Origin of the sequence: Gluconacetobacter takamatsuzukensis, assembly GCF_014174275.1 — a bacterium.
Classification (GTDB): Bacteria; Pseudomonadota; Alphaproteobacteria; order Acetobacterales; family Acetobacteraceae; genus Gluconacetobacter; species Gluconacetobacter takamatsuzukensis.
This window is the reverse complement of sequence record NZ_JABEQK010000003.1, coordinates 337,474-393,665: the sequence shown is the minus strand read 5'-3', so window position 1 is coordinate 393,665 and position 56,192 is coordinate 337,474. Positions and strand designations below refer to the sequence as shown.

Here is a 56,192-nt window from a genome sequence, read left to right as displayed (position 1 = left end):
TCGTGATCGGCCGCGACGGGACGCGGGGCCGCGCATTCACGGCCCTGGTCGAGGATCTGCGCCGGGCCTTGCGCAAGGCCGGCGTGCGGGGGACGGAGTGATCCGTCCGGTCCGGGCCGCGACGGTCTGGGCCCTGGTCGGGGCGATTCGCGTCTACCAGCGGTTCGTCAGCCCGCTTCTGGGCCCCAATTGCCGTTTCGTGCCCACATGCAGCGATTATGCGCAGGAAGCGATTCGTCGCCATGGACCTTTGCGTGGCGCATTTCTGGCCGGTTGGCGGATCTTGCGTTGCAATCCGTGGAATATCGGCGGATACGATCCCGTGCCCACCCGGGAGCACGCGCGGGCTTCCTGCTGTTCCTCCCATAGATAACGAGAGTCTGGCCGGTCGCCGATGGATACCAAGCGCTTTATCGTGGCGGTGTTGCTCTCCGCCATGGTCCTGGTTGGCTTTGAATATTTCATGCCGAAGCAGACCCATCAGGATGTCACGCAGCAGGTCGCACAGACCAGCCGGCTGACGCCGCCGTCGGACGCCGCGCGCCCCGCGGCGCCGGTCGCGGGCGTGAGTTCGCAGCCGGTCTCGGTTGCCTCGCCGCAGGCGGAGACGCGGCTGGAGATCGATGCGCCGGCGGTGCATGGGTCGATCGACCTGCTGGGTGCGCGGCTGGATGACATGGTGCTGCGCGACTATCACGAGACGGTGGCCGCCGGCAGCCCGCTGGTGCGCATCCTGGAAGCCGCGCACGACCCGCAGCCCAATTATGTGGAAATCGGCTGGGCGAACCTGGCCGGCGGGCAGGTGCGCGTGCCCGATGCCACCAGCGTCTGGACCGCCGACGCGCCCAAGCTGACGGCCGACCGTCCGGTGACGCTGTCGTGGGACAATGGCGCGGGCGTGACCTTCCAGATCGTCGTCGGCATCGATGCGCATTACATGTTCGCGATCGAGCAGCGGATCGTGAACCATTCGGCGCAGCCGGTGTCGCTGTACCCGTTCGCCCGCGTCAACCGGGCCTATACGCCCGAGGAAACGGGCGGCTACCTGGTGCATGAGGGACCGATTTCGGTCGTCGACGGGCGCCTGGACGAAAGCAGCTACAAGAGCCTGCGCACCGGCGCGACGCCGCCGGGCAACACGTCCTGGACCAAGGCGGGGCAGGGCGGCTGGGCCGGCATTACCGACAAATACTGGCTGACCGCCGTGGTGCCCCAGCAGGGCGTGCCCGTGACGGGCAGCTATGGCTACCAGGCGAATGGCGGCGCGGGCGTCTATCAGGTCGGCTTTATCGCGCAGGTGCCGACCGTGGTGGGGGCGGGCGCGACGGCGTCGACCGCGAGCCATGTGTTTGCCGGTGCCAAGGAAGTCAGCCTGCTGGAGCAGTACCAGTCCAGCCTGCATATTCCGGATTTCTGGAAGGCGGTCGATTTCGGCTGGTTCGCGTTCCTGACGCGCCCGATCTTCTATGTGCTCGACTATCTGAACACGCTGCTGGGCAATTTCGGCCTGGCGCTGATGGCCTTTACGCTGCTGGTCAAGGCGCTGTTCTTCCCGTTGGCGACGCGCCAGTTCCGCTCGATGGCGAAGATGCGCAAGCTTCAGCCCAAGGTGCAGGAGCTTCGCGAGCGGCTGAAGGGCGACCAGATGGCCATGAACCAGCAGATGATGGCCCTGTACAAGACCGAAGGGGTGAACCCGGCCAGCGGCTGCCTGCCCATGCTGGTGCAGATTCCGGTATTCTGGAGCCTGTACAAGGATCTGTACATCACCATCGAGATGCGCCATGCGCCGTTCTTCGGCTGGATCCACGATCTGTCCGCCCCGGACCTGACCAACCTGTTCACGCTGTTCGGCGTGATTCCGTGGGACCCGACCGGTCTGTCGCCCTATCTGCAACTGGGCGTGTGGCCGATCCTGTTCGGGGTGACGATGTTCCTGCAGCAGAAGCTGAACCCGGCGCCGATGGACCCCGCGCAGCAGCGCGTGTTCCAGATGATGCCGGTGCTGTTCACCTTCTTCATGGCGCGTCAGCCGGCGGGCCTGGTGATCTATTATTGCTGGAACAACCTGCTGACGATGGCGCAGCAGATGGTGATCCAGCGTCGCATCCAGGGGGCGACCAAGCAGACTGCGCCCGCGCCTGCGACGGCCGGCCGGAAATAGGACGGGTCTGATGTCGGAGTTCGTGACCCAGCAACCTTCGCCCGAGGAAGAGGAGCGGCTGCGCGAAGCGGGGCGGCTGCTGTTTGCCGGGCCGTGCGACTTCTTCTTCGGGGCGCAGAAGCTGGAGCAGCTTCCGCCGCCCGGTGCGCCGGAGATCGCTTTCGCCGGGCGATCGAATGTCGGCAAGTCCAGCCTGATCAATGCCCTGACCGGGCGCAAGGCGCTGGCCCGGGCCTCGTCGGAGCCGGGGCGGACCAAGCAGCTCAATTTCTTCGACCTTGGCGGCCGGCTGACGCTGGTGGACATGCCCGGCTACGGCTTTGCCAAGGCGGCGAAGGACGTGAAGGAAGACTGGCAGGGCATGATGTTCGCGTATCTGCGCGGACGCCCGACATTGCAGCGTGTCATCCTGCTGCTGGATGCGCGGATCGAGATCAAGGCGTCGGATCGCGAGATCATGGCGCTGCTGGACCGGGCCGCCGTCACGTTCGAGATCGTCCTGACCAAATGCGACGCGCTTCGCCCAGGCCCGCTGGAGGCCAAGCGGGCGCAGGTGGCCGATCTGGCGGCCCAGCACCCGGCCGCCTACCCGCAGATCCTGCTGACCAGCAGCGAGAACGGGCTGGGCATGCCCGAACTGCGGGCCGGACTGGCCGGTCTGGCCCTGCCGCCGACGAACGAAACGGTTTTATCCTGATCAAGAGCAAGAGACAGGGCACGACCCGATGAGCCAACCGACAAGCGAGACTACCGGCGATATCGTCCAGACGATGAAGGATGCCCAGGAGCGCGCCGCCGTCCTGGCCCAGGCCCTGCCGTTCCTGCGTCGCTACGCCGGCGATACGATCGTCGTGAAATATGGCGGCCACGCCATGGTCGACGATTCGCTGTCCAACGCGTTCGGGCACGATATCGCGCTGCTGAAGCTGGTGGGGGTCAACCCCGTGGTCGTCCATGGCGGCGGCCCGCAGATCAGCGCCATGCTGACCCGGCTGCAGATTCCCTCGACCTTCGTCGACGGCCTGCGCGTCACCGACGCCGCGATGGTCGATGTGATCGAGATGGTGCTGGCGGGCAAGGTCAACAAGCAGGTGGCCGGGCTGATCAACCAGGCCGGGGCGTTGGCCGTGGGTATTTCGGGCAAGGATGGCGGGCTGATCACCGCGCGCCGCCTGCGCCGCACGGTGCGGGATGCCGACAGCCTGATCGAGCAGGTGCTGGATCTGGGCTTCGTGGGCGAGCCGGTGCGTATCGACCCACGGGTGCTCTACGCACTTTCCGGGTCGGGGCTGATCCCGGTCGTGGCCCCCGTGGGCATCGGCGAGAAGGGCGAGACCTACAATATCAATGCCGACACGGCGGCGGGTGCCATCGCCGGTGCCGTGCATGCGACGCGGTTGCTGATGCTGACCGACGTGCCCGGCGTGCTGGACGAAAATGGCGAGCTGATTCCGGAGCTGACGGCCGAGGAAGCGCGGCGCGGCATTGCCAGCGGCATGATCAGCGGCGGCATGATCCCGAAGGTCGAGACCTGCCTGGAGGCGGTGCGTGCCGGCGCCAAGGCGGCGGTGATCCTGGACGGACGGGTGCCGCATGCCTGTCTGCTGGAACTGTTTACCGAGGCCGGGCCCGGGACGCTGATTCGCGGCGAATAAGGCGGCCGGCGGCCCCCGGCGGCGCATCGCAAGATGCGTTGACAGACGGGGGCATCCTTCGCATGGTCCCGCCACATGGCGACAACGGGGTGCCGGCCGGACCGGCGCCGACAGAGGATTGCAGGATATGAACGACGAACACGCCCTTCGGACCCATATCGAGGCGGTGTGGGAACGGCGCGATACCCTTTCCTCCGCCACCACCGGCGCCGACCGCGAGGCGGTCGAGCAGGCGCTGGCCGGGCTGGATGCCGGTACGCTGCGCGTGGCGGCCCCCGGCGATGCCGGGTGGGTGGTCAATGAATGGCTGAAGAAGGCGGTGCTGCTGTCGTTCCGGCTGAACGACAGCCAGGTCATGCCGGCGGCACCGGCGCCGTTCTTCGACAAGGTGCCGCTGAAATTCGCCGACTGGGACCAGGCGCGCTTCGCGCAGGCGGGGTTCCGTGCCGTGCCGGGCGCCATCGTCCGGCGGTCGGCCTATGTCGCGCCCGGCGTCGTGCTGATGCCCAGCTTCGTCAATGCCGGCGCGCGGGTCGAGAGCGGCACCATGGTCGATACCTGGGTGACGATCGGAAGCTGCGCGCAGATCGGGCGCAACTGCCATATCAGCGGCGGCGTGGGCATTGGCGGCGTTCTGGAACCGTTGCAGGCCGCGCCCGTGATCATCGAGGATGACTGCTTTATCGGCGCGCGGTCGGAAGTGGCCGAGGGCGTGATCGTGGAGCGGGGAAGCGTCCTGTCGATGGGGGTGTTCCTGGGGGCTTCGACCAAGATCGTCGATCGGGCGACGGGCGAGGTCTTTGTCGGACGTGTGCCCGCCTATTCGGTCGTGGTGCCCGGCACGCTGCCGCCGCGCCAGCCGACCGGGGCCGACGGCGCGCCGCTGCCGTCGCTGGCCTGTGCCGTGATCGTCAAGCGTGTGGATGAGCGTACGCGCGCCAAGACCTCGATCAACGAATTGCTGCGCGATTGATCGGCGCGGCGATGGAGCCGGAACTGGTCGATGCGCTGTCGCTGGCGCAGGAGCTGATCCGCGCGCCCTCCGTCACGCCCGACAGCGGCGGGGCGATCGGTGTGCTGGGCGACGCGCTGCGGCGGCTGGGTTTCGATGTCATCGACCTGCCGTTCGGCGATGGGGCGGAGCGTACGCCCAACCTGTTTGCCCGGCTGGGCATGTCGGGTCCGCATCTGTGTTTCGCCGGGCATACCGATGTGGTGCCGCCGGGCAACGAGGGCTGGACCAGCGGCCCGTTCGATGCCGCCGTGCGCGGCGACGTGCTGTATGGGCGCGGCGCCTGCGACATGAAGGGTGGCATCGCCGCCTTCGTCAGCGCGGTGGCGCGGCATCTGGGGGGCGGCCGGCCGCTGAACGGCTCGGTCAGCCTGCTGATTACCGGCGACGAGGAAGGGCCTGCGACCTACGGCACCGTGAAGGTGCTGGAATGGATGGCGGCGAACGGCCAGATCCCGGATTTCTGCCTTGTCGGCGAGCCGACGAATCCCGACCATATGGGCGATGTCATCAAGATCGGGCGGCGCGGCAGCCTGAATGCGCGCATCGTCGTCCATGGCATCCAGGGGCATGTGGCCTATCCGCATCGGGCGGACAATCCGGTCCATCGGCTGATGGCGATCCTGTCGGACGTGACGGCGCACCCGCTGGACAAGGGATCGGAATGGTTCGAGCCGTCGAGCGTGCAGGTGACCAGCGTCGATGTGGGCAATGAGGCCACCAACATCATTCCGGGCCGGGCGTCGGCCCGGCTGAACATCCGTTTCAACGACCGGCATACCGGCAAGGAACTGGCGCACTGGATCACCGAGATCGTCCGGGCCCGCGCGCCGGGGGCGGAGATCGATATCCGTGTCAGCGGCGAGGCGTTCCTGACCCCGCCCACCCCGCAACTGGACATGCTGGTCGCGGCCGTGCAGCAGGTGACGGGGCATGAGCCCCGGCTGGATACGGGGGGCGGGACGTCGGATGCGCGCTTTATCAGCCGCTATTGCCCCGTCGCCGAATTCGGCCTGGTCGGCGCCAGCATGCACAAGGTGAACGAGCATGTGTCCGTCGCGGACCTGCGGGCGCTGACCGATATCTACGCGGCATTTATCGAAAGGCTGATGGGATGACGCAGGGACGCGGCGTGCCGCCCCGACTGATGCCCGGCTCCCCGGGGGGCATCTTCCGGGGCATGATGCTGCTGGGCCGCGGCCGGCGCGAGGGCATGAGCTGCTTCGGCGCGACGCCCGACGCCGTGCTGACGGCGCTGGCGCCGCGGGTCGCGCTGTGGCTGGTCGGCGGCGTGCTGACGATGGCGCAGGCGCCGACGCTGCTGAGCGGCAGCAAGGTCGTGTACTCGCTCTGCCTGGTGCTGACGCCCGTGGTGCTGACCCATCTGCTGGCGCGGCTGTGGGGGCGGGAGGCGCTGTGGCCGCGCTATATGGCGGCGGCCCTGTGGTGCGACTGGCTGGTGCTGTTCGTGATGCTCGCGGCGGTGGCGCTGGTGGCCATGCTGACGCCGGCTGGCATGAGTCTGATGCATTCGGCGCTGATCCTGAACGGGATCATATTCGCCTATAATCTGTGGCTGACCTGGTTCGTCGCGCGGGCGGGGCTGGCGCTGGGGGCGTGGCGGGCGCTGCTGCTGCTGCTGGCCCTGACCGCCGCCATCATGGCGCTGAGTGCGCTTTCCGCGCTGCTGCCGCCGCATTATTCGCCGTGGCAGGATTTCCTGGCCCTGCCTTCGGGCCACGGCGACCGGTAGCGCGCGGTCAGGACGGCGGGGCCTCGGTCCGGAATGGATCGGGGTCGTAGCCGACGGCGGTCAGGTACAGCCCGTCGGGGGGCGCCGTCGGGCCGGCGGCGCGACGGTCGCAGGCGCGCAGGACCTCGGCCACGCGGTCGGGGGGCCAGGTGCCTTCGCCCACCAGTTTCAGCGTGCCGACCATGTTGCGGACCTGATGGTGCAGGAACGAGCGGGCCTCGGCCTCGATCACGATGTCTTCGCCCAGGCGGGTGACCGCCAGCCGGTCCAACGTGCGCAGCGGGTTCCTGGCCTGGCAGGCGCTGGCGCGGAAGGACGTGAAATCGTGCCGGCCCAGCAGGTGGCGGGCGGCGCTGTTCATCGCGTCGGTGTCGAGGGGGCGCTTGACCAGCCAGACTCGGCCCTCATCCAGGGCCAGGCGGCCGCGCCGGTTCACGATCCGGTAGCGATAGGACCGGCGGTTGGCGGAAAACCGGGCATTCCATGCCGGATCGACCGGTGCGGCCTGAAGGATCGCGACCGGGTGGGGCTTCATGTGGAAATTCAGCGCGTCGCGGATCTTGGAGCCCGTCAGGCCGGTGCCCTCGGGGAAGTCCAGATGCGCGACCTGGCCGGTTGCGTGCACGCCCGCATCGGTGCGTCCGGCGGTGATGCTGGGGACGGTCCGGCCCGCCGCCAGGCGGCCGGCGGCTTCTTCCAGCACCTGCTGCACGGACAGGCCGGTATTCTGGCGTTGCCAGCCGACGAAGGGGCGGCCGTCATATTCGATCCGGACGGCCCAGCGTTCGACGGGCAGGGCGGTCGCGGTCTCCGCGGTCACGATCCCAGCACCGTTCCGGCCGGTACGGGCTGGCCGCGCAGGAACGGGTCGGCGTCCATCATGCCCCGGCCGGGGCGTTGCAGGCGGGTGATGCGGAGGGCTCCGTCGCCGGTGGCCACGGTCAACGCTTCGTCCAGGATCTTCCCCGGGGGCGCGAGGTGGGCAGCCGGGGCGAGGGTGGCGGCGCCGATTTTCAGCACCTCGCCGTTCAGGGTCGTGAAGGTGCCGGGCCAGGGGGTCAGGGCGCGGATCTGGCGGTCGAGCGCGGCGGCGTCGCGCGTCCAGTCGATGCGCCCGTCCTCGCGCGTCAGGCGGCCGGCATAGGTCACGCCCTGTTCGGGCTGTGGCTGGCCGGGGCCGGCCGGTTGGGCCAGCGTGGTGACGATGAGGCGCGCGCCCATGGCGGCGAGGTCGTCATGCAGGGTGGTGGCGGTGGTGGCCGGGGTGAGCGCGACCTGGTCGGACAGCAGCATCTTGCCGGTATCCAGCCCTTCGTCCATCCGCATGATCGTGACCCCGCTTTCGCTGTCGCCGGCCAGGATCGCTGCCTGGATCGGGGCGGCGCCGCGCCAGCGGGGCAGCAGGCTGGCGTGGATGTTCAGGCATCCCAGAGCAGGGGCGTCGAGCATCGCGGCCGGCAGGATCAGCCCGTAGGCCGCGACCACGGCGGCATCGAGCTTCAAGTCCCGGAAAAAGGCATGTTCCTCGGCATTGGTACGCAGGCGCGCGGGCGTGCGTACCGGCAGGCCGAGGGTTTCGGCCGCCTGGTGGACGGGCGAGAGGCGGACCGACTGGCCGCGTCCGGCCGGCCGGGGGGGTTGGCTGTAGACGATTGCGATCTCATGCCCCGCCGCATGAAGGGCGAGCAGGGCGGGCACCGCGAAATCCGGGGTGCCCATGAAGGCCAGGCGCATGAAGGGGCTCCATCCGGTTGGATATGTACAGGCTGGGAGGGTGCCTCTACCGCTTCTGGCGCTGTTCCTTGGCGAGGCGGCGCATGATCATGTTGCGCTTCAGGGTCGAGAGGTGATCGACGAAGAGGATGCCCTCCAGATGGTCGATCTCGTGCTGGATGCAGGTGGCCAGCAGGTCGTCGGCCTCCATTTCCTGCTCGGTGCCGTCCACGGTGCGGTAGCGGACGCGCACCTGCTGGGGGCGGACCACGTCGGCATACTGGTTGGGCAGCGACAGGCATCCTTCCTCACGCGAGACCAGGGTTTCCGATTCCGCGATGATTTCGGGATTGATGAGGACCAGCGGGTCGCGCTGGCGTTCCTCGCCCAGGTCCACGATGGCGAAGCGCAGGCCCATGCCGACCTGCGGCGCGGCCAGGCCGATGCCCGGCGCCTGGTACATCGCGGCGAACATGCGGGGCAGGGCCTCGCGCAGCATGGGTTCGTCTTCCGGCCGGACCAGGCGGGTCTTCTGGCGCAGGATGGCCTGGGGCGCCACCAGGATCGGCATGGGGATGGCGGCGGCGATTTCGTCGTGACTGATCATAGGGGCGATGTAGCGATCCTGGCGCGCGCGCGCCAGTGGCTACGCGCGCGTATGGGGCCGGGCGGGGCATGGCCTTGCGGAACCGGCCGGGCGTCCCATATCATGACGACGCGGGCGCCGATGACGGGTCCGCGTGATCGTCTCGCTCGGTAGAGGAGGCCTGGATGTCGGGTAGGCTTTTCGGATCCCCCATGTTTCTGGGGTTTGACCATCTGGAACAGATGTTGGAACGCGCGTCGAAGGGGGCTGCCGATGGCTATCCCCCGTATAATATCGAACAGCTGAATGCCACGTCGCTCCGCATCACGCTCGCGGTCGCGGGATTCGTGATGGACGATCTGCAGATCACGCAGGAAGACAACCAGCTTGTCATTCGCGGGCGCCAGACCGACGACACGCAGGGGCGCGTCTTCCTGCATCGCGGCATTGCCGCGCGGCAATTCCAGAAGGCGTTCGTGCTGGCCGAGGGTATCGAGGTCAGCGGGGCATGGCTGGATAACGGCCTGCTGCATATCGACCTGGTGCGGCCGCAGCCGGAAGTGCGGGTCAAGCTGATCGAGATCACGCAGGGACGTTCGGGTGGGGCACCGACCGAGATCGACCTGCCCAAGGCCCGCCCACAGCGCGTCGTGCGGGCGCTCGAGGACGATTGAGCGGCAGGCTGCCAAGCCCGCTTCTGCCATCGCCGCCGCACTGGCCAACGGGACGGTCGCCGCCTGACGGGGAAGCGTCCTTACGGAGGATCGGATCATGAGAATTACGACACAAAACGGCCAGGTCGTGCTTCAGGCCGACCATACGCCGATGGCCGCCGACGTGCGGCATCTGACGGATATCCAGATGCGGGCGCTGGGCGTGTCGCGGGTGGCCTATATCAAGCCCGTGATCATCGAAGGGGAGGACGCGTTTGCCATTCACGCGGCCGACGGTACCCCGATGGCACTGACCGAGGACCAGGAGACGGCCGTCGAGGCGATCCTGCAACACGAGATGGTGCCTGCGCTGCTGCACTGAAGGCAGCCGGCCGATGGCTGCCTGTGCCGGGACGATCGATGCGTCCCGGCACAGGCGTTGCGCCCGGCATCAGCCGGGGGTGGGATCCAGCCAGCCGATATTGCCGTCCTGCCGGCGGTAGATGACGTTGATCTGCTCGCTGATGCTGTTGCGGAACATCAGCAGGGTGGAGGCCGCCAGGTCGAGGCGCATCACGGCCTCGCTGACGCTGAGGGTGGCGATTTCCGCCGGGCGTTCCGCGACGATGGTCGCATAGGCGTGGGCGCTGGTGTCGCGCGCCGCGCCGTTGGTCGCCTGTCCGGCATCGTCGGCCGGGCGCAGGATGTAGCTGCGCCCCATTTCCGGCGATTTGCGGCGGGGAAGGGTGCGGATATGGTCGTTGACCCGTTCGCGATAGCGGCGGAGGCGCCGGGCCATATGTTCGGCGGCGTCGTCGAACGCGCCGTGGGCGTCGGTGCCCTCGCCCTCGCCCCGCAGGGTCAGGCCGCGTGCGGCGTGAAGATTGATATCACAGGTGAAGAACGACCGCGCGCGGCTGAAGGTGACCTGGGCTTCCAGGGCGCGATCGAAATATTTGTCGGCAAGGCGATCGAGATGCCCCGTAACGCGGTGCTTCAGGGCGTCGGAGAGGTCGATCTGTTTGCCAGCGACACTGATCTGCATGTGACATCACCCCTTGAATAGAGGAGCGTCCGAAACCGGACGGAACCGTGCCGGCGGTTTTTTTAATGCATATTCCGCCGGGTGGCGTCAGGCCTCGAAAGCCTTTTCCCGTTTTCTCTGCGCTGAATTCGGTATTTTCAGCGCATCCCGGTATTTGGCCACGGTTCGGCGGGAGATGTCTATTCCTTCCTTTATTAATTCGTTCACAATTGCATCGTCAGACAGGATATCCTGCCGGGATTCCTGCGAAATCAGCAGCTTGATGCGGTGGCGGACGGCCTCGGCGCTGTGATCGGCGCTGCCTGCGCGCCCGGGGATGGCCGTGGTGAAAAAATATTTCAGCTCGAACATGCCGCGCGGGGTGGCGATGTATTTGTTCGCCGTGACCCGGCTGACGGTGCTTTCGTGCAGGCCGACCGCCTCGGCGATGTCGCGCAGGACCAGGGGCCGCAGATGGCCCGCGCCATGGGCCAGGAAGCCGCCCTGGCGGCGCATGATGGCGGTGGCGACGCGGACGATCGTCTCGGCCCGCTGCTGGAGGGCGCGGACCAGCCAGTTGGCGCTGGCCAGGCGCTCGGTCATGAAGGGGCGGTCCGTATCGCGCAGCCGCAGCGTGGTGCGCAGGGTGAGGGCTGAGTTGACCACCACCCGGGGCATGGTGTCGGGATTGAGCTCGATGATCCAGTCATGATCGGGCGCCGGCAGCATCAGGATGTCCGGCACGACGATGCCGGCCTCGGCGGCCGCCGCATCATGGGCCGGGCGGGGGGAGAGGGTGCGGATTTCGGCGATCATGGCGGCCAGGTCGTCCTGGTCGACGCCGCACAGGGTGCGCAGCCGGCGCAGGTCGCGCCGGGCCAGCAGGTCCAGGTGCCGCAGCAGCATGGCCATCGCCGGGTCCAGCCGGTCGCGTTCGCGCAATTGCGCGGCCAGGCATTCGCCCAGGTCATGGGCGAACAGGCCGGTCGGTTCGAACTGCATCATGGCCAGGCGGACCCGTTCGACCTGTGCCGGCGGGGCGTCGATGCCGGGGGTGCGGGCGATCTCGGCGGATGAGAGGGGCAGGCGCCCGTCGGAATCCAGCAGGGTGATCAGGTGGGCGGCGATCCGCCGTTCCCGGGCATCGAAGCGCGACAGCCGGACCTGCTCGGCCAGTCGTTCGTGCAGCGGGCGCGCGGGGCCGGCCAGGCCGTCAGGCGGATCGTGCCATATGCCGGGATCGCGGGCCGGGCCGAGGGAGGGCGGGGGCAGGTGGCGCGGTGCGCCGAAGGCCGGGAACGGTGGGTCGGCCGTCTCGGGGCGTTCCAGCAGGGGGTTGCGCTCCATCTCGTGCTCGACGACCGACCAGGCGTCGAGATTGGAGAGTTGCAGCAGCAGGATCGCCTGGCGCAGTTGCGGCGTCATGACCAGGGATTGGGCCTGCCGGAGGGCAAGCTTGGGTCCGATGGTCATGACGGGCGGTCAGAGGGAGAAATTTTCTCCAAGATAGACGCGCCGCACGTCCTCGTTGGCGACGATCTCCTCCGGGCGGCCTTCCATCAGGACCTGGCCGCTGTGCATGATGTAGGCGCGGTCGATCACTTCCAGCGTCTCGCGGACATTGTGGTCGGTGATCAGCACGCCGATCCCGCGATCCTTGAGGTGCGAGACCAGGTCGCGGATTTCGCCCACCGCGATCGGGTCGATGCCCGCCAGAGGCTCGTCGAGCAGGATATAGTGGGGCTGGCTGGCCAGGGCGCGGGCGATTTCGAGACGGCGCCGCTCGCCGCCCGAGAGGGCCAGCGACGGGGAGCGGCGGAGGTGGGAAATGCCGAATTCGCCCAGCAGGCCGGTCAGCATTTCCTCGCGCCGGTCGGGGTCGGATTCCACGACTTCCAGTGCCGCCATGATGTTCTGTTCGACGTTCAGGCCGCGGAAGATGCTGGCTTCCTGCGGCAGGTAGCCGATGCCCAGCCGGGCGCGCCTGTACATCGGCAGGCGGGTGATGTCGGTGCCGTCCAGCGTGATCGAGCCGCTGTCGGGCTGGACCAGGCCCACGATCATGTAGAAGCTGGTGGTCTTGCCCGCGCCGTTGGGGCCCAGGAGGCCGACGGCCTCGCCGCGATTGACCTGGAGCGAGACGTTCCGGACCACCGGCCGCTTCTTGTAGGACTTGCCGATTCCGCTGGCGATCAGTCCGCTGAGGGCACTGCCGAAGGGCGCCTGCCCGGCCGCGTTTTTCGCCTCGTCGGACAGGGCGTAGGGGATATCGTTCATCGCTGGGTTCCCGCAGGGGGGGGATTGGCCTCGTTGGGGACGATCAGGCCGCTGACCCGTCCGCCCGGGCGTTCGGTCATCGTGGCGATTCCGGTGTGCATGTTCACGATTGCCGCGGCTCCGCTGATCTGGTTCTGGCCCCGCGTGATATGCACGTTGCCGACGATCCGCGCGATTCCGGTATCGGGGACATACACGCCACGGTCGCCGGTCACGGTCTCGGTCTGCGTGCGGACGAAGACATGGCCGAATGCGTTCACTTTTTCCAGCTTCCCCGAACTGGTCAATGGCTCGGCGCCCTTTCCGGCCGCCTGCGGGGCGGGCTGGGGTGTGGATTGGGGCGTGGTCTGGGGGGCGGGTTGGGTCGGTGCGCTGTAGCCGACCAGCACGTCGGCGCGGATCTGCCGGCCGTCATTGGTGGTGACGGTGGCGTTGCCCCTGCCGACCGACATGCGGGTCTGGGAATAATATTCCATCGAATCCCGGGCGGTCAGGACATCCTGCGGCGTGGTCAGCTTCAGCCCGGTGCCGGTCAGGATCATCACCGCCTGGTCGATGTCGTAGACGGCCTTGTCGCCCCAGGCCTGGTCGGTGTCGGTGAAGATATGGACATGGCCCAGCGCGTTCAGGCGATAGACCTCGTTGGCGCCCGATCCGGCGTCCATGCCCTGGGCGCCGGCGGCGGGCTGTGCCGCCGGCTCGGCGGGGGCGCCCGCGGCGGAGCCGGGCGCGGCCTTCTTGCGGTAGAAGGCGATCAGGCGGTCGCCGGTGACGGTGACGTTGCCCCGGGTCGCCTGGGCCTTGTCGTAGGCGGTGACGGTCTGGGTCTTCTGGTCCCAGTCGAAGCCGCCGGCTGCCGTGACGCTGATCTGGCCGCCATGCGAAAGGTCGATGGCCTGGCCGCGCGCGGCGCCCGGGGGAAACAGGCAGGCCACGGCGCCGAGGAGCAGAAACGCGGAGGCGACCTTTGCGGGGGCGGTCATCGACTGGGCTCCGTCTGGGCGGCTTGGGGGGTGGAAGGGTGGGATGCCGGGCCGGCATGGGCGTCGTCGTTCAGGACCAGCCGGCCGGGGCCGCGGAACTGGGCGATCCCCTCATGCTGGGACAGCAGGACGCCCTGGGCGTCCAGCACGCCGAACGGGCCTTCGGCATGGACCCACTGGTCGGAGGCGATGATGCCCTGCCTGAGGTCCATGTCGGCGGTGACGCCGGTCATGATCACGCCGTCTTCGCGGTAGAGGGACACGTCCTGCGTCAGGTCCAGCAATTGTTCCCGTTGCAGATACACGCCCTGCGCGGCGCTGACCATCATCCAGTCGCCGCCCTGGGTCAGGGTGTCGGCGGCCGGGCGGGCCAGGTTGATGCGGTCGGGGCCCACCTGCTGGGCCTGGTCGGCGGTGATCATGAACGGCCGGTCGTGGTCGTCCAGCCCTCGATAGACGGCGCCGAGCATGTTGCCGCTGGAGACGCGCAGGTTTTCCATCTCGCGCAGGGCGCCGCGCTGCATGTTGACCAGCCGGTCGATGGCCGGCCACACGGCGATGGAGCTGAGCAGCAGCAAAGCGGCGGCCGGCAGGGCCCATTTGGCCCAGCGAACCAGGCGCCGGCGGCGGGTGATGTCGCTGGGCCGGAGGACCCGGCGCAGGCGCGACGTATCCTGGTGCAGCAGCGACCGCTGCCGCGCGATCTGGTCGGCGGAGCGCGCGAAATCCTCGCGCCGGGGCGGCGTGTCGCCGTCGGGGGGCGGGGGGAGGCTCATGCCACGCCCGCGCGCAGCAGGTCGTGGACATGGAGGATGCCGACGGGAACGCGGTCGGCATCCAGCACGAACAGGCTGGTGATGGGGCGGGCGCGGGCGTTCATCAGCCGCAGGGCCTCGGCGGCCAGCACGTCGGGCTCGGTCGTCAGGGGCGCGGTGTTCATGATGTCCGCCGCGCGGGTGTGGTCCAGGTTGCGGTCGAGGACGCGCCGCAGGTCGCCGTCGGTGATCAGGCCGCACAGCTTGCCGTCGGCATCGACCACGCCCATGCAGCCGAAGGCCTTGCGCGTCATTTCCATGATGACCTGCCGCAGCGAGCTGTCGGGCGTGCCCAGCGGCATGACGCCGCCGCGATGCATCAGGTCCGCGACGCGGCGCAGGCGCGTGCCCAGCCGGCCGCCGGGATGGAAGATGCCGAATTCGGTCGCCGAGAAGCCCCGCCGCTCCAGCAGGACCACCGCCAGCGCGTCGCCCAGGGCCAGCTGCATCATGGAGGAGGTGGTGGGGGCCAGGCCCATCGGGCAGGCCTCGGGCGCATCGGGGACGATGAGGGGGATGTCGGCGGCGCGGGCCAGTGTCGAGGCCGCGCGGGTGGTGATGGCCACCAGCAGCAGGCCGTAGCGGCGCGCATGGGCCACGATGTCGGCCAGTTCGGCCGTTTCGCCCGAATTGGAGAGCGCCAGCACGGCGTCGCCTTGCTGGAGCATGCCGAGGTCGCCGTGCGAGGCCTCCGACGGGTGGACGAAGACCGAGGGCGTGCCCGTGGAGGCCAGGGTGGACTGGATCTTGCGGCCGATCTGCCCGGACTTGCCGATGCCGGTGACGACGACGCGCCCGGCGAGGGCCGAGAAGGCCGCGATGGCGCGCGTGAAGGCCTCGCCCAGCGGCGGGGTGTCGTCGCCCTCGACCGCCGGGGCGCGCAGGGCGGCTGCCATCTGCATCAGCCCGTCGGTCTCGCGCGCCAGGACCCGGCAGGCCGCCGCGATATCCGCGTCGGACTGGTCGGAGTCGGAGCTGTCACCAACAGGAGGAACGGATTGGGTCATGCCAGCCGTGTATCGCCATGGCGGTGGTCCAGGTCAAACAGAACGATGGACCGCGAGGGGAAGGGGGGCATCATGCCTGGTGGGCGAAGATGTCCGGCGTTTCGTATCCCAGCAGGTCCAGGCGGGCGCGTGCGGGCAGGAAATCGTAGCAGGCCTGGGCCAGGTCGCGCCGGCCCTCGCGGTGCAGCAGGGCTTCCAGCTTCGCCCAGAGCGCGTGCAGGTGGAGCACGTCGGACGCCGCGTAGGCGCGCTGTTCGGGTGTCAGGTCCGGGGCGCCCCAGTCGGAGGTCTGCTGCTGCTTGCTGAGTTCGACCCCCAGCAATTCGCGGCACAGATGGGCCAGCCCGTGGCGGTCGGTGAAGGTGCGGACCAGCTTGGAGGCGATCTTGGTGCAGATGACCGGCGCGACGGTGATGCCCAGCGTGTGCTGGAGGATCGCCACGTCGAAGCGCGCATAGTGCATCAGCTTGGTGATCGCGGGGTCGGCCATCAGGCGGGCTAGGTTGGGGCTGGGGGCGCCGGGCAGGATCTGTACCAGGTGCGCGGACTGGTCGCCGGCCGAGATCTGCACCAGGCACAGCCGGTCGCGATGCGGCTTGAGGCCCATGGCCTCGGTATCGACCGCGATCGGGCCGTGGAAGGTCACGTCGGCGGGCAGGTCGCCGCGATGCAGGTGGATCGAGGGCGTGGTGGCGATCATGCGTGAGACCCCGCGTTGCAGACGTGACGACGGAAAATGCAAGAACGGCCCATGATTCCCAATCCGCAAGACGCATGCCTGCGCGCCGCCATGCCGTTGTAACCGGATGCCGGGGCAGTGAAGGACATATAATAACGGAAGCGCCCATGCGCGAGGGGGTGCCGACCACCACGACCGGCTGCCCGGGGGCGCCGTGCCGCCCCAAGGGGCGATGTCCGATCCGGCTGTAGGGAAAATGGTGCCCAGAAGAAGACTCGAACTTCCACGACCTTGCGGCCACAGGTACCTGAAACCTGCGCGTCTACCAATTCCGCCATCTGGGCTTAGAAGGCCCCCGTTTCCGGGGTGGTGAGGGGGATTTACTCGGAAACAACAGGGTGGTCAACGGCACCCTTCACATATTCCGCGTGGGAAACGACATGGCGTATCCGGCGCAGGGCGGAAGACGGCAAAAAGGCGCCTCGACATTGTCGGGCGCCTGCCAGCACACTGATTTTTCAGTATTCAGAAGAGATGGTGCCCAGAAGAAGACTCGAACTTCCACGACCTTGCGGCCACAGGTACCTGAAACCTGCGCGTCTACCAATTCCGCCATCTGGGCTCAGAAAGCCCCCGTTTCCGGGGTGGTGAGGGGCGTTTACTCTGCCCATGGGGGGCGGTCAACATGGGTGGGGCGATTCGTGTCGTTTTTATTGCATGCGCCGGACGACGGGGTGTGTCCGGCCGGGCGGGACGGGCGTTGTGCTAGAGGTGTGAAAAGAAAGGATAGGGGTGGGATTCCGCGCGTGGCAGGCAGCCTGCGCGTGCGGCCGACCCCGTATTCGGGGGATGGACATGACGACGCGAAAAGTTGCGGCGGTAATCGGCGGTTCGGGATTCCTGGGGCGCCATGTGGTGCGGCGCTTGGCCGATGACGGATATGTGGTGCGGGTGGCCGCGCGCCGCACCGACCGGGCGGCATCGCTGCGGCCGCTGGGCGATGTGGGGCAGATCGTGCCGCTGGGGGCCTCGATCCTGGACCATGCCTCGCTGATTCCGGTTGTCGAGGGGGCGCAGGTCGTCGTGAACCTGGTGGGAATCCTGGCCGAGCGCGGGCCGGCGACGTTCCAGGCCGTGCATGTCGAGGGGGCCGAGCAGGTCGCGCGGCTGGCGGCGTCGGCCGGGGTGGCGAAGCTGGTGCATGTCTCGGCCATCGGGGCCGCGCCGGACAGTCGCTCGGCCTATGGTCGCAGCAAGGCGGCCGGCGAGGAGGCGGTGCTGCGCGCGATGCCCGAGGCGACGATCGTGCGGCCGTCGATCCTGTTCGGGGCCGAGGATCATTTTACCAACCTGTTCGCCACGCTGGCGCGGTTCAGCCCCGTCGTGCCGGTCTATGGCGCGCGGACGCGCTTGCAGCCGGTGCATGTCGCCGATGTGGCCGAGGGAATCCGGCGGCTGCTGGCGGGCGAGGGGTATGCGGGGGCGGTCTTCGAATTCGGCGGGCCGGCGATTCGGACCATGGAGGAGATCGCGCGCCTGATCGTGGCCGTGGTCGGGCGGCGCCGGCTGGTGGTTGCGGTGCCGCCGGCCCTGGCCTGGTGGCAGGCGATGTGGCTGGAACGCCTGCCCGGGAAGATGCTGACCCGCGACCAGCTTGCGATGTTGGCGAGCGACAATGTGGCGGCGGACGGGGCCCCGGGGCTGGAGCAGCTGGGCATTCGGCCGGCCTCGATGGAATTGATTGTTCCATCCTATCTGGGTGGATATAAAATTACATAAACAAGCAAGCTCAACGCACTATATGGCCAATTGGTCCGGATCGGACCTATGTGGCCGGGCGGGATGTTCGATCGGATGGCTCGCGAGGGGGCTTTTTGTCATAAAGGGCAGTGATGCTGTCTTTTATGGCGGATATGTCTGTCGTAGGTGTTCCGCCAACACACGTACCGCAGGTGACGGTCGGGCGTTATCCAGGGGGGACCGATGGTCGAGCACATGCTGAAATTCGTCTCCGTGCCGCAGAGCCAGCCCGACAAGCGGCCGGCCGTGGAGCGGAACGGCGATTTCGACGAGATCTATCGCGCATTCGCGGTGGAGAAGGCGGAACAGCAGGCCAGCCGTTGCTCGCAATGCGGGGTGCCGTTCTGCTCGGTCCATTGTCCGCTGGGCAACAATATCCCCGACTGGCTGAAGATGACGGCCGAGGGGCGGCTGGAGGAAGCGTATGCGCTTTCGGCCGCCACCAACAATTTCCCCGAGATCTGCGGCCGGATCTGCCCCCAGGACCGGCTGTGCGAGGGCAATTGCGTGATCGAGAAGGGGTTCGAGAGCGTGACCATCGGCGCTGTCGAACGCTTTATTACCGATACCGCCTTCGCCAGCGGCTGGGTGGAGCCGATCCGGCCGCCGGTGGAGCGCGAGACCTCGATCGCCATCATCGGTGCCGGGCCGGGTGGGCTGGCGGCAGCGATGCAGTTTCGCCAGCAGGGCTACCAGGTGCATGTCTACGACCGGTACGACCGGATCGGCGGCCTGATGATCTACGGCATTCCGGGCTTCAAGCTGGAAAAGGACATCGTGGCCCGCCGGCACCTGTATCTGGAGGAATCGGGGGTACGGTTCCATCTGGGTGTGGACATCGCGGATGCGGACGGGGCGGGAACGCTGTCTTTCGCGACGTTGCAGGCCCGGCATGACGCGGTGCTGATCGCGACCGGCGTGTACAAGTCGCGCGATATCGGCGGACCGGGCGCGGGGCTGGACGGCATCGTCAAGGCGCTGGACTACCTGACCATGTCGAACCGGCTGTCGCTGGGCGACCGGTTTGCCCCCGAAGAGAGCGCGGCGCTGAATGCCGCCGGCAAGTCGGTGGTGGTGATCGGCGGCGGCGATACGGCGATGGATTGCGTGCGCACCGCGATCCGCCAGGGGGCGAAATCGGTCAAGTGCCTGTATCGCCGCGACCGGGCGAACATGCCCGGGTCGATCCGCGAGGTGAAGAATGCCGAGGAGGAAGGGGTCTCCTTCGTCTGGCTGGCGGCGCCCGAGGCGTTTCTGGGCGATGGCAGTGTCAGCGGCGTGCGCGCCGTGCGCATGAAGCTGGGCATGCCCGATGCCAGCGGCCGCCAGTCGGTCGAGCCGGTCGAGGACAGTGCCTTCGTGCTGGAAGCCGACCTGGTGATCAAGGCGCTGGGCTTCGACCCCGAGCCGCTGCCGACCCTGTGGGGGCAGCCGGACCTGGCCGTGTCGCGCTGGGGCACGCTGCGGGTCGACCATGAGAGTTTCATGACCAGCCTGCCGGGCGTCTTCGCGGCGGGGGATATCGTGCGCGGGGCCAGCCTGGTGGTGTGGGCGATCCGCGATGGACGGGATGCGGCGGCGCAGATGCATCGCTGGCTGGAAAATCGGGCGGCGCAGTGCGCCCAGGCGGCGGAGTGACGGACATGGACCAGTTGACCCAGGATCATGGACCGCGGGATGCCGGCCAGGCGTTCGTGGCCGAATGGCAGGAGAATGCCGAGGCGATCGCGGGGCTGTACGACGCCACGCAGGAGCGCGATGCCTGCGGCGTGGGGCTGATCGCGTCGCTGGACGGGCGCAAGCGGCGCGAGGTCGTCAATGCCGGGATCGCCGCCCTGAAGGCGCTGTGGCATCGCGGCGCGGTCGATGCCGACGGCAAGACCGGGGACGGTGCGGGGATTCATCTGGAGATTCCGCAGGATTTCTTTGCCGAGGCGATTCACAGCGGCGGCGAGGGCTGCGTGGACACGCAGATCGCCATCGGGATGATCTTTCTGCCCAAGACCGACCTGGCGGCGCAGGAACGCTGCCGGCAGATCATCGAGACCGAGATCCTGGCCTTCGGCTACGGGATCTATGGCTGGCGGCAGGTGCCGATCGATACCGCGTGCATCGGCGAGAAGGCGAATGCCACCCGGCCCGAGATCGAGCAGATCATGATCCGCAACCTGCCGGGGCGGGACGAGGAGGCGTTCGAGCGCGACCTGTATGTGATCCGCCGCCGGATCGAGAAGAGTGCGCAGGCCAATTCGCTGGACCTGTATATCTGCTCGATGTCCTGCCGGTCGGTGATCTACAAGGGCATGTTCCTGGCCGAGAACCTGACGGATTTCTATCCCGACCTGCTGGACCCGCGCTTCGTCAGCCGTTTTGCGATCTATCACCAGCGCTATTCGACCAACACGTTCCCGACCTGGAAGCTGGCGCAGCCTTTCCGCCGGCTGGCGCATAACGGCGAGATCAACACGATCCAGGGCAACGTCAACTGGATGAAGAGCCACGAGACGCGGCTGGCGGACCCGGGGCTGGACCCGGTGATGGAGGACCTGAAGCCCGTGGTGCAGGCCGCGGGGTCGGACACCGCGATGCTGGACAATGTGTTCGAGCTGCTGACCTTTGCCGGGCGCGACGCGCCCATGGTCAAGGCGCTGATGGTGCCGGCCAGTGTCGGCGGCAATTCGGGCATGCCGCAGAAGCACCAGGACCTGTACGCCTATTGCAACGCGGTGATGGAGCCGTGGGACGGGCCGGCGGCGCTGTGCGCCACCGACGGGCGCTGGGTCGTGGCGGGGCTGGACCGCAGCGGCCTGCGCCCGCTGCGCTACACCGTGACGGCGGACGGGCTGCTGATCGTGGGGTCGGAGACCGGCATGGTGAAGGTGGCCGAGACCGACATCGTGCGGCGCGGGCGGCTTGGGCCGGGGCAGATGATCGGCCTGGACCTGCAGGAGGCGAAGCTCTACGGCAACGAGGCGCTGCTGGACCTGCTGGCCGGCCGCCGCGATTTCGGCGCCTGGGTGAAGAACATCCAGAAGATCGGCTCGGTCGTGCGGGCGGACGTGCAGGAACCGGTACTGTACGGCCGCGACGAGCTGCGCCGTCGGCAGCTGGCGGTCGGCACCACCTTGGAGGAGCTGGAGACCATCCTGCATCCGATGGTGGAGACCGCCGCCGAGGCCATCGGCTCGATGGGTGACGATGCGCCGCTGGCGGTGCTGTCGGCGCGCTATCGGGGGCTGGCGCATTATTTCCGCCAGGCGTTCAGCCAGGTGACGAACCCGCCGATCGACAGCCTGCGCGAGACGCGGGTGATGAGCCTGCTGACCCGGCTGGGCAATCTGGGCAACATCCTGGAGGAATCCGAGGTCCAGTGCGACCTGCTGCAACTGCCCAGCCCGGTGCTGACTACCGGCGAGTTCGAGGCGCTGCGTAATTTCTGCGGCGACAGCGGCTTCGTGATCGACTGCACCTTTCCGGCGGCGGAAGGGGAGGCGGGGCTGCGCGAGGCCATTGCCCGCATCCGGCGCGAGGCCGAGGACCGGGTGCGCGAAGGGTGCACCCATCTGTTCCTGACCGACCAGGCGCAGTCGGCGGAGCGTGCCTATATCCCGATGATCCTGGCCACGGCGGCGGTGCATACGCATCTGGTCCGCCAGTCGCTGCGGACCTTTACCTCGCTGAACGTTCGCTCGGCCGAGGCGCTGGACGTGCATGCCATTGCGGTGACGATCGGGGTGGGGGCGACCAGCATCAACCCCTATCTGGCGCAGGAAAGCATTGCCGACCGGCAGCGGCGCGGGCTGTTCGGCGAGATCTCGCTGCGCGAGGCGGTGGAGCGGTACCGCAAGGCGGTGGACAAGGGGCTGCTGAAGGTGATGTCCAAGATGGGCATCTCGGTCGTGTCGGCCTATCGCGGCGGGTATAATTTCGAGGCGATCGGGCTGTCGCGGGCGCTGACGGCGGAGTTTTTCCCCGGCATGCCGTCGCGTATTTCCGGCATCGGCCTGTCGGGCATCGCGACCAATGTGATGAGCTTCCACCGGATCGCGTGGGACCAGAACGTGATCGCGCTGCCGGTGGGCGGCCAGTACAAGATGCGCCGCCATGGCGAGGTCCATGCCTTCGACGGCAACCTGATCCACATGTTGCAGACGGCGGTGGCGAGCGACAGTTTCACGATCTATCGCCGCTATGCCGACGCGGTGCGGCGCCAGCCGCCGGTGGCGCTGCGCGACCTGCTGGATTTCCGCGGCGGGCGGACGCCGATCCCCGTCGAGGCGGTGGAGAGCATCACCCAGCTGCGCAAGCGGCTGATCGCGCCGGGGATCTCGCTGGGCGCACTGAGCCCCGAGGCGCACGAGACCCTGTCGATCGCCATGAACCGGATCGGCGCGAAGTCGGATTCGGGCGAGGGGGGCGAGGACCCCGCGCGTGCGAAGCCGCGGCCGAACGGGGACAATGCGTCCTCGGCCATCAAGCAGATCGCCTCGGGCCGCTTCGGCGTCACGGCGCAGTATCTGAACGATTGCCGCGAGATCGAGATCAAGATGGCGCAGGGCGCCAAGCCCGGCGAGGGCGGGCAGCTGCCGGGCTTCAAGGTGACGGGGCTGATCGCGAAGCTGCGGCATGCGACGCCGGGCGTGACGCTGATTTCGCCGCCGCCGCATCATGACATCTATTCGATCGAGGATCTGGCGCAGCTGATCTACGACCTGAAGCAGATCAATCCCGAGGCCACGGTCACGGTGAAGCTGGTCGCGCGGTCGGGCATCGGCACCATTGCCGCCGGCGTGGCCAAGGCCAAGGCCGATGCGATCCTGATTTCTGGCCATAGCGGCGGCACCGGCGCCAGCCCGCAGAGTTCGGTCAAATATGCCGGCCTGCCGTGGGAGCTGGGGCTGGCGGAGGCGCATCAGGTGCTGATGCTGAACCGGCTGCGCCACCGGGTGAAGCTGCGCACCGATGGCGGGCTGAAGACCGGGCGCGACGTGGTGATCGCGGCGATGCTGGGGGCCGAGGAATTCGGCATCGGCACCGCCAGCCTGGTGGCCATGGGGTGCATCATGGTGCGCCAGTGCCATTCCAACACCTGCCCGGTCGGGGTGTGTACCCAGGACGAGGCCCTGCGCGGCAAGTTCGAGGGCACGCCGGAGAAGGTGATCAACCTGTTCTCGTTCATCGCCGAGGATGTGCGCAACATCCTGGCTTCGCTCGGTTTCTCTTCGCTGAACGAGATCATCGGGCGGACCGACCTGCTGAGGCAGGTGTCGCGCGGTGCGGATTATCTGGACGATCTGGACCTCAATTCGCTGCTCGCGCAGGCCGATCCGGGGCCGCATGCGCGCTATTGCACGCGCGAAGGGCGCAACGAAGTGCCCGAGACGCTGGATGCGCAGATGATCGCCGATGCGCGGCCGCTGTTCGACCATGGCGAGAAGATGCAGTTGCACTACAACGTGCAGAACACGCATCGGGCGATCGGCACGCGTATTTCCTCGCTGATCGTGCGGCAGTTCGGCATGTCCAAGCTGGCGCCGGGGCATCTGACGGTGCGTCTGCGCGGCTCGGCCGGGCAGTCGCTGGGGGCGTTTGCCGTGCAGGGGCTGAAGCTGGAAGTGCTGGGCGACGCCAACGATTATGTCGGCAAGGGCCTGTCGGGCGCGACCATCGTGGTGCGGCAGTCGCCCTCTTCGAACCTGGTGTCGAACGAGAACGCGATCATCGGCAATACCGTGCTGTATGGCGCGACGGCGGGGGCGCTGTATGCCGCCGGCCAGGCGGGCGAGCGCTTCGCGGTGCGCAATTCCGGCGCGACGGCGGTGGTCGAGGGCTGTGGGTCGAACGGCTGCGAATACATGACCGGCGGCACCGTGGTGATCCTGGGCGAGGCGGGCGACAATTTCGGTGCCGGTTTCACCGGGGGCATGGCCTTCGTCTATGACGAGAAGGGCACGTTCGAGCAGCGGATCAACCCCGATACGCTGCTGTGGAACCGGGTGGTCGACCCGAAATGGGAGGCTGTGCTGCGCGGGCTGGTGGAGACCCATGCGCGCGAGACGCACAGCCGCTACGCCGCGCTGATGCTGCATAAATGGGACAATGTCATCCAGCATTTCTGGCAGCTGGTGCCGCGCGAATATGCGAAGGTGATCGGCTATGCCACCCCGGCCGAGACCGTGCTGCGCGCCTAGGCGCGTTGCATGGCCGGAACGGTCGTGCTGCCGGAAAACCCGTCGCTGTCAGGTGATTGAGGCAGGGCTGGGGCCCTGCCGGTCGCCTGGCGGTCTGCCGGGCCGAGGGGGATGTTTGCGTCTGTTCTTGGGAGACCGACCCCGGCGTTGGCATTGACGGGGGTTCTTGCGGATTTATACCGGTCCATCTTATCGAGGATAGTGCGAGATCCGATGAGGGGCCGTGTTGGGCGAATATCAGTATTACGCGTTCCTGGCGCTCGACCGGCCGCTTGACGCGGTGTGCCGCGAGGCCTTGCGGGCATTGTCGTCGCGGGCGGAGATCACGGCGACGCGCTTTGCCGTTACCTCCGACGGGGATGATTTCAAGGGCGACCCGGTTACGCTGGTGGAACGCTGGTTCGACCTGCATCTTTATGTCGCCGATTGGGGGACGCATCGTCTGATGCTGCGCTTTCCCCGGCGGCTGGTGGATCCGAGGTCCCTGGACGCGTTCCTGCGCCCCGTCGATTGCGCGGCGCTGAGACTGTCCGGCGAGAACCTGATCCTGGATATCGTTCGCGAGGATCTGGAGCCGGAGGGCGAGGGCGGCTCGGACTGGCTGGCCGCGCTGGCGCCTTTGCGGGCGGATGCCATCGGCGGGGATCTGCGATTCTTTTACCTGCTGTGGCTGACGGCGGTCGCGGATGGCACCGTCCCGGACGATGCGGCGGAACCGCTGCCGGGAATCGGGCCGCTATCGGGCGCGCTCGAATCCTTCGCGCGATTCTTCGGCATTGATCGGGACCTTGTCGCGGCGGCGTCGGAGCGGTGTGGCGACGTGCCCGCGGATGAGGTTTTCGCCCCGGATATCGCCGGGCGGCTTGTCGCGGAATTGACGGCTGGGGAAAAGGACGGGCTGCTGGCCCGGCTGGCGCAGGGCGATTGCCTGGTGGCCAGCGAGCTTCGGCTGCTGCTTCGGCGTCGCCTGGAGGCGGAGGCGCCGGGTGGCCGGCCTGTCGTCGGCTTGCGCATGGCGGGCGAACTGCGCGCCCGTGCCCATGCCATCGGGGAGGCCCGGGAACGGGAAGAGGCGCAGCGCGCGGCGATGGAGCGGACGCGGCGGGCGGCGGAGGAGGAATGTGCCCGGCGCGCGCGTCTGGACGGTCTTCTGACGCAGGGCGAGGCGGTGTGGGGCGAGGTCGAGGCGGAGATCGAGCGCCGGAATGCGGCGGGCTACGACAGGGCGCTGGGTCTTCTACTGGACCTGCGGGCCCTCGCCGGGGAGCAGGGGACGGGGGAGGATTTCTGCCGCCGTCTGGACGGAATTCGCGAACGGCATGCCCGCAAGGGGCGTTTCATCGAACGGTTGCCGGCACTGGGATAGGCGCGGTACCTGCGTGTGCCCGCCGGGGACGCGCGGGTGGGACCGCCTTGCCGGCGGCGACATGCCCGGGACAGTCTGGTAGAGATCAGGGCAGGACCGGCCCCCCGTACGTGACGTGCCGGGGGCGTTGAAGGAGTGGCGTGCCGATGCCGACGTTGAATCTTGTCTCCGGCCCGATGGATCACAGCCCCTTGCGGGCCGCCGATGGCGGTGCCCCGGCCGGTACGATCGGGGACCTGCCGCGCTGGGATCTGCGGGACCTGTATGAGAGCCCCGAATCGGATGCGCTGCGCACCGACCTGGCGCAGGCCGAATCGGACGCCGCCGCCTTTGCCGCCGCTTGGAAGGGCCGGCTGGCCGGGGCCGCGCCGGCCGACATGGCCGAGGCGATCGGGAAATATCAGCGAATCGACGAGGTGCTGGGGCGGGCGGCGTCATACGCGCAATTGCTGTTTGCCGGCGATTCGTCGGATGCCGGGATCGGTCGGTTCTCGCAGTCGATCAACGAGCGGCTGACCGATATCTCCAGCCATCTGCTGTTCTTTACCCTGGAGCTGAACCGGATCGGGGACGAGGATCTGGCCGCCCGCCTGGCGGACCCGGCGCTGGCGGTGTGGGCGCCGTTCCTGCGCGACCTGCGGGTTTTCCGGCCGCATCAGCTGACCGACGAGATCGAGCAGGTCCTGCACGAGAAATCGGTGACGGGGGCGGCGGCGTGGAGCCGGCTGTTCGACGAGACGATGGCCGGGCTGCGCATTCCGCTGGACGGTCGGGAGCTGACGGTGGGCGAGGCGCTGAACCGCCTGTCGGATCAGGACCGGGCGGTGCGCGAGCGCGCGGCGCAGGCGATCGGCACCGTGTTCGGGAACAATATCAAGCTGTTTTCGCTGATTACCAACACGCTGGCCAAGGACAAGGCGATTACCGACTCGCTGCGGCATTATCCGCGCCCGGGTTCGTACCGCAATCGCAGCAACATGGTGGAAGACGAGGTCGTCGACGCGCTGGTGCAGGCGGTGACGGAGGATTATCCGCGCCTGTCGCATCGCTATTACGCGATGAAGGCGCGCTGGCTGGGGCTGGAGAAGCTGGAGCATTGGGACCGCAATGCCCCGCTGCCGGCGGCGGACGAGCGGACCATTCCGTGGGACGAGGCCACGCGGCAGGTGCTGGCGGCCTATGAAGGGTTCGACCCGCGCATGGGCGCGGTGGCGCGGCGGTTCTTCGACAATCCGTGGATCGATGCCCCCCCCGTGCCGGGCAAGGCGTCGGGGGCGTTCGCGCATCCGACCGTGCCGTCGGTCCACCCTTACCTGCTGCTGAACTATCATGGCCGCACCCGCGACGTGATGACGCTGGCCCACGAGCTGGGCCATGGGGTGCACCAGGTGCTGGCGGCGCCGCACGGGTACCTGATGTCGGGCACGCCGCTGACGCTGGCCGAGACGGCGAGCGTGTTCGGGGAGATGCTGACCTTTCGCGCGCTGCTGGATGCCGAGACCGATCCGGCGCGGCGGCGGCTGATGCTGGCCGCCAAGGTGGAGGACATGCTGAACACGGTCGTGCGCCAGATCGCGTTCTACCGGTTCGAGACCCTGGTGCATGACGAGCGGAAATCGGGCGAATTGCTGCCCGAGCGGATCGGCGCCATCTGGCGGCAGGTGCAGACCGAGAGCCTGGGCCCGGCCTTCAACTTTACGCCGGATTATGACGTGTACTGGACCTATGTCCCGCACTTCATCCATTCTCCGTTCTATGTCTATGCCTATGCGTTCGGGGATTGCCTGGTGAATGCGCTGTATGGCGTCTTCACGTCGGGTCATGCGGGGTTCCAGGACAAATATCTGGACATGCTGCGGGCGGGGGGCACGATGCGGCATCGCGAATTGCTGGCGCCGTTCGGGCTGGACGCGGCCGATCCGGGTTTCTGGCGCAAGGGGCTGGACGTGATCGCCGGATTTATTGACGAACTGGAGCGTGCCTGACGTGGCGGAGGAACGGGATCTGGACAATACCGGCATGTTCGGCGAGCTGCGCCGGATGGTGCGGACGTCGGGCGCGGTCGGCGGTATCGCGGCGCGCATCGCGGGCCACAAGATGGGGCTGCGCACCGACCACGCCACCCATGCCGGGGACCTGAAATCGATTCTCGGCGGGCTGAAGGGGCCGCTGATGAAGGGGGCGCAGCTTCTGTCCACCATTCCCGGCGCGTTGCCGGACGAATATGCGGCGGAGCTGGCGCAGTTGCAGGCCAATGCGCCGCCGATGGGGTGGAGCTTCGTGCGCCGGCGGATGAGCGCCGAGCTGGGACGCGACTGGGAGCGGCGATTCCGCTCGTTCGAGCATGAGGCCGCGGCCGCCGCCAGCCTGGGGCAGGTGCATCGGGCGGTGCTGCCCGACGGGCGCCGGGTGGCGTGCAAGCTGCAATATCCGGACATGCAGGCCACGGTGGATTCCGACCTGCGGCAGTTCCGCATGGCGGTGGGGCTGTATTACCGCATCGACAGCACCATCAAGCAGGACGACGTGCTGGTGGAGCTGACCGCGCGCCTGCAGGAAGAGCTGGACTATCTGCGCGAGGCGGCGAACCTGCGGCTGTACAACCTGATGCTGGCCGGGTGCCCGGATGTCAGCGTGCCCATGCCGGTCGAGGACCTGACGACGCGGCGGCTGCTGGTGATGGACTGGCTGGACGGGCGGGGCGTGCAGTCGGTGCTGGATGCCGACCCGTCGCAGGAGCAGCGCGATGCCATGGCGCGGGCGCTGTTCCATGCCTGGTACGTGCCGCTCTATCGCAACGGCGTGATCCATGGCGACCCGCATATGGGCAATTTCACGGTGCGGCCCGATTACGGGCTGAACCTGCTGGACCTGGGCGCGATCCGGATCTTCCCGGCCCGTTTCGTGCAGGGGATCATCGACCTGTATCGCGCGCTGGAGACCAATGACGAGGATCTGGCCTATCACGCCTACCAGGCCTGGGGCTTCGTCAACATGTCGCGCGAGACCATGCGTGTGCTGAACGAGTGGGCGCGCTTCGTCTACGAGCCGCTGATGCAGGACCGTGTGCGGGCGATCCAGGAAAATGACGATCCGCAATATGGGCGTGCGGTGGCCGAGCGGGTCTATGCCGGGCTGAAACAGACCGGGGGGGTGCGGCCGCCGCGCGAGTTCGTGCTGGTGGACCGTTCGGCGATCGGGCTGGGCAGCGTGTTCCTGCGGCTGGGGGCGAAGCTGAACTGGTATCGGCTGTTCCAGGAACTGATCGCCGATTTCGATTCGGCCAAGCTGGCGGCGCGGCAGGCGGAGCTGTTGCAGCAGGCACGGGTGCCGCCGCCGGTCGAGGGCTGATCTTCCCAGCCCCCTCGGGGTGTTACAGGGGCAGGGCGAGCTGGCGCATGGAGGTGGCGTCGTCCTGTCCTGTACGGCGGGCGCGTTCGGTGCGCAGCGCGAAGGCCAGGTCGGGGCCGGGCGGGCGGCAGTTGGCCAGCAGCCGGTCCAGGTCGCTTGTGGCCAGCGTGCGGATGCGGCGGCCGCGCAGGGGGCCGTGGGGCACCCGCACCAGCAGCGCCGGCTGGCGCGACCAGCGCAGCAACTGTTCCACCGAGGCCAGGGCCAGCATGTCGCGCAGATGGTGGGCCGTGACATAGGCATCGGGGCCGGCGCGGTGGGCGGGGTTGCCCAGATGCTTGTCGAGGCCTGCCGGGCGGCGGGAGTAGCGCAGGCCCTGGTTGGAATGACCGGGCTCGTCGGGCCACAGGCGCAGCGCGCATTTGTAGGTGCAGATCCAGCCCGTGCCCGCCATCAGGGCGGGCGGCAGGTGGGCGCGCAGCCAGCCTTGCTCGAAACTGGCGCGGTGGGCGGCGAAGGCCTGGGGGCGGGCCGGCGGGCGCAGGATGCCGGGGGCGACGGTGGCGATCGGCGGGGCGTCGCGCACATCGTGATCGGTGATGTGGTGGATGGCCGTGGTCCACGGCGCGATGGGGCCGCCCGGGTGGGTCAGACGGGCGTGGGGGCTGTCGGCCAGTTGCCAGCCGTCGGGTGCCTGCGCCACGTCCTGCCAGCCGATTTCTACGATTCCGCCCTGCGCGGCGTCGCGGTCGCTGGTTTCCAGGTCGATGACCCGGACATAGGGAGGGGATTGGGGGGACAGGGTACCGTCCATCCGCCCAGTGTAGGGACAGGCGGCGCGATTCCCAAACCGAATCGGCACGCCCGGCGTGCGGGCTGGTGCGCGCGCGACGGCTCTTGCGCTGGCGTCGCGCGATGCCCACAGTCCTGAACCATGTCCGCGCCCGCCCGCAAGAAGACCCGTCGTCCCGATCCTTCGGAAGAGATCGTGACCTTTCAGCCCGAACGCCAGCCGGCGAAGGAGAAGACGCGGCGGCTGGTCATCCAGGCGCCCTACGAACCGGCCGGCGACCAGCCGCGCGCCATTGCCGAGCTGGTGGCCGGGGTAGGCGAGGGGGAACGCGACCAGGTGCTGCTGGGCGTGACCGGGTCGGGCAAGACCTTCACGATGGCCAAGATCATCGAGGCCACCCAGCGGCCGACGCTGATCCTGGCGCCGAACAAGACCCTGGCGGCGCAGCTCTATGGCGAGATGAAGCAGTTCTTCCCCGACAATGCGGTGGAATATTTCGTCAGCTACTACGATTACTACCAGCCGGAAGCGTATGTGCCGCGCTCGGACACGTATATCGAGAAAGACAGCCAGATCAACGAGCAGATCGACCGGATGCGGCATGCCGCCACCCAGGCGCTGCTGGAGCGCAACGACGTCATCATCGTGGCCTCGGTGTCGTGCATCTACGGTATCGGGTCGGTCGAGACCTATTCGCGAATGGTGGTGCGGCTGGAGGTGGGCGGCGAGATCGACCGCGACAAGCTGGTGAAGGCGCTGGTCGAACTGCAATATCGGCGGAACGATGCGGCGTTCCAGCGCGGGACCTTTCGGGTGCGGGGCGAGAGCGTCGATATCTTTCCGGTGCAGAACGAGGACCGGGCCTGGCGGGTCTCGCTGTTCGGCGACGAGATCGAGGCGATTGTCGAATTCGACCCGCTGACGGGCGACAAGACCGGCGACCTGCAGGAAGTCAGCGTCTACGCCAACAGCCATTACGTGACGCCGCGCCCGACGCTGAACCAGGCGGTGACGAGCATCAAGCACGAGCTGCGCCAGCGGCTGGCGGAGTTTACGGCGGAGGGCAAGCTGCTGGAGGCCGAGCGGTTGCAGCAGCGCACGACCTTCGACCTGGAGATGATCGAGACCACGGGCGTGTGCAAGGGGATCGAGAATTATTCGCGCTATCTGTCCGGGCGCAAGGCGGGCGATCCGCCGCCGACCCTGTTCGAATATCTGCCCGAGGATGCGCTGCTGATCGTCGACGAAAGCCATGTGACCGTGCCGCAGATCGGCGGCATGGAGCGGGGGGATTTCGCGCGCAAGTCGATCCTGTCGGAATTCGGGTTCCGGCTGCCGTCCTGCTTGGACAACCGGCCGCTGAAATTCGCGGAGTGGGATACGTTCCGCCCGATGACGATCTTCGTCAGCGCCACGCCGGGGCCGTGGGAGATGGGGCGCGTGGGCGGGGTGTTCGCCGAGCAGGTGATCCGCCCGACCGGGCTGATCGACCCGGTGACGGAGATCCGGCCGGTGGAGCGGCAGGTGGACGACCTGCTGGCGGAATGCCGACTCACGATCGCGGCCGGGGGCAGGATACTGGTCACGACGCTGACCAAGCGCATGGCCGAGGACCTGACGGATTACATGAACGAGGCGGGCATCCGCGTCCGTTACCTGCATTCCGACGTCGACACGCTGGAGCGGATCGAGATTATCCGCGACCTGCGGCTGGGGGCGTTCGACGTGCTGATCGGCATCAACCTGCTGCGCGAGGGGCTGGATATTCCGGAATGCTCGCTGGTCGCGATCCTGGATGCGGACAAGGAGGGGTTCCTGCGATCCCGCACCTCGCTGATCCAGACCATCGGGCGGGCGGCGCGCAATATCGACGGGCGGGTGCTGCTGTATGCCGACACCATGACCGACAGCCTGCGCTACGCGATCGAGGAAACCGCGCGCCGGCGGGCGAAGCAGTCCGAATGGAACACCGAGCACGGCATCACGCCGCAATCGGTGCGCAAGCATATCGGCGAGGCTTTGTCCTCGGTCTTCGAGCAGGATTACGTGACCGTTGCGCCGACGAAGGCGGGGGACGTGGCGGAGTTTGTCGGCAAGGATCTGGGCAGCACCATCGCGGAGCTGGAAAAGCGGATGCGCGCGGCGGCTGCGGACCTGGAATTCGAGACGGCCGCAAGGCTGCGCGACGAAATCAAGCGGCTGGAGGCGCTGGACCTGGGGCTGGAGCCGGTGCCCGTGCCGGTTTCGACCGCCGGTGTCGCCGGCAGTACCGGTCGGCCGCCCCGGCGCAAGGGGCAGGGGCCGGAACCGCTGGGGCCGGGCGGTGGCGGCTACGACCCCGCCAAGGGGCGGGGTGGCCGGCGGCGGGGCGGACGTTAGAGGCTGTTGCGGAAGCTTTGCCGGCGGCGGTTCGGCGGCGGTTTCCGAAACGGTCTTTCAGGGTGAACAGGGACGGGAAAAGAGACGGATGATCGAACTGAAGGCGGGGGCGGCCCGGCTGGGCCTGTTACCCGAACTGGGCGGCGCGGTGAGCTACTGGAAAAGTGGGGATGTCTGCGTGCTCGACACCGTCAGCGATCCGAACCTGTTGGCGCAGAAGGGGCACAAGGTGGCGGCCTATCCGCTGGTGCCGTTCTCGAACCGGGTCGCGGACGGGCATTTCCGTTTTGATGGCGCGGACTACCGGATGAAGCCGAATTTCGCCGGCGAGCCGCATGTGATCCACGGCAACGGGTGGGAACATCCGTGGGAGCTGGAGCTGCTGAGCGACGACAGTGCCACGCTGCAACTGGAATGGCACCCGCCCTACGACCGCCCCATGGATGAATGGCCGTTTGCCTACCGGGCGCAGATCCGCTTCGACCTGCGCGAGGAGAGCCTGGCGGTGGGGATGGTGATCGAGAATATCGATCAGCGGCCCCAGCCGGTCGGGTTGGGGTTTCACCCCTATTTTCCCCGGCGCAGCGGCGTGAAACTGGGGTTTTCGGCCGATACGGTGTGGACGAACGACGAGCACCACCTGCCGGCGCTGCGGGTGCCGGCCACGGGGGAGTGGTCGTTCGAGCATATGCGCGCCGTTACCGACCAGGCGATCGACAATTGCTATGCCGGCTGGGACGGCGCGGCCTTCCTGCGCTGGCCCGATGACGGGCTGGCCCTGACCGTTTCGGCCAGTCCGGCCTTTCGCCATCTGGTGCTGTTCACGCCGCCGGAGAAGAATTTTATCGCCGTGGAGCCGGTGAGCAACATGAACGATGCGCTGAACCATGCCGGCGTGACCGACCGGGGGATCACGATCCTGGCGCCCGGGGCGCGGCTGGAGGGGCACATCCATTTTGCGCTGACCGCGTGCTGAGGCACAATGTGGCCCATGACGCACGATGACGACGATGATGACGAGACGCGGCCGCGCGCCATAGACGGGGTGTCGCGCTACATCACCCCTACCGGCATGGGTGCGACGCGGCGGGAACTGAGCGCGCTGCTGTACGAGGAGCGGCCGCGCATCGTCGAGATCGTGTCGTGGGCCGCGGGGAACGGCGACCGCTCGGAAAACGGGGACTATCTGTACGGTAAGAGGCGGCTGCGGGAGATCGACCGGCGGGTGCGCTTTCTGACGCGCCGCATCGAGAAGGCGATCGTGGTCGATCCGGCCGCGCAGACCCAGCGGAATCGGGTCTTCTTCGGTGCCACCGTGACCTATGTGACGGAAGAGGATGTGGAGCGGACGGTCGTGATCGTGGGTGTGGACGAGGCTGACCTGACAGTGGGGCAGGTCAGCCTGGCATCGCCCGTCGCCCGGGCCCTGCTGGGGGGGCAGGTGGGCGACGAAGTGCGGGTGATGACGCCCTCGGGCGCCGAATTGATCGAGATCCTGGCCATTTCGTACCCCGAACCTGTCGGGGTGGATGCGCTATGAGGTTTTTCGCGGCCGAGAACTCGACTAAGAAGCAAGGGCCGGTGACAGATCGTGTCATCACGGTATCGGATTGTACCCGGAGGTCGCGTTGATGTCCCGCTCGCTGAAGGTTGCCGTGCAGATGGACCCCCTGTCGGGGGTGGACATCAACGGCGATTCGACTTTTGCCCTGATGCTGGAAGCGCAGGCGCGGGGGTACGACCTGTTCGTCTACCAGGTGCAGGGGCTGAGCCTGCGCGAGGGGCGCGTGGCCGAGGGCGCGCGGGCCCAACGGCTGACGGCGCGCGCGCGCCCGGCGCGGGTGCGGCGGGTCGCGGGCGACCATGCCGAGCTGGGCGCGGAGCAGGTGATCGACCTGTCCGCGATGGATGTGATCCTGATGCGCCAGGACCCGCCCTTCGACATGGCGTATATCAGCGCCACCCACATGCTGGAGCATGTGCACGGCACCGGGCCGGGCAGGGCACTGGTGGTCAACGACCCGGAATCGGTGCGCAATGCGCCCGAGAAGCTGCTGGTCACGCATTTTCCCGAGCTGATGCCGCCGACGCTGGTGACGTGGGATGTGCTGGCGATCCGTGATTTCCGCGCCGAGTGGCGGGACATTATCGTCAAGCCACTGTTCGGCAATGGCGGGGCGGGGGTGTTTCGTATCCGCGAGGATGACGAGAACCTGAATTCGCTGCTGGAGATGCATTTCGCGCGTTCGCGCGAGCCGCTGATGATCCAGCGCTACGAGCCGGCGGTGCGCCAGGGGGACAAGCGCATCATCCTGGCCGACGGCGTGCCGATCGGCGCGATCAACCGCGTGCCGGCGCAGGGCGAGGCGCGGTCGAACATGCATGTGGGCGGCCGCGCGGTGAAGGTCGAGCTGAGCCCGCGCGACCGCGAGATCTGCGAGGCGATCGGGCCGATGCTGCGCGAGAAGGGCCTGATCTTCGTGGGGATCGACGTGATCGGCGACTGGCTGACGGAGATCAATGTCACGTCGCCGACAGGGTTGCAGGAAATCGACCGTTTCGACGGCATCAATTCCGCCGGGCTGATCTGGGACTGCATCCTGCGGCGGCTCGACGGTGGCGTGTAACCGGCGCCGGGATGGCGGACGAGAAAGAGGAGTGGGTGATTTGCGCTGTGCCACCGGGCCATGGTCCGCTATCCCCTTGAAGACAATCGCCCGGCAGGGCACAAAGGGTTCCCGATGAGCAACGTTCTTCAAGACGCGCCTGCCGAGGCGGATGCCGCCGCCAGCCTGGCCTGTGCGCCGGTACCGCGTTCGGCCCTGGACGCCGACGCCGTCAAGGCAGCCTATCGCCGGTGGGCCGGTGTCTACGACACGGTGTTCGGTGGGGTTTCGGCCTTCGGACGCAAGCGGGCGGTCGCCGCCGTGAACGGCCTGCCCGGCACGGCGGTGCTGGAAGTGGGCGTGGGCACCGGCCTGGCCCTGCCGCATTATCGCGCCGACAAGCGCATTACCGGCATCGACCTTTCGGGCGACATGCTGGACCGCGCGCGCCAGCGTGTGGCGCGGATGAACCTGCGCAATATCGATGCCCTGCTGGAAATGGATGCCGAGGATACGCGGTTTGCGGATGCGTCCTTCGATATCGCGGTGGCGATGTTCGTGGCCTCCGTCGTGCCCAATCCGCGCCGGCTGCTGGCGGAACTGAAGCGCGTGGTGCGGCCGGGCGGGCATATCCTGTTCGTCAATCACTTCCTGGCCACCGGCGGCGTGCGGCTGGCGGTCGAGCGCGGCATGGCGCGGGCGTCGCATTCGCTGGGCTGGCATCCGGACTTCGCGATGGAAGCCCTGCTGCCGCCCGACGACCTGGCCCGCGCGACCATCCAGCCGGTGCCGCCGGCGGGGCTGTTCACGCTGGTGACGCTGCCGCGCCTTGCCGTTGCGAGCCGGGTGGAGAAGCCTGCCGCCTGACGCTGCCCCGCCATGTCGGCATGGCCGGAATGCCGGCCATGCTGGAGGCGGGGGCTGCGGGCTCTCGTCTTGGCGGGCTGGTTTCGGTAACATCATCACGATTTCGAGCACGGTCGCCCTCCGGCGGCCCATCGGCGCAGGAGAAGTGGCGTATGCCGGCAGAGAGGCAGGTCCGGATGGATGTCGCAACCGGGGGCTTCCTGACGCGGAGCGGCGGCCTGAGCGGCCACAAGGCGGTCGGGACGCTCTATCTGGTCATGGCGGTCCTGGCCGGGCTGATCGGCGGCGGGCTGGCCCTGCCGCTGCGTATCGGGCCGGATGCCAGCGCCGCGTGGGGCCGGATGGCGATCGACCATGGCGCGCTTATGGTGCTGTTCTGCGCCCTGCCGGCGCTGGTCGGCGGGTTCGGCTCGTGGTTCGTGCCGCTGCTGCTGGGTGCGCCCGACATGGCGTTCCGTCGCCTGAACCTGGCGTGCTGGGCCGGTGTTGCCGCCAGCTTCGGGCTGGTCGTCGCCGGGGTGTCGACGGCGGGCGCGATGATGCTGTGGTGTGCGGCGATGCTGGGGCTGGCGATCAATATCGTCGCCACCGCGCTGAACATGCGTGGACGTGGCGTCGGGCTGGGGGCCATGCCGCTGTTCGTCTGGGCGCAGGTCCTGACCGCGATGATGATGGTGATCGTGCTGCCGGTGCTGGCGGCGGCGCTAACGCGCGGCCTGCTGGCCGGGGCGGGCACCGATGTGGTGGCGCGGGCGTTGCGCGCGTTCTCGGGCCCCGAAGCGGGGCTGCTGCTGCTGCCGGCCGCCGGGGTGATCTGCCAGCTGGTTGAGACTTTCTCGGGCGTGGCGCTGCGCCTGCGTGGCGCGGCGCTTGGGGCAATGGTCGTGCTGTCGGTCGGCGGGGCGTCGGTGTGGGTGCATGATCTGTTTGCCATCGGTCTGGCGGCGCAGCCTGCCGCGCGGCCGCTGGCCGAGCAGGCCGTGATGGCGCTGCCGATGCTGGTGCTGCTGGCGGCCTGGGGCAGGACGCTGATGGCCGGTCGGCCGGTCTTTCGGGTGCCGATGCTGTGGGCCGTCGCCTTCATGGCGATGCTGATTGCGGCCCCCGTGCAGACGCTGGCGGGTGGTGGGGCCGACGCGCATGCGCTGGTGCTGCCTGCCGCGCTGTTCGCCGCGTTCGGCGGGTTCTATTACTGGATCGGCAAGATGGCCGGCGGAGCCTATCCAGAATGGGCGGGGCGCCTGCATGTGGCGCTGGCGGTCGGCGGCAGTGTCGTAGGCCTGCTGCCCGGCGGCGTGCTGGCCGGGGTGGCGATGCAGGGCCTGTCGATGGTGGCCTTCGTCGCCGTGCTGGCCGTGGCGCTGCTGGGGCGGCATCGCGTTACCGGCAATTACTGGGGGGCGGGGGCCCGCACCCTGGAATGGACGTTGCCGTCGCCCGCGCCGCGTGATTCCTTCGCCGGCTTCATGGTGGGGGGAGCCGGGGCATGAGCGCCCGCGCCGCCGCACCGGAGGCGCCGCGTTTCGACGCGGCGCTGGTCGGGACCGAGGCCCGTGACTGGTTCGCGCTGCTGAAGCCGCGCGTGATTTCGCTGGTAGTGTTTACCGGTGCGGCCGGCATGGCCATGGCGCCGGGCCACCTGAACCCGGTGGTGGCGTGCGTTGCCATCCTGTGCATCTGCATGGCGTCGGGTGCGGCGGGGGCGATCAACATGTGGTACGATCGCGATATCGACGCGATCATGACCCGGACCGCGCGCCGCCCGATCCCCGATGGGCGGATTCGCCAGGATCAGGCGCTGGGGTTCGGCATCGGCCTGTCGACGGCCTCGGTGCTGCTGATGTGGCTGGCGACCAATGCGCTGGCGGCGTTTATCCTGGCCTTTTCCATCTTCTTCTATGCCGTGATCTATACGATGTGGCTGAAGCGCTCGACGCCGCAGAACATCGTGATCGGTGGGGCGGCCGGGGCCTTTCCGCCCATGATCGGTTGGGCGGCGGCGACGGGATCGCTGGATGTGATGCCCGTCGTGATGTTCGCGATCGTGTTCCTGTGGACGCCGCCGCATTTCTGGTCGCTGTCGCTATATGCCTGCAAGGATTACGGGCGGGCCGGGATTCCGATGCTGCCGGTGGTGCGCGGGGCACGGCATACGCGCTGGCAGATCCTGATCTATACGCTGATCCTCTCGGCGGTATCGCTGGTGCCGTCGGTGCTGCATCAGGCGGGCTGGCTGTATTCCGCCACCGCGATGCTGCTGGATGCCGGCTTCGTGGGCTGTGCCGTGCGCGTGCTGAGGGACCGGCAGGATGCGACCGGCGTGAGCCTGACGGGCGATGGCGCGGCGCGGCGGGCGTTCCGCTTCTCGCTGCTTTATCTGTTCCTGCTGTTCTGCGGCCTGCTGGCCGATCATTTCCTGGTCATGGGCTGAGGAGGCCGGTGATGGATCAACCGCTTGCCCTGACGCCCGACCAGGCCCGCGAATGCGTGCGCCGCCATCGTGGCCGGCTGCTTGGTGTGGCCTTTACGCTGCTGGGTCTGGCAGCCGTGTTCTACGGTCTGGCCCTGGTGCGCATGTAAGAGGCGCTCGGCCTCTTATCCCCACGGCTGAAATCATCCGATTATGAATGGGTTTCCAAAGGGCGACTGTCCTTTGGTGGGTCAAGGGCAAAGTCCTTGGCAGGCCCTTCGATCAGGACGCCCGGGCGCTGTTCAAGGTCAGGTAGAGAAAGGCCAGCGCGGCCTGGTCGTTGGCGAAATAGCCTCGGGCCTGGATGGCGCGGCCGAGCATCGCATTCGACGCAGCGATCGTATGGGCGGCCGATTGGAGCATCTGGCCCCATGGGCTGTCGGCCATGGCGACGCGGTCGGTCACGGCCATGACGTTTGGCAGATGATGCAGCAGGTGCGCGATCGAAGGATGGACCAGCGCCTGGGGGAAGGCCGCGTGGATGGCGGCGGGAATGCCGTCTGCCCCCTCGGCAACGGCCATCAGGATATCTTCCATGCCCCGGCGCTTCAGCGCATCCATGATATGGCGCCCGAAGCCGGTAGTCTGGTGCCGTTCGAGCCACAGGCCGAGCATGTCCATGGTGCCGTCGAGGTGCATCCCGCGCACGACGTGCACGGGCTTGTCGCGGACGATGCTGTCGTCGCGGACCTTGACCTGTAGCGTGTCGAAGAAGATCACGGGATAGAGCGCGTTCAGCCGGCGCCCCTGCCATGCGGCGACCGCGTCGAGAAGGGCACCCGTGACCCGGCCGGTGGGTTCCGGCGGTGGGTCGGTGTCGTCGATCTCCGGTGCGGGCTCCCGGATTGGGCGGTTGCCCATGGGAGGGGCATACATCGCGACCATCCGTTCATCGACCTGGGGGAGATTCTGGACGTTCTGGGCGATGGATTCGGGATCGGTCGACCCGGTCAGATCGTGGGAGAGATCGGGCACCATCGGGTCGGTAACGGTCTGGGGCCTGTTGCCGGCGTGGTCGGTGGGGCGACCGGCCAGAAAGTGGGTGCCCGGATCGTCATCCAGTCCGCTGTTGAGCAGGCGTTCGGTGAGGGCTCTTTCCACATCGTTCGCGAGGATCGTGTTCTCCGCTGTGTCGGGGGTTGCGGAATCCGTTTGGCCCGGGCCGGGAGGGGGGGCGGTTCTGGTCTGAGCGGGGGTTGGGGCGGCGTGATCGGGGGCCGACATCAGGGTGCGTTCGTAGGCGCGGCCCCAGATGGCCGGGGTGGGCATTCCTTCATTGGCGCCCATGGTGAGAACGGCAGCCTCCATGTCGGCTTGCGCGGCGTCGATGATGGCCGAGGGGATCTGGTTCGTCGGATCGGGTGGGGCATCTTCGGCGTCGGCCGGTTGCATCTCGGGCGGCAGGGGAGTGTCCTGGAGGGCTTGCGGGTCTTCCGTCGTCTCGGACGACAGGACGGCCAGGGCGGCGAGGGCTTCCGCCGACAGGGTGACGGTATCGCCGTCGCCGGGGGCTGCGGCGTTGCTGCCGGAGCGGTTGCCGCCGCTGGGCGAGGCGCCGCCGGCTTTCGGCCGGTCGCTCTCGGCGCCGGGAAAGGAGATGGGGACCGAGTCCGGCTGTATGGCGTCGATCCTGATCATCGGGCGGTTCCAGTGGCGGACGGGGGTCTGTCAGGCTCCCTTTCAAGTATTAGCGAATCGTTAAGATGCTGTTTGAAAAATGTCCCGGTCGGGCGAGGATTCCGGTCGGTCCACCTGGTCCTGGTGCGTGGCCGGGGGGGGCCTGGGGCGCGGTAGTGCATTCGGTAGCGCCGATAGGCCACGGTCCAGAGTGCCAGCCCGCCCATCGTGACGTAGCCGAGGATCGGGCCGACCACGAGATAGGTGGCGATCGGCAGGCTGTAGATGAGCACGACCGAGACCGCCACGTCTGCCAGCAGGCCGGCGCCCCATACCAGTGTCATGACCATGATGGCGCGCCGCATGCCGGGGGTGTTGCGGTGCGCGTCGAAATCGGCGAGGGCCTGGGCGGATTCCCGGGCCACGGTTGCGCGTGCCAGGGCGGCGACCAGCGGTTTGCCGATTGCCGCCGAGCCGAGGAAGGCCAGGCCGATCAGGAAGGTGACCATTTTCTCGCGCAGTTCCAGCATCCGCGCGGAGCCGCCGCCCAGGAAGGCGAGCAGGGAGAGGGCGATGCCGGCCAGGGAAAGGAGGGACAGCGCATCGACCCGCCGGTTGCGCAGGAAGCCGCCGATGCTCCACAGGAGCGGGGGCATGGACGAGGCCAGAAGTGCATCGACATCGCCCCAAGCCGCCTGCATCCGGTCGTAGATCAGCGCGGGGGCGGCGAAATTCACCGCGAGGTCGAGTGCCAGGAGTGCCAGGCCGGGGATGCGCGGGCGCAGGCTGTTCATGGGGTGCTGCCTCCGGCGATCCAGTTGCCGTGGAAGCCCGGCGGCACGCGGTGCGGCAGGCGGATGCCGGCGACCGGCGGCTCGGAAAACCGGCGGGCGTCGAGGATGACGAGGTCGGTCGTTTCGCTCGCCATGTCGATGACGAAGCCGATCAGCCAGCCATGCCCTTCGGGGCTGTCGGGGGTCTCGGGCACGAAGACGAATTCGCCGGGGTGGCGGTTGGGGCCGAAATCGTGGACCTGCCGTTCGCCTGTTACGAGGTCGTGCGCGTAGAGCGCCGTTGCGCCGATGAAGCGGTTGGCCGGGTCGGCCGGCAGGGCGAGGCTCCAGACATGGCGGGAGGGGCGGCCGAAGAAGCGTTCGTCGGGGCGGGGGAATTCCTGCGGTGCGGCGTCGAGCGTGCGGATGGCGACCATGCGGCCGGCGGGGTCGATGGTCCAGCGTTCAAGCCCGCGCGATCTTGCGTCCGGGCCCTGTGCGCCGTCGCCGAACATCGTGTCGTAGACACAGAGATCGAGGATAACGCTTCCGTCGTCCGCATCGTGGGCGTTGGCGACATGGAAGGCGTATCCGGGCGCCACCGGGCACCAGATGATGTCGTCCTGCCCGCCATGGCGTGGCAGCAGCCCGACGCGCGCCGGGTGTGCGGGGTTCCAGCGATAGGGGAAGCCGTGGCCTGCGACCAGGGCCTTCATCGAAAATGTCACGGGCAGGTCGAGGATGATGACGAAACGGTCGGTAAGCGCGCAATCATGGATCATCGGGCCGTGCTTTACCGCGACCGGTTCCTCGCGGATCACGCGCCCGGCTGCGTCGACCACGACGTGGCGGATGGTGCCGGGATCGCGGCCCTCGTAACAGATCGCGTGCTGTTCTCCGGTTTTCGGATCGCGGTGGGGGTGTGCGCTGAAGGAGCCTTTCAGCGAGCCGTCGAACGGATTGTAGCGCTGGTCGTCGAGCGTTTCGCCCAGTTCGACCGGGTAGCTGCCGGCCTCGACCAGCGCGAAGGTGCGACCGCCGATATCGACGACATTGGTGTTGACCGTATCGAAGACGTGGCGTGGCCCCGGTGCGGGGACGACGCCGCGTGCCCTGGCGACGGCGTTCGAGCGGATCCAGCGATTGCGGTACCACAATGCGCGGCCATCGGCGATTGCGAGCCCGTGGACCATGCCGTCGCCGGTGAACCAGTGATAGGAGGCCGGATCGGGCGCTATCGGGTTGGGGCCGATGCGCAGGTAGCGTCCGTTGAGCCCGGCGGGGATCGTGCCCGTGACCGGGAGTTCGGTCAGTGTCCGTTCCTCGGTCATCGGGGCATGGATGCCGGTCAGGAACGGGTTGGCGTGCCGGGGCATGCGTTTGCGGTTGTGGGCGGCGAGGGCTTCGATGCCCCTGGTCACCGTTTCGCGGATCAGCGTTTCGATCGGGCTTCCCATGTCGGCCTCCGATGTTTACGCTGTTACTATGAGTGGGAATGATAACAGCGTCAACATAAAGAAGCGGTCCTATCATCATGGTGATCTGCGCGCGGCGCTGATTGCCGAGGGGCTGCGGTTGCTGGCGGAACGGGATGTGGATTCGCTGTCGCTTCGCGAGGTCGCGCGGGGGGTGGGCGTGAGCGCGACCTCGGTTTACCGCCATTTTCCGGACAAGGATGCGCTGCTGGCCGCGCTGGCGCAGGAAGGGCTGGTGCAATTGGGTGCGGCGCAGCGTGCGGCCGGGGCGACGGCGGGCGGCGGGCGCGCCGGCTTTGCCGCGACGGGGCGGGCCTATGTGCGCTTTGCCCTGGCCAATCCGGCGCTGTTCCGCCTGATCTTTACGTCGCCCGTGCTGGCATCGGCCCGGACCCCCGATACGTTGAAATCCGACCCCGCGATGCTGTTGCAGGCCAATGCGGCGGAAGCGGCGGCCCAGGAGGGGGGCGAGGCCGCCATGCGGGCCATCGAGGCCTGGGCGCTGGTCCATGGCTTGGCGCTGCTGATGCTCGACGGCCAGATCCCGGCGGACGAGACGATCATCGAGAAAGTGATCGGGCAGCGATGAATGCCTTGCCGCGCGTCATGCGGTTGTGGCCGTTATTGCCGTGAAACGGATGGCGACCGCCATGCACGGATGGGGTAGTGGGCCGTAATGATCGTGCCAAATGGGGTATATGATCGAAATACAGGGGTAATTTTACTCTGCTGCATTGTCGTGGATAAAGGGTGCTGTCTCGCCTGACCGGAGAAGCCGTGATATCACGACGGTATCTCTATCATCGGGTTGGGGGCAGAGGGTGAACAGGACTGCTATATTTCTTCTGACTGCAAGTGTCGGTCTGTCCGCATGTACCTGGGTGAAGCCGGGCACGACGGAGCAGGATCGGAAAGCCGCGAAATATGCGTGCCTGAAGGATGCGCACCGGACCTGGCACTGGGCATTGGGTATCCCCGTGGTGGATGCTGCGTTTTTTGCTGCCGATACCGGCAATTTTTATGACACGTGCATGAGGTCGAAGGGCTGGGCCAAATACGATTCCGACGATGCGAAGCTTGTCATGCAGGAAACGAACGAGACGCTGCAAAGTGCGCAGGATGTCAGGAATGCCTGCGTCAAGGACGTTCGGGATCGGCCGCAATATAGCCGGATCTACAGGATGTTTCCCGATCTCTATACGGCGCGGTTCAGTTTTGCGCAGACGGTGTCGAACGAGTTTCCATCCGCGGCGGATGCGTCTGCCCTGGCGACGTATTTCCCGGCCGTGGAAGAATGTCATACGCGGTATCTGAATCGCGTCGGCCCTCTTCTGACCGTTGAGGACAGGAAGATATTTCAGGAACGGGATATCGAAAAGGCGAGGAATGCCTCCGAACTGACGCGGGGGAAGATGACGTATGGCGATTATGCGACGCGGGAAAACCAGTCGATCGATACGACGAAGGTCCGGCTGATGCACGACTGACGGCGCAGGGATCGCGGGGGCCATCCTGACGCCGGTCGCGGGGAGCGGCGGCAGGATGGCCCGTTTGCCTAGCGTTTCGAAAGCGCGCGGCGCCTGCGGACGAGGACGATTGCGATCAGGGCCGCGACGACGGCGCATCCGAATATGAGAGAGGCGACCGGGCCGATGGAGCGGGCGGCGACGGCTTGCGGCTTTGCCGCCTGTGGCGCGGTGGGGGCGGGCTGGGCAGGTGGCGGTGCTTCCGCTGTGGCCGTGGTCGTTGGTGGGGCGGGGGTTGCCGGGGTGGTTTCGGATGGGATCAGCGTGGCCGCGTCGTCGTCGGAGAGGAAGCCGTCGGTCGCCGGGCGGTGGGCGGCCTGTTGCCAGGCGGCGATGGCGGCACGCGTGGCCTCGCCATACAGGCCGTCGACCACCGTATCGGCCGGCAGGTAGCCGAGTTCGACCAGTTTTTTCTGGAGCGCGATGTGGCGCTCCAGCGGGCGCTGGCTTTCCATGAGCGCGGCGCCGGAGAGGCGGACGCGATATTGGGCCGCCAGCCGGTCCATGGCGGCCTCGTAGCAGGTGGCGGCGTTCGGCGGGAGGTCCTGGGCGCCGTCGCCGGGAACGGGGAGGCCGCAGGACTGGTTGGCCGTGTTCTGGTCGAGGACGACCTGCTGCTTCAGGTCCTTCCATCCATCCTGGCCGACCTGGTGGCGCAGCGCGTAATAGACCTGGTCGAACATCAGCTCGTGCCGCGCGGCTTCGCTGTCTTGGCACAGCATCGTGGCCACGCCGTTGTCGGCCGGCGGAGGATCGCAGGGGAAATCGGGGTGGTAGGGGCCGGACGGGGCGGAGCCGGCGCCCGCTGCGGGTTTGTCGGACAGGAGGGCGCGGGCCTGGGCCTCGGACATATAGTCGTTGCGGGTCAGGAAGGCGGCCAGACCCTGCGGGAAGGGGAGCGGGGCGCGGTCGGCCTTGGAGCAGTAGCGGCCGTTTGCGGTTTCCTCGGGGGATTTCAAGCTGCATGCCGAGACGCCGAAGCCGCTCTTCGCCGAATTCTGCGCGCGCGGCAGCATGTGCGCCCAGGCGGCGGACAATTGGCCGAGGCGGGCCCGGGTTGCGACGTAATAGGCCAGGTAGCCGTTGGGTTCCGACCGGCCCGATGCCTGCCATTGCCGGGTCTGCCTCGCCAGATCCTCCACCAGATAGGAGCGGTAGGCCGGATCGTCGCTGACATTCGCCAGCCGGCCGTCATGATAGCGGGAGAGGATGACGGGGGTGAAGGACCCGGCATGGGAGGCGAATGTGTAGAGGAACGCCTGGTCGTAGGTCACGATGACGGGGGCGGGCGCCCCCGGCACGGCGACGATCTCGGGCGGGCCGCCGCCATCCTGCATGCCCAGGTCCGCATGCGTCCATTGCCCGTTCCGGCTCCGGCCGAAGATGGATGTGACCTCGCAGCAATGCGCGCCGCCGGTATAGGCCGAGACCATGATCTGCGGCACGGTGGACGCGGGGTCGAGCTGCCGGATGCTCAGCTTGAGGTCCATGAAGCCGGCATCGGCGCCGTAGGGGGCCAGCGGAAAGGATACCTTGTGGGCCTGGCCCGTGGCCTCGATGGATAATGTGGCGATGCGGCAGGTGGCAGCCGGATCGGGGTCGGCTGGCTGCCACGCCATGGCGACGCCGCATTGCGTCGACGATTTCAGCGTGATCGATGCCGTCAGCCCGTCGGCGGCGAGGTCGAGCCGCGACCGGTCGCCCAAGCCGGCTTCCGCCAGGGCGGGAACGGCGTGCGAGGCGGCATGTGCCGGGTGGGCGCACGCGGCCAGCATGGCGAGCGTGAGAAGGCCGCCGGACGCGGCGCGCCGGTTGCCGGCCATGGCGGCGCTGGGAAATGTCTGTGGCATCAAGCGCCTCTCCGGTTGCAAGCGTCCTGTGACGGTCTGTTCTGAAACGTCATTTCGGCTTTTTGGATGCGCTTTTCCGAGGGGGCGTGGCCATGCTGTCGCGCAGGAAGACCATGATTTCCTCGTCGGAGGGCTCCGGGACGTCATCGTCCAGATCGGGGAAGGCCGCGTAGCGCGGTTCCAGGGTCTGGCCCATGATCGCGACCATGATGGGAATCTGCCGGAGCGGCAGGCCGTTGATCATCTCGCGGGCGGTGATCGCGAAGGAGTCCGCGAGGGGGTCGTCGCGATCCTTCAGGAGCAGGGCCGTGCGTGCGACGAGGGTGGCCCAGAACGTCCGGCGGGTTTCGAGCAGGGCCCATACCGCGTCCATGCGCGCCGTCGAAGAGCCGGTGCCGTTGCGCAGTGCCTCGTTATCCTCCAGCCAGCTGGCCAGGACAGGATAGTCGGCCGGCCAGTCCGCGCTGGCGGCGACGAGGCGTTCGCATGTTTCCGCGTCGAGCGAGGCGAGGGCGCCTTCGGGGTCGTACCGGTGGAGCAGGGCCTGGACGGAGGCGTCCTCTGCCGGGCGCAGGTCGGCGATGGCGCACGCATCCACGATATCGACCAGGCCGGGGGCCGGAGACACACCGTTTGCGAGCCCGTCGGCCAGGGCGAGGCCCAGGACGGACTGCACATAGGCCAGCGAGACGTCGCCCTTTTCCGCGGTGAATGTGATCTGTCGCAGGATGTCGCGCTGTTCCGCCGCGTTGGCGCAGGGGGCGAGATAGGCGTCCTTGACGCCGAATCCCTGCTTGAGCAGGACGGTGGCGATGGAGCGCGTCCGCCCTTTCTGGAGTGCGATCCCGAGGCTCTGGCTGCCGACGCCGTCGATGGGGCTGGAGACGCAGCCTGTGATCCGGGGGGCGGGCGGAGCGTCCTGCGCGGGGGCGAGGCCGGTGCGGATGGCGCTTTTGATCAGGGTGTCCACGCGCTGGCGGGTGGGTTTATGGGTGATCCATGTCCTGAGGACCGCAAGACGGCCGAGCGCCTGTGCGCTCAGTTTTCCGGCGGCCAGCCGGTTGGCCAGGCCTTCGCGCGCGCCGTCGCGGACCGGTTCGGACGGGTCGAGAAGCCACGCGCAGGCCAGCGCCTCGAAGCGCGGATCGGGGTTGGCGGCGGCCAGTGCGCACAGCATGCGTCGGGCGGGCGCCGGAATCCCGGGCAGGACTTCGGCAAATGTCTGGTGCAGGAGCGAGGGATCGTGGCCGACGCTGGTGACGAGCTCATCGAGAATGGCCGCGAATGCTGCCTCGGGGCTGGCATGGTCCCCAAGGGAAATCGCGGAGGTTTCCTCCAGCACCGCCTGTTCGTCGGGTGCCAGGCTCTCGGGGACCGGGAGGCCGGCCCTGACATAACAGCGGGTGATCGCCATGCTGCCGCCGAGCGTGAGCGTGCCGTTTGCGGACAGGGCGGCAAGATGGTCCGACAGGGCGTCCAGGCATTGCTTGCCGAAATGCTGGCCGTCTTCCTGCGCCATGCGGGCCTGGTCGAGCGTCATTGCCAGGAGTTCGCACGGTTCCGGTTCCGGATCGGTGCCGGTTGGCGTGGATGCAATGGCCTGGGCGAGGGCGCGGACATTCTGGGGATCCATGGCCAGCGCCCGGGCCGCGTCCATCTTCATGTCGTGAAACAGGCGATCAGAGTCGGAAGCCGCGAGGGAGGCCGGCGGGATGCTGGATTTCTTTTTCTTCACGATATTCCCTCGTGGCTGGCGGCAGCAGGCGATTTCATCGGGAAATCCGGTGTCGAGGATATCATCGGCGCGACTCTATGGGGCGGTTCGCGGCCTGGTCAACCGCAGGCGCGCGGCTTTCGTGGCAGGCCCGGCGCCCGCGATGGTAGAGATGGCAGGCAATGCCGCACTTGCAGGGAGCGTGGTTCATGTCCGGTTTCGAGCGCCTCGGTCTGGCTGTTCCGCTGATTCAGGCGCCGATGGCGGGGGTTTCCACGCCGGCCATGGCGGCGGCGGTATCGGAGGCCGGCGGGCTTGGGTCCATCGGGGTCGGCGCGGTCGACGCGGCGGGTGCCCGGGGGATGATTGCCGAGATCAGGGAGCGAACCGATCGCCCGTTCAACGTGAACCTGTTCGTCCATGCGGCACCGCGCCGCGACCGGGTGCGCGAGGCGGCGTGGCTGGCGTGGCTGGGCCCGGTCTTTGCCGCTTTCGGGGCGCCGGCCCCGGCGGCGTTGCGTGCGCCGTACAGGCGTTTTGCCGACGATCCGGAGATGCTGGACATGCTGCGTGCGGTCCGGCCGCCGGTCATCAGCTTTCATTTCGGGTTGCCGCCGGCGGAGATGGTGGCGGCGCTGCGCGCGACCGGGGCGGTGCTGCTGGCCAGCGTGACCTGTCTGGACGAGGCGCGCGCGGCCGAGGCGGCCGGGATGGATGCGGTCGTCGCGCAGGGGATCGAGGCGGGCGGGCATCGGGGGGTGTTCGATCCGGCCGCGCCGGACGACGCGCTGGGCATTCTTGCGCTGACGCGGCTACTGGTGCGGCGGTGTCGCGGGCCGGTGATAGCGGCCGGCGGGATCATGGATGGTGCGGGGATGGCTGCCGTGCTCGACCTGGGGGCGGTGGCGGCCCAGATGGGGACGGCCTTCATCCTGTGCCCGGAATCCGCCGCTGACGCGGCCTATCGCGCGGCGCTGGCGGGGCCGGGGGCCTTTCATACCCGGCTGACCAGCGTGATTTCCGGCCGGCCGGCGCGGGTGCTGGCGAACCGCTTCACGGCCCTGGCCGATGCGGGGGCGGTGCCGGTGCCGCCGGATTATCCCGTTACCTACGATGCGGGGAAGACGCTGCATGCCGCGGCGAAGGCGCGTGGAGAATTCGGGTTCGGGGCCCAGTGGGCCGGGCAGGGGGCGCCGCTGGCGCGATCCATGCCGGCGGCGCAGCTGGTGGCCTGCCTGCGCGACGAACTGGCGGCTGCCCGGAGGGGGTAGGTCTGGGGCTAGGTCTATCCGGCGATCAGGTGGGGCACGATGGGCGAGGTGTGGCGGATGACGGCATCGGGGCTTTCGCGCACCGTGATGCCGGCGAAATGGCTGCCGACGATCCAGGCGCCGATGGAGGCGGTGACGCCGTCGATGCGGTGATCGGCATAATGCTGGTAGATCCGGGGATAATCGCCGTAGGTGCCCGGTTCCAGCGCCAGCGTTTCCTGACCCGCGACGATGCGGACATTCTCGCCGCCGCGTGCGTGGATGGGTTTTTCGACGTAATGCGCCATGCCCTCGGGCGTCCACGCGGCGGGCAGCAGGAGCGGATGGCCGGGGTGATGCCGCCACAGTGCCGGCAGCAGCGCCTTGTTGGACAGGAGTGCCGTCCAGGGCGGGTTGAGGAACCGGCAGCCGCATCGGCGCAGGTGGCGCGCGCCGGCATCGCGGAACATCAGCTCCCACGGATACATGCGGATCATGGTGCGGACAATGCGGCCGCGATGCAGTAATCGTCCATCGGTACTGATTTCGAGGTCGCGCAGTTCGCATTGCACCGCGTCCAGCCCGGCCTGCCGCGCCCAGTCGATGTAATAGCGGGCATGGACGGCGTCTTCGCGATTGTCGGGGTAGGGGACGACATGGACGATATCGTCCAGCCGGTCCTGCGCGCGGAGTGCCGACAGGTGGTTGACCAGCGCGGCCTCGCTGAGCGCGCGGTCGCCTAGCGCGGGATGTGTCGCGCGCCGCCATGCCGCCTGCATGCGCGTGCTTTCGGGCAGGGTGGCGGGGGTGTCGGCATTATATTCGATCAGTTTCGGCCGGCCGCCCTGCCATGCGAAATCGAACCGGCCGATCAGGAAGGAATCGCGCCGTGCCCAGGAGTCGCGCACCACCGGCTGCATGGCTTCGGGAATGTGGAAGGCGTCGAGGCCGCGCGGGGTGCGGGTGGCCTCGTCCACCAGGGCGAGGCACATGCGATGCAGCGTCTCGGCCGCGCGGCGCAGGGTTTCGGCGGCGGTGGGGGCGATGGCGTAATACGCGTCCTCGCGCCAGGCGAGGCTGCCGTCATCGTTGCGGTAATAGGTGTAGCCGAGCGTGTCGGCGCACTGCTGCCAGTCGGGGCGCGGGGAGCAGCCGATGCGCCTGATGCCGGGGATCATCGGGGGCGGAGCGGCCTATTCGCCGCCGCCGCCGTGACCGGCGGCGCTGCCGCCGAAGCCGGCATGGCCTGCCGATTCCGCCTCGCCCTCGCCGCCGCCTGTGCGGCCGGCGCGGGAATCGTCGTCATTGTCGCCGCGACCGCTGCCGGTGAGGAATGCCATCCCGCCGGAGGAATGAGGGTGGTGATCGCACTCTTCGGGCCGGCGGTCGTGCGCCGTGTCCGGCGGATGGGTGCCGGGGGCGGCGGGCGGTGCATCCTGCCGGCAGGCCTGGTCGTCCGCCTGATGGCTGGACGTGACCAGGAACGATGTTGCGCCTGCGATCCCCAGCGCCCCGGCCGCCACGAGAATGACAGTGGACTGTTTGTTCATCGGTACGATCCTGAAGGGTGTCGGGTCCTGGCGGGCGCGATCATTCCGGCGCCACGGCGCGGGTGGCGAGCGTGGGCATGCCGTCCGAGATGCGGTCGCGCAACTGGCGCAGCCGGGCTTGCTGCGTGCGGGTGTGCTCGATGGCCCGCCGGTCGTTTCCTGCCATTTTGGCCAGGGCCCGCGTCACCTTGTCGGCGGCCTGCGACGGGGCCTCGACCTGGCGCGGATCGACGCCGCGCTGGGCGGCGGTGGTGCGGGCGGCCTTGAGCTTTGGGTCATCGTCCGCGCCCACCTCCTCGTGCGTCATGCAACGGGCCCGTAACGCTTCGACAAAAAAACAGGTCCGTCAAGGACCTTGTCGGGCGTCGGGGCAGGGTGTGGGGAGGGAGATGGGCCGGGGTTTTCCGGTCGATGGTTCCGGCGGGGAGCGATGCCGCGCCCCGCCGGGGAGGCGGGTCAGCGGGTCTGCTGGATGGCCGAGAGCAGCCAGCCGCCGCCGCGCGAGGGGCGCATGAAGGTCCAGAGTTCGGTGACGCTGACGCGCTCGGTCGAGCTGCCGTCGATGACGCGGCCGGTCATGTCGGTGGTGATGTCGATCATGGAATAGCGCATCGCCACCGTGGCGTAGTCGAACCCGCTCTCGCTCCATGCCTCGGACAGGTCGCCATGTTCGAAGCGGACGTCGGAGACGACGTTGCGCGCGCCGCGGCTGGCGAGGTCGGAAAGCTGGGCGTTGAAATAGCCCACCATCTCGGGCGTTGCCATATGTTGCAGCGCCGGGAGGTTCTGCTGGCTCCATGCCGCCTGGACGTCCATCAGCAGGCGCTGGAACGCACGGTAATCGTCGGGGGTGATCGTGACCGGGGCGCCCGAGGGGCCGGCCTGGCCGTAGGAGGGGGGAGCGGCGATCGGCGCGCCCTGCCGGGCGCCGCCGCCGAAGCGGCGCACCAGCCAGCCGATCAGCAGGCCCAGCAGCAGGAGCTGGACCAGCATGCCGAGGAAGCTGCCGCCGCCATGCAGCCCGCCGGCGATGCCGTGGCCGAACAGCACGCCGAACAGACCGGCGCCCAGCATGCCGCCGAGGAAGCCGCTGGCGAACGGATGCGGCCGCGCGGCATAGGGCGACCCGTAGGGCGCGCCATAGGGCGAGCGCGGATAGGAGGACGGCCCGTTCATGTATCCGCCGGACGAGGGCTGGGTGATCGAGCGCTGCATCGGCGCCGCCCCGTAGGGCGCGGTCTGGGTGGGGGCGGGGGCGCTGTAGGTGCGCGAGCCCCGGCTGCCGATCGAGGAACCGCCGCCGGGCCGGGCATCGGCACCATGGGACAGCAGCGGCAATACCGCCAGGGCGGTGCCCAGCAGCAGGACGCCGAGGCGGCGGGCGGTGCGGACGGGCTGGGACGGGGTGGTCATGGCTGTGTCCATTTCTCCAGTCGTGCGGGTCCGGCTCAGGAGCCGGCGATCATCATATCATCGATGCGGATCGTGGGCGCATTGATGCCGCGGCGGAACACCAGGTCGTCCGCCAGCATCATGCGGGCGAACATGTCGTTCAGGTTTCCCGCGATGGTCAGTTCCGCGACCGGTTCCGCAAGCGTGCCGCCCCGGATCATGAAGCCGGAGGCCCCCCGGCTGTAGTCGCCGGTCAGCCCGTTGATGGCCGAGCCCATCAGCTCGGTAATATAGATCCCTTCCGCGATGTCGGCCATCAGCGCCGCCGGGGTGGGGGCGCCGGGGCGGGCATACAGGCTGCCCAGCGAGGGGCCGGGCGGCGCGCTGCTGCCACGGCTGGCGCGGCCGTTGCCCGGCAGGCCCAGTTGCCGGGCGCTGCGGGAATCCAGCGCCCAGTTGGCCAGCACGCCGTCCTGCACGATCGCCAGTTCGCCGCAGCGCACGCCCTCGCCGTCGAACGGGTGGGCGGACAGGCCGCGCACGCGCGTGGGGTCGTCGAGGATGTCGATGCCCGCGGGCATGATCCGCCGGCCCATCCGGTCCTTGAGGAAGGAGGTGCCGCGCGCGATGGCGGTGCCGTTTACGGCCCCGGCCAGGTGGCCCAGCAGGCTGGAGGAGACGCGCGGATCGAAGACCACATGCATGCTGCCGGTGCGCGGGCGGGTGGGGTTGAGCCGGGCCACGGCCTTTTCGCCCGCGCTGCGCCCGATCGTGCCCGCATCGGCGAGGTCGGAGAGATGAACGGTGGCGTCGTAATCGTAATCGCGCTGCATGCCGGTACCCTGGCCGGCCAGCACGCTGACCGACACGGAATGGCTGCTGCGGGCATAGCGGCCGGAGAAACCGGCCGAGGTCATGAGCACGATGTCCGCCAGGCCGAAACTGGCCGAGCCGCCGCTGCTGTTGGTCACGCCCGCGACCGCAAGCGCCGCGTCCTCGGCCGCGCGGGCGCGTGCCATCAGCGCCGCCGTGTCGGGCCGCGCGCTGTCCAGAAGGTCCAGCCCGGTGCCGTCGACGAAACCGTGTTCGGCCTGGGGCGACAGGCCGGCATGCGGGTCCTCGGGCAGGACGCGGGCCATGGCCAGCGCCTGCTCGACCAGCGCGTCGAAGCGCGCCGGGTCGAGGCTGGTGGCCGAGACGATGGCCGATTGCCGGCCGGTGAAGACGCGCAGCCCGAGGTCGCAGGTTTCCGACCGTTCCAGGTCCTCGGTCTTGCCGTTGCGGATCTGCACGCCATGGGCCGTGCGGGCCGTGTAGACCGCATCCACCGCATCGGCGCCGGCGGCGCGGGCCTTGCCGATCAGGGTGCCGATCAGGTCGAGCGGGTCGGTGCTCATGCCGCCAGAGCCTCGGCAATGGAGCCCAGGGTGGGCATGTTGTGCACCGGGCCCAGCGACGCCAGCGTGGGCGTGCCGCGGAAGACGCGGGCGGCGACGCGCCGGACGTCGTCGATCGTGACCTTGTTGACCAGGCTGACGGTCTCGGCCGTGGGGACCAGGCGGCCGAAGACCTGCAACTGGCGGGCCAGCTGCTCGCACCGGCTGCCGGTGCTTTCCAGCGACATCAGGAGCGACGATTTGAGCTGGGCGCGGGCGCGGTCCAGTTCCTCCTGCCCGACCTGGAGCTGCACCTTGCGCAGTTCCTCCAGCGTCACGGGAACCAGTTCGCCGACCTGGTCGGCGCCGGTGCCGGCATAGATACCGAACAGGCCGCCGTCGCGGAACGGGGCGTTGAAGGAATAGACCGAATAGACCAGGCCGCGCTTCTCGCGGATTTCCTGGAACAGGCGCGACGACATCCCGCCGCCGAGCAGGGTGGAGAGCAGCAGCACCGGGTAGTAATCGGGGTCGCCGTATCCGACCGAGGGGAAGCCCAGCACGACATGGGCCTGGTCGAGATCCTTCTCGCGCCGGAATTCGCCGCCCGTGTAGCGGGAGTCGAAGCTGGCGGGGCTGCCCAGGGTCGGCAGGTCGCGGAAATGGCGTTCGGCCAGGGCGACCACGTCTTCATGATGCAGGTTGCCCGCCGCCGCGACCACGGTGTTGGCGGTCGTGTAATGGCCGCGCATGTAGCGCATCAGGGTCTCGCGGCTCATGTCGCGGATCAGGGCCTCGGTGCCGAGCGTGGGGCGGCCCATCGGCTGCTCGGGGAACGCGGTTTCCTGGAAATGGTCGAAGATGATATCGTCGGGCGTGTCGTTGGCCTGCCCGATTTCCTGCAGGATCACGCCGCGCTCGCGCTCGACCTCATCAGGCGCGAAGCTGCTGTGGGTCAGGATGTCGCCGATGATGTCGGCGCCCAGGGCCAAGTCTTCCTTCAGCAGCTTGACGTAATAAGCGGTGTGCTCGCGCGCCGTGTAGGCGTTGATATGGCCGCCCACATTCTCGATTTCCTCGGCGATGCCGGCGGCGCTGCGGCGTTCGGTGCCCTTGAAGGCCATATGTTCGAGGAAATGCGAGACGCCGTTTTCCTCGGCGTGCTCGTGGCAGGTGCCGGCGGCGACATAGGCGCCGAACGACACGGTTTCGACCCGGTCCATGCGTTCGGTGACCACGGTCAGGCCGGAAGGGAGGCGGGTTACGTTGATCTGGTCGGTCATCAGGGTCCTGCGTGACGGTCCGGCCGGCAGGGCCGGACGTCCGGAGAAAGGGAAGGTATGGGCGTCAGCTGTTCTTCATCACCGCCGCGCGGACGCGGTCTTCCACCGCATCCAGTTGGTTGGGCACGACGTCATAACGCTCCGGCCGGTCGAACAGATCCGCGAGATGCGGCGGCAGGGCGGGGCGGATGCCGACCGCCTGCGCCATCGCATCGGGGAATTTGGCCGGATGGGCGGTTGCCATCGCCACCATCGGGATGCCGGGTTCGCGGAACATCCGCCCGGCGGCGATGCCGATGGCGCTGTGCGGGTCCGCCAGATACTGGCTGGACCGGTACAGAGTCCGGATTTCGGTCTTCGTGTCCTCGTCGTCAAGGGCGAGGGCGTGGAACAGGCCCGAGGCCTGGCGCCAGACCGCGTCCGGGACCACCATGCGGCCGGTGCTGCGGAAACCGGTGACGGCGCGGGCGCAGGCCTCGGCGTCGCGGTTCAGCAGTTCGAACAGCAGGCGCTCGAAATTCGACGAGACCTGGATATCCATCGACGGCGACAGGCTGGGCACGACCTCGCGCGCGCTCATGTCGTTGTCGCGCAGGAAGCGGGTCAGGATGTCGTTGCGGTTGGAGCCCACGCACAGCGCGCGGACCGGCAGGCCCATGCGGCGCGCGGCCCAGGCGGCGAGGATGTTGCCGAAATTGCCGGTGGGTACCGCGAACGAGACCTCGCGGTCGGGCGCGCCGAGGGCCAGGGCGGCGTAGACGTAATAGGGGATCTGGGCCGCGATGCGGGCCCAGTTGATGGAGTTGACCGCCGAGAGCCCCATGTCCTGCCGGAAGGGGGCGTCGGCGAACATCGCCTTCACCAGGTCCTGGCAGTCGTCGAACGTGCCCTGGACCGCCAGGTTGGTCACGTTGGGTTCCAGCACCGTGGTCATCTGCCGGCGCTGGACGTCCGACGTGCGCCCCTCGGGGTGGAGGATGACGATGCGCACGCGCTCGCGCCCGCGGCAGGCCTCGATCGCGGCCGAGCCGGTGTCGCCCGAGGTGGCGCCGACGATGGTGACGTGCGCGTCGCGCTCAGTCAGCACATGGTCGAACAGCCGGCCCAGCAGCTGCATCGCCATGTCCTTGAAGGCGAGCGTGGGGCCGTGGAACAGTTCCTGGACGAACAGCCCGTCTTCGACCTGGACCAGCGGCACGATGGCGGCGTGGTCGAACCCGGCATAGGCTTCCCGGCACAGGCGCAGCAGCACGTCGGGCGCGATGCAGCCGGCGGTGAAGGGCGCGATGATGCGTGCCGCCAGTTCGGGATAGGGCAGGCCGCGCAGGGCCCGCCAGTCGTCGGCGGTCAGGACCGGCCAGCTTTCCGGCAGGTAGAGGCCGCCATCCTCGGCGAGACCGGCCATGAGAACCGAGGAGAAATCGCGGACGGGGGCCTGTCCCCGGGTCGAAACGTAGCGCATGCCCCCTTCATACCGCCAAGCGGGCCCCACGCGAAGGGGTTGTGTCAGCGGATCGGAGGGGGGAGGGCGGCAGTGTCGATGCGATAGATCGTCAGCGGCCACTGGACCGCCATCTGGCCGTGATTGAAGCGCGGCGTGCGGTCGAGCTGGGCGGTGGGGATGTAGAGCTGGCCGGACGGCGTGATGGCGGGGGTGGCGGGCCAGCGCAGGCGCGGGTCGAGGACGATGCGCTGGTAGATGCGCCCGGCGGTGAAGCGGAAGATGCTGCCGGTCGAGATATCGTCGAAATAGAGCGTGCCGTCGCGGGCGACCGTCATGCCGCCCAGCGGAGGCGTCTTGTACCAGAGCGTCGCGCTGTCATCGAGTTCGAAGCTGGTGATGGTGGTGTCGGTCAGCAGGTCGGTGCCGATCCGGTAGAGGGGGCCGCAGAAGGGCTGGTAATAGAGCCACTGGCTGTCGGGGCTGATTTCGATCTCGTTCGCATGGACGATCGCGGTGTGGCCGGTCGCGTCCTGCACCACCTGGCCGCCCACGGTGATCGGGCGCTGGGCGGTCAGGGAGGGGTGGTGGTCCATCAGGCGCCGCTGGGGCCCGTGTTCGAGATCGATCACGATCAGGCCGGGCACGCCGGAATCGAGGATGAAGGCGTGGCCCCGGCCCACCCGGACGCCCGCGACGCGGCTGCCGGGGCGCAGGACGGCCGGGTCGACCGTCCATGTCCGGGTGACGGTGCCGGTGCGGGTGTCGAGCCGCACCAGTTTGGCGGGCGCGACGGCGCGG

The 56,192-nt window shown here is 68.2% G+C and carries 51 protein-coding genes and 2 tRNA genes (2 of these 53 only partly in view); 27 read left to right on the top strand and 26 right to left on the bottom strand.

Translation table 11 applies throughout. From position 1 onward, the window contains the following. The 8 genes from rnpA to HLH27_RS06185 all read left to right on the top strand — a co-directional run. Nucleotides 1-101: the 3' portion of a ribonuclease P protein component gene (gene rnpA / locus HLH27_RS06220; RefSeq protein WP_182948707.1), read on the top strand. 250 nt of this gene lie to the left of the window's left edge; the window shows 101 of its 351 coding nt (coding positions 251-351); its start codon lies beyond the left edge, outside the window; it ends in the stop codon at nt 99-101. Beyond that, the gene (yidD, locus tag HLH27_RS06215) at nt 98-373 is read left to right on the top strand and encodes a membrane protein insertion efficiency factor YidD (RefSeq protein ID WP_456305485.1); all 276 of its coding nucleotides are present in this window, start codon (nt 98-100) and stop codon (nt 371-373) included. Before rnpA ends, yidD begins: the two co-directional genes overlap by 4 nt. Nucleotides 374-394: 21 nt before the next feature. Then, nucleotides 395-2,164, top strand: coding sequence for a membrane protein insertase YidC (gene yidC, locus HLH27_RS06210; RefSeq protein ID WP_182948705.1), 1,770 nt, complete (start codon nt 395-397; stop codon nt 2,162-2,164). A gap of 10 nt (nt 2,165-2,174) precedes the next feature. Next, nucleotides 2,175-2,861, top strand: coding sequence for a ribosome biogenesis GTP-binding protein YihA/YsxC (gene yihA, locus HLH27_RS06205; RefSeq protein ID WP_182948703.1), 687 nt, complete (start codon nt 2,175-2,177; stop codon nt 2,859-2,861). A 28-nt stretch (nt 2,862-2,889) separates the two neighbouring features. After that, nucleotides 2,890-3,819, top strand: a complete 930-nt coding sequence (gene argB / locus HLH27_RS06200; protein ID WP_182948701.1) for an acetylglutamate kinase — start codon at nt 2,890-2,892, stop codon at nt 3,817-3,819. A 127-nt stretch (nt 3,820-3,946) separates the two neighbouring features. Continuing rightward, nucleotides 3,947-4,792: a 2,3,4,5-tetrahydropyridine-2,6-dicarboxylate N-succinyltransferase gene (gene dapD, locus HLH27_RS06195; protein WP_182948700.1), complete on the top strand. Its 846-nt coding sequence runs from the start codon at nt 3,947-3,949 to the stop codon at nt 4,790-4,792. Nucleotides 4,793-4,803: 11 nt separating this feature from the next. Further along, nucleotides 4,804-5,949, top strand: a complete 1,146-nt coding sequence (gene dapE, locus HLH27_RS06190; RefSeq protein WP_182948825.1) for a succinyl-diaminopimelate desuccinylase — start codon at nt 4,804-4,806, stop codon at nt 5,947-5,949. Then, a complete protein-coding gene (locus tag HLH27_RS06185) occupies nt 5,946-6,584 on the top strand; it encodes a hypothetical protein (RefSeq protein WP_182948698.1) in 639 nt (212 codons plus the stop codon). Before dapE ends, HLH27_RS06185 begins: the two co-directional genes overlap by 4 nt. Before the next feature lie 7 nt (nt 6,585-6,591). On the opposite strand, the gene truA is transcribed toward HLH27_RS06185, so the two are convergent. Genes truA through def form a run of 3 tightly spaced genes read right to left on the bottom strand, consistent with a single transcriptional unit; the run spans nt 6,592 to nt 8,904 of the window. Continuing rightward, entirely contained in the window at nt 6,592-7,407 is an 816-nt protein-coding gene (gene truA, locus HLH27_RS06180) for a tRNA pseudouridine(38-40) synthase TruA (RefSeq protein ID WP_408870805.1), read from the bottom strand. After that, complete coding sequence (gene fmt / locus HLH27_RS06175) at nt 7,401-8,318, bottom strand: methionyl-tRNA formyltransferase (protein ID WP_182948696.1); 918 nt, start codon at nt 8,316-8,318, stop codon at nt 7,401-7,403. The genes truA and fmt overlap by 7 nt, the downstream gene beginning before the upstream one ends. A 46-nt stretch (nt 8,319-8,364) precedes the next feature. Next, a complete protein-coding gene (gene def / locus HLH27_RS06170) occupies nt 8,365-8,904 on the bottom strand; it encodes a peptide deformylase (RefSeq protein WP_182948695.1) in 540 nt (179 codons plus the stop codon). Nucleotides 8,905-9,068: 164 nt separating this feature from the next. On the opposite strand from def, the gene HLH27_RS06165 reads away from it, so the two are divergent. Beyond that, the gene (locus HLH27_RS06165) at nt 9,069-9,557 is read left to right on the top strand and encodes an Hsp20 family protein (RefSeq protein WP_182948693.1); all 489 of its coding nucleotides are present in this window, start codon (nt 9,069-9,071) and stop codon (nt 9,555-9,557) included. A 97-nt stretch (nt 9,558-9,654) separates the two neighbouring features. Next, nucleotides 9,655-9,918, top strand: coding sequence for a DUF1150 family protein (locus HLH27_RS06160; RefSeq protein WP_114727802.1), 264 nt, complete (start codon nt 9,655-9,657; stop codon nt 9,916-9,918). Between the two features lie 69 nt (nt 9,919-9,987). Here HLH27_RS06160 and hpf read toward each other — a convergent pair whose 3' ends face one another. The 9 genes from hpf to HLH27_RS06115 all read right to left on the bottom strand — a co-directional run bounded on the left by hpf (nt 9,988) and on the right by HLH27_RS06115 (nt 16,943). Continuing rightward, nucleotides 9,988-10,581, bottom strand: a complete 594-nt coding sequence (gene hpf, locus HLH27_RS06155; protein ID WP_182948691.1) for a ribosome hibernation-promoting factor, HPF/YfiA family — start codon at nt 10,579-10,581, stop codon at nt 9,988-9,990. 87 nt (nt 10,582-10,668) lie between these two features. After that, on the bottom strand, nt 10,669-12,033 hold the full coding sequence (rpoN, locus tag HLH27_RS06150) for an RNA polymerase factor sigma-54 (protein ID WP_182948689.1): 1,365 nt from the start codon (nt 12,031-12,033) through the stop codon (nt 10,669-10,671). A gap of 9 nt (nt 12,034-12,042) precedes the next feature. Next, nucleotides 12,043-12,837, bottom strand: a complete 795-nt coding sequence (lptB, locus tag HLH27_RS06145) for an LPS export ABC transporter ATP-binding protein (protein ID WP_246375523.1) — start codon at nt 12,835-12,837, stop codon at nt 12,043-12,045. Continuing rightward, nucleotides 12,834-13,820, bottom strand: coding sequence for an LptA/OstA family protein (locus tag HLH27_RS06140; RefSeq protein WP_182948688.1), 987 nt, complete (start codon nt 13,818-13,820; stop codon nt 12,834-12,836). Before HLH27_RS06140 ends, lptB begins: the two co-directional genes overlap by 4 nt. Beyond that, complete coding sequence (gene lptC / locus HLH27_RS06135) at nt 13,817-14,596, bottom strand: LPS export ABC transporter periplasmic protein LptC (RefSeq protein ID WP_182948686.1); 780 nt, start codon at nt 14,594-14,596, stop codon at nt 13,817-13,819. The genes HLH27_RS06140 and lptC overlap by 4 nt, the downstream gene beginning before the upstream one ends. Continuing rightward, nucleotides 14,593-15,642, bottom strand: coding sequence for a KpsF/GutQ family sugar-phosphate isomerase (locus tag HLH27_RS06130; protein ID WP_246375521.1), 1,050 nt, complete (start codon nt 15,640-15,642; stop codon nt 14,593-14,595). Before HLH27_RS06130 ends, lptC begins: the two co-directional genes overlap by 4 nt. A gap of 70 nt (nt 15,643-15,712) precedes the next feature. Then, nucleotides 15,713-16,342 (bottom strand): ribonuclease D, encoded by a 630-nt coding sequence (locus tag HLH27_RS06125; RefSeq protein ID WP_182948684.1) that lies wholly within the window; start codon nt 16,340-16,342, stop codon nt 15,713-15,715. 236 nt (nt 16,343-16,578) lie between these two features. Beyond that, nucleotides 16,579-16,665, bottom strand: a tRNA-Leu gene (locus HLH27_RS06120). A gap of 191 nt (nt 16,666-16,856) precedes the next feature. Further along, nucleotides 16,857-16,943: transfer RNA gene (locus HLH27_RS06115), tRNA-Leu, on the bottom strand. A gap of 233 nt (nt 16,944-17,176) precedes the next feature. Here HLH27_RS06115 and HLH27_RS06110 point away from each other — a divergent pair. The 6 genes from HLH27_RS06110 (at nt 17,177) to HLH27_RS06085 (ending at nt 29,029) form a co-directional block, all read left to right on the top strand. Continuing rightward, complete coding sequence (locus HLH27_RS06110; protein WP_182948682.1) at nt 17,177-18,100, top strand: complex I NDUFA9 subunit family protein; 924 nt, start codon at nt 17,177-17,179, stop codon at nt 18,098-18,100. 204 nt (nt 18,101-18,304) lie between these two features. Continuing rightward, entirely contained in the window at nt 18,305-19,759 is a 1,455-nt protein-coding gene (locus HLH27_RS06105) for an NAD(P)-dependent oxidoreductase (RefSeq protein ID WP_182948681.1), read from the top strand. 5 nt (nt 19,760-19,764) lie between these two features. After that, a complete protein-coding gene (gene gltB / locus HLH27_RS06100) occupies nt 19,765-24,312 on the top strand; it encodes a glutamate synthase large subunit (RefSeq protein WP_182948679.1) in 4,548 nt (1,515 codons plus the stop codon). Between the two features lie 223 nt (nt 24,313-24,535). After that, nucleotides 24,536-25,678: a hypothetical protein gene (locus tag HLH27_RS06095; protein ID WP_220790299.1), complete on the top strand. Its 1,143-nt coding sequence runs from the start codon at nt 24,536-24,538 to the stop codon at nt 25,676-25,678. Between the two features lie 176 nt (nt 25,679-25,854). Beyond that, nucleotides 25,855-27,663 (top strand): M3 family oligoendopeptidase, encoded by a 1,809-nt coding sequence (locus tag HLH27_RS06090; protein ID WP_246375562.1) that lies wholly within the window; start codon nt 25,855-25,857, stop codon nt 27,661-27,663. A gap of 34 nt (nt 27,664-27,697) precedes the next feature. After that, on the top strand, nt 27,698-29,029 hold the full coding sequence (locus tag HLH27_RS06085) for an ABC1 kinase family protein (RefSeq protein WP_182948815.1): 1,332 nt from the start codon (nt 27,698-27,700) through the stop codon (nt 29,027-29,029). A 22-nt stretch (nt 29,030-29,051) separates the two neighbouring features. On the opposite strand, the gene HLH27_RS06080 is transcribed toward HLH27_RS06085, so the two are convergent. After that, a complete protein-coding gene (locus HLH27_RS06080; protein ID WP_182948675.1) occupies nt 29,052-29,843 on the bottom strand; it encodes an exonuclease domain-containing protein in 792 nt (263 codons plus the stop codon). 120 nt (nt 29,844-29,963) lie between these two features. On the opposite strand from HLH27_RS06080, the gene uvrB reads away from it, so the two are divergent. The 8 genes from uvrB to HLH27_RS06040 all read left to right on the top strand — a co-directional run bounded on the left by uvrB (nt 29,964) and on the right by HLH27_RS06040 (nt 38,254). After that, nucleotides 29,964-32,201 carry an excinuclease ABC subunit UvrB gene (uvrB, locus tag HLH27_RS06075; protein WP_182948673.1) on the top strand — a complete coding sequence of 746 codons (2,238 nt, stop codon included), beginning with the start codon at nt 29,964-29,966 and terminating at the stop codon, nt 32,199-32,201. Between the two features lie 88 nt (nt 32,202-32,289). Beyond that, on the top strand, nt 32,290-33,177 hold the full coding sequence (locus HLH27_RS06070; protein WP_182948671.1) for an aldose 1-epimerase: 888 nt from the start codon (nt 32,290-32,292) through the stop codon (nt 33,175-33,177). Between the two features lie 15 nt (nt 33,178-33,192). Continuing rightward, nucleotides 33,193-33,741 (top strand): transcription elongation factor GreB, encoded by a 549-nt coding sequence (gene greB, locus HLH27_RS06065; protein WP_182948670.1) that lies wholly within the window; start codon nt 33,193-33,195, stop codon nt 33,739-33,741. Between the two features lie 91 nt (nt 33,742-33,832). Further along, the gene (gene gshB / locus HLH27_RS06060; RefSeq protein ID WP_182948668.1) at nt 33,833-34,828 is read left to right on the top strand and encodes a glutathione synthase; all 996 of its coding nucleotides are present in this window, start codon (nt 33,833-33,835) and stop codon (nt 34,826-34,828) included. A 114-nt stretch (nt 34,829-34,942) separates the two neighbouring features. Further along, entirely contained in the window at nt 34,943-35,674 is a 732-nt protein-coding gene (locus HLH27_RS06055) for a class I SAM-dependent methyltransferase (RefSeq protein ID WP_182948666.1), read from the top strand. Between the two features lie 152 nt (nt 35,675-35,826). Next, nucleotides 35,827-37,164: a cbb3-type cytochrome c oxidase subunit I gene (locus HLH27_RS06050; protein WP_182948664.1), complete on the top strand. Its 1,338-nt coding sequence runs from the start codon at nt 35,827-35,829 to the stop codon at nt 37,162-37,164. Beyond that, nucleotides 37,161-38,105, top strand: coding sequence for a heme o synthase (gene cyoE / locus HLH27_RS06045; protein ID WP_182948662.1), 945 nt, complete (start codon nt 37,161-37,163; stop codon nt 38,103-38,105). The genes HLH27_RS06050 and cyoE overlap by 4 nt, the downstream gene beginning before the upstream one ends. Before the next feature lie 11 nt (nt 38,106-38,116). Next, on the top strand, nt 38,117-38,254 hold the full coding sequence (locus HLH27_RS06040) for a hypothetical protein (RefSeq protein ID WP_182948661.1): 138 nt from the start codon (nt 38,117-38,119) through the stop codon (nt 38,252-38,254). A 112-nt stretch (nt 38,255-38,366) separates the two neighbouring features. Here the strand turns inward: HLH27_RS06040 and HLH27_RS06035 are convergent, their stop codons facing one another. From HLH27_RS06035 to HLH27_RS06025, 3 genes are read right to left on the bottom strand one after another with little or no spacing between them, the layout of a single operon-like run. Next, entirely contained in the window at nt 38,367-39,782 is a 1,416-nt protein-coding gene (locus tag HLH27_RS06035) for a transposase (RefSeq protein WP_182948659.1), read from the bottom strand. Continuing rightward, nucleotides 39,779-40,555, bottom strand: a complete 777-nt coding sequence (locus HLH27_RS06030) for a VC0807 family protein (protein WP_182948657.1) — start codon at nt 40,553-40,555, stop codon at nt 39,779-39,781. Before HLH27_RS06030 ends, HLH27_RS06035 begins: the two co-directional genes overlap by 4 nt. Beyond that, complete coding sequence (locus HLH27_RS06025; protein WP_182948655.1) at nt 40,552-41,991, bottom strand: 8'-apo-carotenoid 13,14-cleaving dioxygenase; 1,440 nt, start codon at nt 41,989-41,991, stop codon at nt 40,552-40,554. The genes HLH27_RS06030 and HLH27_RS06025 overlap by 4 nt, the downstream gene beginning before the upstream one ends. 28 nt (nt 41,992-42,019) lie before the next feature. Between HLH27_RS06025 and HLH27_RS06020 the strand changes: the two genes are divergently transcribed. Then, complete coding sequence (locus HLH27_RS06020; protein WP_220790298.1) at nt 42,020-42,598, top strand: TetR/AcrR family transcriptional regulator; 579 nt, start codon at nt 42,020-42,022, stop codon at nt 42,596-42,598. A gap of 145 nt (nt 42,599-42,743) precedes the next feature. Beyond that, a complete protein-coding gene (locus tag HLH27_RS06015) occupies nt 42,744-43,496 on the top strand; it encodes a hypothetical protein (protein WP_182948652.1) in 753 nt (250 codons plus the stop codon). A 68-nt stretch (nt 43,497-43,564) separates the two neighbouring features. On the opposite strand, the gene HLH27_RS06010 is transcribed toward HLH27_RS06015, so the two are convergent. Together HLH27_RS06010 and HLH27_RS06005 are read right to left on the bottom strand one after the other, a co-directional pair. Then, complete coding sequence (locus HLH27_RS06010; protein WP_182948650.1) at nt 43,565-45,385, bottom strand: peptidoglycan-binding protein; 1,821 nt, start codon at nt 45,383-45,385, stop codon at nt 43,565-43,567. Between the two features lie 49 nt (nt 45,386-45,434). After that, nucleotides 45,435-47,120, bottom strand: a complete 1,686-nt coding sequence (locus HLH27_RS06005) for a hypothetical protein (RefSeq protein ID WP_182948648.1) — start codon at nt 47,118-47,120, stop codon at nt 45,435-45,437. 188 nt (nt 47,121-47,308) lie between these two features. Here HLH27_RS06005 and HLH27_RS06000 point away from each other — a divergent pair, with 188 nt between their 5' ends. After that, complete coding sequence (locus tag HLH27_RS06000; RefSeq protein ID WP_182948646.1) at nt 47,309-48,370, top strand: NAD(P)H-dependent flavin oxidoreductase; 1,062 nt, start codon at nt 47,309-47,311, stop codon at nt 48,368-48,370. Between the two features lie 14 nt (nt 48,371-48,384). Here HLH27_RS06000 and HLH27_RS05995 read toward each other — a convergent pair whose 3' ends face one another. The 8 genes from HLH27_RS05995 to HLH27_RS05960 all read right to left on the bottom strand — a co-directional run. Continuing rightward, a complete protein-coding gene (locus tag HLH27_RS05995) occupies nt 48,385-49,527 on the bottom strand; it encodes a glutathionylspermidine synthase family protein (protein WP_220790297.1) in 1,143 nt (380 codons plus the stop codon). A 15-nt stretch (nt 49,528-49,542) separates the two neighbouring features. Then, the gene (locus tag HLH27_RS05990; RefSeq protein ID WP_182948644.1) at nt 49,543-49,899 is read right to left on the bottom strand and encodes a hypothetical protein; all 357 of its coding nucleotides are present in this window, start codon (nt 49,897-49,899) and stop codon (nt 49,543-49,545) included. Nucleotides 49,900-49,939: 40 nt separating this feature from the next. Next, a complete protein-coding gene (locus HLH27_RS05985; protein WP_182948642.1) occupies nt 49,940-50,206 on the bottom strand; it encodes a hypothetical protein in 267 nt (88 codons plus the stop codon). Between the two features lie 149 nt (nt 50,207-50,355). Continuing rightward, nucleotides 50,356-51,312 carry a Tim44 domain-containing protein gene (locus HLH27_RS05980; protein ID WP_182948640.1) on the bottom strand — a complete coding sequence of 319 codons (957 nt, stop codon included), beginning with the start codon at nt 51,310-51,312 and terminating at the stop codon, nt 50,356-50,358. Between the two features lie 35 nt (nt 51,313-51,347). Next, the gene (locus HLH27_RS05975) at nt 51,348-52,688 is read right to left on the bottom strand and encodes a TldD/PmbA family protein (RefSeq protein ID WP_182948639.1); all 1,341 of its coding nucleotides are present in this window, start codon (nt 52,686-52,688) and stop codon (nt 51,348-51,350) included. Continuing rightward, nucleotides 52,685-53,950, bottom strand: coding sequence for a M16 family metallopeptidase (locus HLH27_RS05970; protein WP_182948637.1), 1,266 nt, complete (start codon nt 53,948-53,950; stop codon nt 52,685-52,687). The genes HLH27_RS05975 and HLH27_RS05970 overlap by 4 nt, the downstream gene beginning before the upstream one ends. 64 nt (nt 53,951-54,014) lie before the next feature. Continuing rightward, nucleotides 54,015-55,412, bottom strand: coding sequence for a threonine synthase (thrC, locus tag HLH27_RS05965; RefSeq protein WP_182948635.1), 1,398 nt, complete (start codon nt 55,410-55,412; stop codon nt 54,015-54,017). Between the two features lie 44 nt (nt 55,413-55,456). Continuing rightward, nucleotides 55,457-56,192: the 3' portion of a major royal jelly family protein gene (locus HLH27_RS05960; RefSeq protein WP_246375519.1), read on the bottom strand. Its footprint extends 404 nt past the window's final position; the window shows 736 of its 1,140 coding nt (coding positions 405-1,140); its start codon lies beyond the right edge, outside the window; the stop codon is at nt 55,457-55,459.

What these genes read in the sequence shown, in the direction of transcription:
- yihA (WP_182948703.1), top strand. Translation starts at nt 2,175, where the DNA reads ATGTCGGAGTTCGTGACCCAGCAACCTTCGCCCGAGGAAGAGGAGCGG.
- HLH27_RS06035 (WP_182948659.1), bottom strand. Translation starts at nt 39,782, where the DNA reads ATGATCAGGATCGACGCCATACAGCCGGACTCGGTCCCCATCTCCTTT.
- HLH27_RS05990 (WP_182948644.1), bottom strand. Translation starts at nt 49,899, where the DNA reads ATGAACAAACAGTCCACTGTCATTCTCGTGGCGGCCGGGGCGCTGGGG.
- HLH27_RS06010 (WP_182948650.1), bottom strand. Translation starts at nt 45,385, where the DNA reads ATGCCACAGACATTTCCCAGCGCCGCCATGGCCGGCAACCGGCGCGCC.
- HLH27_RS06000 (WP_182948646.1), top strand. Translation starts at nt 47,309, where the DNA reads ATGTCCGGTTTCGAGCGCCTCGGTCTGGCTGTTCCGCTGATTCAGGCG.
- HLH27_RS06055 (WP_182948666.1), top strand. Translation starts at nt 34,943, where the DNA reads ATGAGCAACGTTCTTCAAGACGCGCCTGCCGAGGCGGATGCCGCCGCC.
- HLH27_RS06050 (WP_182948664.1), top strand. Translation starts at nt 35,827, where the DNA reads ATGCCGGCAGAGAGGCAGGTCCGGATGGATGTCGCAACCGGGGGCTTC.
- HLH27_RS06040 (WP_182948661.1), top strand. Translation starts at nt 38,117, where the DNA reads ATGGATCAACCGCTTGCCCTGACGCCCGACCAGGCCCGCGAATGCGTG.
- HLH27_RS05985 (WP_182948642.1), bottom strand. Translation starts at nt 50,206, where the DNA reads ATGACGCACGAGGAGGTGGGCGCGGACGATGACCCAAAGCTCAAGGCC.
- dapE (WP_182948825.1), top strand. Translation starts at nt 4,804, where the DNA reads ATGGAGCCGGAACTGGTCGATGCGCTGTCGCTGGCGCAGGAGCTGATC.
- HLH27_RS05980 (WP_182948640.1), bottom strand. Translation starts at nt 51,312, where the DNA reads ATGACCACCCCGTCCCAGCCCGTCCGCACCGCCCGCCGCCTCGGCGTC.
- HLH27_RS06140 (WP_182948688.1), bottom strand. Translation starts at nt 13,820, where the DNA reads ATGACCGCCCCCGCAAAGGTCGCCTCCGCGTTTCTGCTCCTCGGCGCC.
- greB (WP_182948670.1), top strand. Translation starts at nt 33,193, where the DNA reads ATGACGCACGATGACGACGATGATGACGAGACGCGGCCGCGCGCCATA.
- HLH27_RS06130 (WP_246375521.1), bottom strand. Translation starts at nt 15,642, where the DNA reads ATGACCCAATCCGTTCCTCCTGTTGGTGACAGCTCCGACTCCGACCAG.
- HLH27_RS06085 (WP_182948815.1), top strand. Translation starts at nt 27,698, where the DNA reads ATGTTCGGCGAGCTGCGCCGGATGGTGCGGACGTCGGGCGCGGTCGGC.
- HLH27_RS05995 (WP_220790297.1), bottom strand. Translation starts at nt 49,527, where the DNA reads ATGATCCCCGGCATCAGGCGCATCGGCTGCTCCCCGCGCCCCGACTGG.
- cyoE (WP_182948662.1), top strand. Translation starts at nt 37,161, where the DNA reads ATGAGCGCCCGCGCCGCCGCACCGGAGGCGCCGCGTTTCGACGCGGCG.
- HLH27_RS06080 (WP_182948675.1), bottom strand. Translation starts at nt 29,843, where the DNA reads ATGGACGGTACCCTGTCCCCCCAATCCCCTCCCTATGTCCGGGTCATC.
- HLH27_RS06030 (WP_182948657.1), bottom strand. Translation starts at nt 40,555, where the DNA reads ATGAACAGCCTGCGCCCGCGCATCCCCGGCCTGGCACTCCTGGCACTC.
- rpoN (WP_182948689.1), bottom strand. Translation starts at nt 12,033, where the DNA reads ATGACCATCGGACCCAAGCTTGCCCTCCGGCAGGCCCAATCCCTGGTC.
- HLH27_RS06160 (WP_114727802.1), top strand. Translation starts at nt 9,655, where the DNA reads ATGAGAATTACGACACAAAACGGCCAGGTCGTGCTTCAGGCCGACCAT.
- HLH27_RS05975 (WP_182948639.1), bottom strand. Translation starts at nt 52,688, where the DNA reads ATGAGCACCGACCCGCTCGACCTGATCGGCACCCTGATCGGCAAGGCC.
- gltB (WP_182948679.1), top strand. Translation starts at nt 19,765, where the DNA reads ATGGACCAGTTGACCCAGGATCATGGACCGCGGGATGCCGGCCAGGCG.
- HLH27_RS06070 (WP_182948671.1), top strand. Translation starts at nt 32,290, where the DNA reads ATGATCGAACTGAAGGCGGGGGCGGCCCGGCTGGGCCTGTTACCCGAA.
- uvrB (WP_182948673.1), top strand. Translation starts at nt 29,964, where the DNA reads ATGTCCGCGCCCGCCCGCAAGAAGACCCGTCGTCCCGATCCTTCGGAA.
- HLH27_RS06090 (WP_246375562.1), top strand. Translation starts at nt 25,855, where the DNA reads ATGGATCACAGCCCCTTGCGGGCCGCCGATGGCGGTGCCCCGGCCGGT.
- HLH27_RS06110 (WP_182948682.1), top strand. Translation starts at nt 17,177, where the DNA reads ATGACGACGCGAAAAGTTGCGGCGGTAATCGGCGGTTCGGGATTCCTG.
- def (WP_182948695.1), bottom strand. Translation starts at nt 8,904, where the DNA reads ATGATCAGTCACGACGAAATCGCCGCCGCCATCCCCATGCCGATCCTG.
- yidC (WP_182948705.1), top strand. Translation starts at nt 395, where the DNA reads ATGGATACCAAGCGCTTTATCGTGGCGGTGTTGCTCTCCGCCATGGTC.
- hpf (WP_182948691.1), bottom strand. Translation starts at nt 10,581, where the DNA reads ATGCAGATCAGTGTCGCTGGCAAACAGATCGACCTCTCCGACGCCCTG.
- thrC (WP_182948635.1), bottom strand. Translation starts at nt 55,412, where the DNA reads ATGCGCTACGTTTCGACCCGGGGACAGGCCCCCGTCCGCGATTTCTCC.
- HLH27_RS06020 (WP_220790298.1), top strand. Translation starts at nt 42,020, where the DNA reads ATGAGTGGGAATGATAACAGCGTCAACATAAAGAAGCGGTCCTATCAT.
- lptB (WP_246375523.1), bottom strand. Translation starts at nt 12,837, where the DNA reads ATGAACGATATCCCCTACGCCCTGTCCGACGAGGCGAAAAACGCGGCC.
- fmt (WP_182948696.1), bottom strand. Translation starts at nt 8,318, where the DNA reads ATGCGCCTGGCCTTCATGGGCACCCCGGATTTCGCGGTGCCCGCCCTG.
- HLH27_RS06125 (WP_182948684.1), bottom strand. Translation starts at nt 16,342, where the DNA reads ATGATCGCCACCACGCCCTCGATCCACCTGCATCGCGGCGACCTGCCC.
- argB (WP_182948701.1), top strand. Translation starts at nt 2,890, where the DNA reads ATGAGCCAACCGACAAGCGAGACTACCGGCGATATCGTCCAGACGATG.
- HLH27_RS06165 (WP_182948693.1), top strand. Translation starts at nt 9,069, where the DNA reads ATGTCGGGTAGGCTTTTCGGATCCCCCATGTTTCTGGGGTTTGACCAT.
- HLH27_RS06185 (WP_182948698.1), top strand. Translation starts at nt 5,946, where the DNA reads ATGACGCAGGGACGCGGCGTGCCGCCCCGACTGATGCCCGGCTCCCCG.
- HLH27_RS06025 (WP_182948655.1), bottom strand. Translation starts at nt 41,991, where the DNA reads ATGGGAAGCCCGATCGAAACGCTGATCCGCGAAACGGTGACCAGGGGC.
- HLH27_RS05970 (WP_182948637.1), bottom strand. Translation starts at nt 53,950, where the DNA reads ATGACCGACCAGATCAACGTAACCCGCCTCCCTTCCGGCCTGACCGTG.
- lptC (WP_182948686.1), bottom strand. Translation starts at nt 14,596, where the DNA reads ATGAGCCTCCCCCCGCCCCCCGACGGCGACACGCCGCCCCGGCGCGAG.
- gshB (WP_182948668.1), top strand. Translation starts at nt 33,833, where the DNA reads ATGTCCCGCTCGCTGAAGGTTGCCGTGCAGATGGACCCCCTGTCGGGG.
- HLH27_RS06105 (WP_182948681.1), top strand. Translation starts at nt 18,305, where the DNA reads ATGGTCGAGCACATGCTGAAATTCGTCTCCGTGCCGCAGAGCCAGCCC.
- dapD (WP_182948700.1), top strand. Translation starts at nt 3,947, where the DNA reads ATGAACGACGAACACGCCCTTCGGACCCATATCGAGGCGGTGTGGGAA.